Source organism: Pseudomonas sp. PB103 (assembly GCF_009764635.1).
Taxonomy (GTDB): domain Bacteria; phylum Pseudomonadota; class Gammaproteobacteria; order Pseudomonadales; family Pseudomonadaceae; genus Aquipseudomonas.
Genome location: NZ_RWIL01000023.1, coordinates 1 through 57671 on the forward strand (window position 1 = coordinate 1; position 57671 = coordinate 57671).

Below are 57671 nucleotides of genomic sequence, written 5' to 3' on the forward strand. Positions count from 1 at the left end.
TGCGATCTTTTGATGTTGGTTTTTCAAGATCAAAAGATCGCAGCCTGCGGCAGCTCCTACAGAGAATCTAACAATCCACAGAGGTTGAATCATGGCTGTCAACACCGATCGTGCAAGCACCAAACCGTTGATCGAAAGGCGTTCGATCGACTACATCCCGGAAGCGGAAAGACACGGTCGTCTGTTTAGCCAGTTCACCCTGTGGATGGGCGCCAACCTGCAAATCACTGCGATTGTCACCGGGGCTTTGGCCGTGGTGCTCGGGGGTGATGTGTTCTGGTCGCTGATCGGTCTGTTGATCGGTCAATTGCTCGGCGGTGGCGTGATGGCGCTGCACGCCGCGCAAGGGCCGAAACTCGGCCTGCCGCAGATGATCTCCAGCCGCGTGCAGTTCGGCGTGTATGGCGCGGCGATTCCCATCGTGTTGGTGTGCCTGATGTACCTGGGTTTCACCGCGACCGGCACCGTACTTTCCGGTCAGGCGCTGGGTCAGTTGTTTAACGTCAGCGACAGCGTCGGCATCCTGATTTTCGCCAGCGTAATCGTGGTAGTCACGGTGCTCGGTTATCGGGTGATCCACTGGATCGGCCGTATCGCCAGCGTCATTGGCGTGATTGCCTTTGTGTTTTTGTTCTGGCGGCTGATGAGCCAGACCGACGTCGGCGCACTCCTGCAAATCCGTCATTTCAGCTGGAGCAGCTTCCTGCTCGCAGTGTCGCTCGCGGCCTCCTGGCAGATCGCGTTCGGCCCTTACGTGGCTGACTATTCCCGTTACCTGCCGAGCAACACCTCGGCGGTGAAAACCTTCTTCGCCGCCGGTGCCGGTTCAGTGGTCGGCGCGCAAGTGGCGATGATCCTCGGCGTGTTCGCGGCGGCTTCGGCCAACGGCCAGTTCGCCGGTCACGAAGTCGCCTACATCGTCGGTCTGGGCGGCACCGGTGCTACCGCTGCGCTGCTGTACTTCAGCATCGCATTCGGCAAGGTGACCATCTCGACGCTGAACTCCTACGGCAGCTTCATGTGCATCGCGACCATCATCAGTGGTTTCAAAGGTCACCTGACCGTTACGCGTATGCAGCGTCTGGTGTTCGTACTGGTGATCGTCGGCACGGCGACCCTGATCGCGCTGCTCGGTCAGCACTCGTTCCTCGGTGCGTTCAAGTCTTTCATCCTGTTCCTGCTCGCGTTTTTCACCCCGTGGAGCGCGATCAATCTGGTGGATTACTACTGCATCACCCGTGAGCGCTACGACGTGCCGGCGCTGGCCGATCCGAACGGTCGCTACGGTCGCTGGAACTTGCTCGGCATCAGCGTCTACGTGTTCGGTGTGCTGGTGCAGTTGCCGTTCATCTCCACCAAGTTCTACACCGGCCCGCTAGTGGCGGCCCTCGGTGATGTGGATATCTCCTGGATCATCGGCCTGGTGCTGCCGGCCGTCGTCTACTACGTGTGCGCAAAAAAATGGCACAGCGCGGTGCCCGATCAACTGATTCTGCCGGTCGAGCAGAACAGCGTTGTACAACCTAAAACAAGCGGGGCCGGTCGCGCTGCGGCGCAGGCCTGATTGGACGTGGACAGGGCTGGATGCCTCTTGACTGCCGTAAGCCAATTCATGATTAGGAGCGTCACAACAATGAAATCGAACAAGACCCTGCTGACCACATTGCTGTCCATGGGCCTGCTGGCCAGTGCCGGCGCGACGCAAGCCGCCGGCTGGTGCGAATCGGGCAAACCGGTGAAATTCGCCGGGCTGAACTGGGAAAGCGGCATGCTCCTGACCGACGTCCTGCAAGTGGTTTTGGATAAAGGCTACGACTGCAAGACCGACAGTTTGCCGGGCAACTCCATCACCATGGAAAACGCCCTGAGCAGCAACGATATTCAAGTGTTCGCCGAAGAGTGGGTCGGCCGCAGCGAGGTCTGGAACAAGGCCGAGAAGGCCGGCAAGGTCGTCGGTGTCGGCGCACCTGTGGTGGGCGCTGTCGAAGGCTGGTACGTGCCGCGCTACGTCATCGAAGGCGATGCCAAGCGCAAGCTGGAACCGAAAGCCCCGGACCTGAAAAACATCGCTGACCTGGGCAAATACGCCGCCGTGTTCAAAGACGCCGAAGAGCCTTCCAAGGGCCGTTTCTACAACTGCCCGGCCGGCTGGACCTGCGAGCTGGATAACAGCGAAATGTTGAAAAGTTATGGCCTCGAAAGCAGCTACACCAACTTCCGTCCAGGCACCGGCCCGGCGCTGGATGCGGCGGTGCTGTCGAGCTACAAGCGTGGCGAGCCGATCCTGTTCTACTACTGGTCGCCAACCCCGCTGATGGGCCAGGTTGACCTGGTCAAACTCGAAGAAAAACCCGGCGTCGACAAGTCTGTGAGCATCAAGGTCGGCCTGTCCAAGACCTTCCACGACGAAGCCCCGGAACTGGTCGCCGTGCTGGAAAAGGTCAACCTGCCGATCGACCTGCTGAACCAGAACCTGGGACGCATGGCCAAGGAACGTATCGAGTCGCCGAAACTGGCGAAAATCTTCCTCAAGGAACATCCTGAGGTCTGGCATGCGTGGGTCAGTGACGACGCTGCCAAGAAAATCGACGCGGCGCTGTAGGTCGATACCTCCCGGTCAACCGTGAGGCTGGCCGGGAGATATGCCGTAAACGCTTGATTGAGATTTCTGATTGAGAGCCGCTTATGTTTCCCGAGAGCTTTACCTTTTCCATCGCCGACTGGGTCAACGGTTGGGTCGATTCGCTGGTCACCAATTACGGTGATGTGTTCCGCCATATCTCCGACACCCTGCTGTGGGCCATCGTCAACCTTGAAGGCATGCTGCGTGCGGCGCCGTGGTGGCTGATGCTGGCGATCGTCGGTGTGATCGCCTGGCACGCCACGCGCAAAGTGGTGACCACTGCGGTCATCGTCGGTTTGTTGTTCCTCGTCGGCGCGGTCGGCCTGTGGGACAAACTCATGCAAACCCTGGCGCTGATGATGGTCGCGACGATCATTTCGGTGCTGATCGGCATCCCGCTGGGGATTCTTTCGGCACGCAGCAATCGCCTGCGTTCGGTGCTGATGCCGCTGCTCGACATCATGCAAACCATGCCGAGTTTCGTGTACCTGATCCCGGTGCTGATGTTGTTCGGTCTGGGCAAGGTCCCGGCGATTTTCGCCACGGTGATCTACGCCGCGCCGCCGTTGATTCGCCTGACTGATCTGGGCATTCGTCAGGTCGACGGCGAAGTGATGGAAGCGATCAACGCGTTCGGCGCCAACCGCTGGCAGCAACTGTTCGGCGTGCAACTGCCGCTGGCCTTGCCGAGCATCATGGCCGGGATCAACCAGACCACCATGATGGCCCTGTCGATGGTAGTGATCGCCTCGATGATCGGCGCCCGTGGCCTGGGTGAAGATGTGCTGGTGGGGATTCAGACCCTCAACGTCGGACGTGGCCTTGAGGCCGGTCTGGCGATCGTGATTCTCGCAGTGGTCATCGATCGCATTACTCAGGCGTACGGTCGGCCACGGCATGAGGTGAGCAAATGAGCAACGCAACCGTGAGCAAGATCGAAGTCAAAAACGTCTTCAAGATTTTCGGCAACCGCGCCAAGGACGCACTGGCGATGGTCGGCCAGGGCAAGACCAAGGATCAGGTGCTGAGCGAGACCGGTTGCGTGGTCGGCGTGAACGATCTGTCGCTGAGCATCGGCACCGGCGAAATCTTCGTGATCATGGGCCTGTCCGGCTCGGGCAAATCAACCTTGGTGCGTCACTTCAACCGCCTGATCGACCCGACCAGCGGCGCGATCCTCGTCGACGGTGTGGACATCCTGCAATACGACATGGACGCCCTGCGCGAATTTCGCCGGCACAAGATCAGCATGGTGTTCCAGAGCTTCGGCCTGTTGCCGCACAAGACCGTACTCGACAACGTCGCCTACGGCCTGAAGGTGCGTGGCGAGAGCAAGCAAATGTGCGCGGAACGTGCGCTGCACTGGATCAACACCGTGGGCCTGAAGGGCTACGAAAACAAATACCCGCACCAGCTCTCCGGCGGCATGCGCCAGCGTGTTGGTCTGGCCCGCGCCTTGGCGGCGGACACCGACATCATTTTGATGGACGAAGCGTTCAGTGCGCTGGATCCGCTGATCCGCGCCGAGATGCAGGATCAGTTGCTCGAGCTGCAGAAGACCTTGCACAAGACCATCGTGTTTATCACTCACGATCTTGATGAGGCGGTGCGTATCGGCAACCGCATTGCGATTCTCAAGGATGGGAAGTTGATTCAGGTCGGCACGCCGCGCGAGATTCTGCATTCGCCGGCGGATGAGTACGTTGACCGATTCGTTCAGCGGCGTGCGGCGGTGGTTTGATCTGAATTATGCAGTGCACTGACTGGCCCTATCGCTGGCAAGCCAGCTCCCACAGGGGTTGTGTGAACAATGAGGGCTGGCAGGCCCAGTTCCTACAGAGATTGTGTGAACACTGGAGCTCCTGTGGGAGCTGGCTTGCCAGCGATGAGGCCGGTGAAGCTGCATCAATATTAAGGTTGAGGTTTTAGATGTCCCAGGCTGAAAAAATCGTTATCACCGGCAGCCCCTTGCGTTGGCAGGACGTGGTCGCCGTCGCCCGTCACGGCGCGCATCTCGAATTGTCGAGCGACACCTGGGCGCGCATCGAAAACGCCCAATTGATCGTCCAGCGCATCGTCGCCAGCGGCGAGCGTGCCTATGGCGTCAACACCGGTCTGGGCGGTTTGTCCAACGTTTCGCTTAAAGACCAACAACTCAGCCAGCTCTCGCGCAACACCTTGCTCAGCCATGCCTGCGGCGTCGGCCCGGTACTCGCCGACGAGCAGACCCGCGCGATCATCTGCGCCGCCATTCACAACTACAGCCACGGCAAATCCGGCATTCATCGCCGCGTCGTCGAAGCGCTGCTGGCGCTGCTCAATCGCGGCATTACCCCGCAAGTGCCGTCGCAAGGCTCGGTGGGTTACCTGACGCACATGGCGCACATCGGCATCACGTTGCTCGGCGTCGGCAATGTCAGCTATCGCGGGCAGATTATTTGCGCACAACAAGCGTTGGCCGAGGAAGGCCTGCAACCGGTGCAGCTCGGCGCAAAAGACGGTTTGTGCCTGGTCAACGGCACGCCGTGCATGACCGGCCTCAGCTGTCTGGCGATTGCCGATGCCACGCGTCTGGTGCAATGGGCCGATGTCATCGGCGCAATGAGTTTTGAAGCCCAGCGCGGCCAGATCGACGCGTTCGACGCCGAGATCATCGCGTTGAAACCGCACCCGGGCATGCAGCAGGTCGGCATCAATCTGCGCGCATTGCTCGATGGCAGTGAAGTGATTGCGTCGAGCAAAGGCATTCGCACTCAGGATGCGCTGAGTATCCGCTCGATCCCGCAGGTACACGGTGCCGCGCGCGATCAACTCGATCATGCGATCAAACAGGTCGAAGCCGAACTCAATGGCTGCACCGATAACCCGCTGTTGCTGGGTACGCCGGACAACTTCCGGGTGATGTCGCAAGCCAACCCGCACGGCCAATCGGTGGCGATGGCGGCCGATTTGCTGGCGATTGCCATGGCCGAAATCGGCTCGATTGCCGAGCGTCGTCTCGATCGTCTGGTCAACCCGCACGTCAGCGGTTTGCCGGCATTTCTGGTGGCCAATCCGGGAGTGAACTCGGGGATGATGATCGTCCAGTACGTCGCCGCGTCGCTGTGTGCGGAAAACCGTCAATTGGCGCAACCTGCGGTGCTCGACAACTACATCACTTCGGGTCTGCAGGAAGACCACTTGAGCATGGGCACTAACGCCGCGCTCAAGCTGCATCGCGCGCTGGAAAACTGCACGCAGATTCTCGCCATCGAATACCTGCTGGCGGCGCAGGCGTTTGAATTCCTCAAGGAACAATGCTTCGGCGCGGGCACCGATATCGCTTGGCGACTGCTACGCGAAAAAGTCCCGGCCTACGATCAGGATCGCTGGCTGGCGCCGGATATCGCTGCCGCTGCGAGCGTGTTGAAAGCCCCGAATCTGCTGCACAACGTTTTACCGAATTTGCACTGAAAAATACCCACGCCAGCGTGCCAAGGCGCGACTCCCCAAAAGGCGAGACGCGACGGACAACGGACATCTCCGGAGCGTCTGGCGAGTTAATAACAAACTCTCAAAAGGAGCACAAAATGACTGCGCTGAACCTGATTCCCGGCCAACTGAGCCTGGCCCAATTGCGTGACGTCTACCAGAACCCGGTCAAGCTGAGCCTCGACAACAGCGCCTCGGCGCAGATCGAAGCCAGCGTCGCCTGCGTCGAGCAGATCCTCGCCGAAAACCGCACCGCGTACGGCATCAACACCGGTTTCGGCCTGCTGGCCTCGACGCGCATTGCCAGCGAAGACCTGGAAAACCTGCAGCGCTCGCTGGTGTTGTCCCACGCCGCCGGTGTTGGCGTGCCGATCAGCGATGAGCTGGTGCGTTTGATCATGGTGCTCAAGGTCAACAGCCTCAGCCGTGGCTTTTCCGGCATTCGCCGTGTGGTGATCGATGCGCTGATCGCGCTGATCAACGCCGAGGTTTATCCGCACATTCCGCTGAAAGGTTCGGTGGGCGCGTCGGGCGACCTAGCGCCGTTGGCGCATATGTCGCTGGTGCTGCTGGGCGAGGGCAAGGCGCGCTACAAGGGTGAGTGGATGGAGGCTGTTGAAGCGCTGAAAGTCGCCGGCCTGACGCCGCTGACTTTAGCGGCTAAAGAAGGTCTGGCGCTGCTCAACGGCACGCAGGTTTCCACCGCGTTTGCATTGCGTGGTCTGTTTGAAGGTGAAGACCTGTTTGCCGGTGCTTTGGCGCTTGGCGGCCTTACCGTTGAAGCTGTACTGGGTTCGCGCTCGCCGTTCGACGCACGCATTCACGCCGCGCGTGGCCAGAAAGGTCAGATCGACGCCGCTGCGGCTTACCGTGATCTGCTCGGTGAGCGCAGCGAAGTGTCCGACTCGCACCAGAACTGCGAGAAGGTTCAGGACCCGTACTCGCTGCGCTGCCAGCCGCAAGTCATGGGCGCTTGCCTGACCCAGTTCCGTCAGGCTGCTGAAGTGCTCGCGGTTGAAGCCAACGCGGTTTCTGATAACCCGCTGGTCTTCGCCGCTGAGGGCGACGTGATTTCCGGCGGTAACTTCCACGCCGAACCGGTGGCCATGGCTGCTGACAACATGGCGTTGGCCATCGCCGAAATCGGCTCCCTGAGTGAGCGTCGCATCTCGCTGATGATGGACAAGCACATGTCGCAGCTGCCGCCGTTCCTGGTGGCCAATGGCGGGGTGAACTCCGGGTTCATGATCGCTCAGGTAACCGCTGCTGCTTTGGCCAGCGAGAACAAAGCGCTGTCCCATCCGCATTCGGTGGACAGTCTGCCGACTTCGGCCAACCAGGAAGACCACGTTTCCATGGCGCCTGCGGCCGGCAAGCGTCTGTGGGAAATGGCCGAAAACACCCGCGGGATTCTCGCGGTGGAATGGCTGGCGGCGGTGCAGGGGCTGGATCTGCGTAACGGTCTGAAGACCTCGGCGAAGCTGGAACAGGCGCGGGCGATTTTGCGCAAGGAAGTGCCGTTTTATGAGAAGGATCGCTTCTTTGCGCCGGACATCAATGCGGCGACTGAGTTGTTGGCTTCGCGCTGCCTGACCGATCTGGTTCCGGCGAAGCTTTTGCCTAGCCTTTAACCCACCCACTGATCGTTCCCACGCTCCGCGTGGGAATGCCTCAAGGGACGCTCCGCGTCCAGTGACGCGGAGCGTCACGGGCTGCATCCCACGCAGAGCGTGGGAACGATCACAAGACGAGGATTTGGGATGAAAACCCTCTGGCAACACTGCCACGTCGCAACCATGGCGCAAGGCGTCTACTCGATCATCGAGGATGCGGCCATCGTGACGTCCGGTGCGCTCATCGAGTGGATCGGCCCGCGCAATCAATTGCCGTCCGGCGAATACCCGGCGGTCAATGACCTGCAAGGCGCGTGGGTCACTCCCGGCCTGATCGACTGCCACACCCACACGGTGTTCGGTGGCAACCGCAGCGGCGAATTCGAAAAACGCCTGCAAGGCGTCAGCTATGCGGAGATCGCAGCGTCCGGCGGCGGCATCGCCAGCACCGTGCGCGCAACGCGCGAAGCCACTGAAGACGAGCTGTTCGCCAGCGCCGCCAAACGCCTGAAAAGCCTGATGCGCGACGGCGTGACCACGGTCGAAATGAAATCCGGCTACGGTCTCGATCTGGTCAACGAGCGCAAGATCCTCCGGGTCATTCGTCGTCTGCAGAAAGAGCTGCCGATCAGCGTACGCAGCACCTGTCTCGCCGCCCACGCGTTGCCGCCGGAATACAAGGATCGCGCCGACGAATACATCGAGCTGATCTGCAAGGAAATGCTGCCCGCACTGGCTGCCGAAGGCCTGGTCGATGCCGTGGATGCGTTCTGTGAATACCTGGCGTTCTCGCCTGAGCAAGTCGAGCGCGTGTTCATCGCCGCACAAAAACTCGGTTTGCCGGTGAAGCTGCACGCCGAGCAATTGTCGTCGCTGCACGGCTCCAGTCTTGCCGCGCGTTATAAGGCGTTGTCCGCCGATCATCTGGAGTTCATGGACGAGGCCGACGCCATCGCCATGGCAGCAGCCGACACCGTCGCAGTGCTGCTGCCGGGCGCGTTCTACTTTCTGCGCGAAACCCAGTTGCCGCCGATGGACGCCCTGCGCAAACACAAAGTGAAGATCGCCATCGCCAGCGACCTCAACCCCGGCACCTCGCCGGCGCTGTCGTTGCGGCTGATGTTGAACATGGCTTGCACCTGTTTCCGCATGACCCCGGAAGAAGCCTTGGCCGGCGCCACCATTCACGCCGCGCAAGCACTGGGCATGGCCGACACCCATGGTTCGCTGGAAGTCGGCAAGGTTGCGGATTTCGTCGCCTGGCACATCGATCGTCCGGCGGACCTGGCCTATTGGCTGGGTGGTGATCTGGACAAACGCGTCGTGCGTCACGGCGCCGAATCAAATCTGTAGGAGAGCGGTTGTGGATAAGGTTCTGAATTTCAAACAAGGCCGCGTGCCGTTGCTGATCAGCATGCCGCATGCGGGCTTGCGCTTGACCCCGGCGGTCGAGGCCGGATTGATCGCGGACGCGAAAAGCCTGCCGGACACCGACTGGCACATTCCGCAGCTGTACGATTTCGCTGAAGAACTGGGCGCCAGTACTTTGGCTGCCGAGTACTCGCGCTTCGTCATCGACCTCAATCGACCGTCCGACGATAAACCGCTGTACACCGGCGCCACTACCGGGCTGTACCCGGCGACGCTGTTCGATGGCATTGCGTTGTTCCGCGAAGGGCACGAACCTTCGAAAGAACAGCGTGCGACGTATCTGGAGCAAATCTGGACGCCGTATCACCGCACCCTTCAGCAAGAGCTGGCACGGCTGAAGGCCGAGTTCGGTTATGCGCTGTTGTTCGATGCGCACTCGATTCGCTCGATCATTCCGCACCTGTTCGACGGCAAGCTACCGGACTTCAACCTTGGCACCTTCAACGGCGCCAGTTGCGATCCGCAACTCGCTACGCAACTGGAAGCGATCTGCGCGCGCCATGACGATTACAGCCACGTGCTCAACGGCCGCTTCAAGGGCGGCCACATCACCCGTCATTACGGCAACCCGGCCGAGAACATCCACGCGGTGCAGCTGGAGTTGTGCCAGAGCACCTACATGGAAGAGTTCGAACCGTTCCGCTATCGCCCCGACCTGGCCGAGCCAACGCGGGTGGTACTCAAGGAATTGCTACAGCACTATCTGGCCTGGGGCGAAAAACACTACCGCGGCTGACTCACCCTGTAGGAGCTGCCGAAGGCTGCGATCTTTTGATTGATCGTTCCCACGCTCCGCGTGGGAATGCCTCTTGGGACGCTCCGCGTCCAGTGATGCGGAGCATCACGGGCTGCATTCCCACGCGGAGCGTGGGAACGATCAAGATCGCAGCCTTCGGCAGCTCCTACAAAGGAGCAAGTTTTGATTCATGTCCTGAGCATGCTCATTGACGTAAATCGGGTTTATGATGCCCAACGGCAGAATAATAGATGTCCCCCCAGGGATGACCTCGATCCTTTACGGAGCGCGCAATGCAGACTTTGTTTCCGCAGATCAAACCTCACGCCCGGCACGATCTGGCTGTCGATGACACCCATACGCTGTACGTCGACGAAAGCGGTTCACCGGAGGGTTTGCCGGTTGTGTTCATCCACGGCGGCCCCGGCGCCGGTTGCGACGCGCAAAGCCGTCGCTATTTCGATCCGAACCTCTATCGCATTGTCACCTTCGACCAGCGCGGTTGCGGGCGCTCCACGCCGCACGCCAGCCTGGAAAACAATACCACCTGGGATCTGGTCGCCGACCTTGAGCGCATCCGCAAACACCTGGGCATCGAAAAATGGGTGCTGTTCGGTGGCTCGTGGGGTTCGACCCTGGCGCTGGCCTACGCGCAAACCCACCCTGAGCGTGTCCACGGTCTGATTCTGCGTGGGATCTTTCTCTGCCGTCCGCAGGAAATCGAGTGGTTCTATCAGGCCGGTGCCAGCCGTCTGTTCCCCGATTACTGGCAGGACTACATCGCACCGATTCCGCTGGACGAGCGCGACGACCTGCTCAGCGCTTTCCATAAACGCCTGACCGGCAACGACCAGATCGCGCAGATGCACGCGGCCAAAGCCTGGTCGACGTGGGAAGGGCGCACCGCAACACTGCGACCGAACCCGCTGGTGGTCGATCGCTTCTCCGAGCCGCAGCGCGCGCTGTCGATTGCGCGGATCGAATGCCACTACTTCACCAACAACGCTTTCCTGGAGCCGAACCAGCTGATTCGTGACATGGGCAAGATCGCCCATCTGCCGGGCGTGATCATTCACGGTCGTTATGACGTGATCTGCCCGCTCGACAATGCCTGGGAATTGCATCAAGCCTGGCCGAACAGCGAACTGCAGGTGATCCGCGATGCCGGCCACGCCGCTTCCGAACCGGGCATCACCGATGCACTGGTGCGTGCGGCGGGCAACATGGCCCGGCGTCTGCTCGACCTGCCGCCCGAAGAAGCATGAAGGGGCTTTTACAGCGCGTTCGCGGTGCGCGTGTCGAGGTCGCGGGTGAGGTAGTCGGGGCGGTCGATCAAGGTTTGCTGGTGCTGGTGGCGGTAGAACCCGACGACACGCGTGCCAGCGCCGACAAACTTCTGCATAAGCTGCTTAACTATCGGGTATTCAGCGACGCCGAGGGCAAGATGAATCTGTCCCTCGCCGATGTTGGTGGCGGGTTGCTGCTGGTCTCTCAGTTCACCCTGGCTGCCGACACCAAAAGCGGGTTGCGACCGAGTTTCTCGAGCGCCGCCCCTCCGGCGCTGGGCGAGGAATTATTCGACTATCTATTAAGCCAAGCGAAACAGGTGCATGGCACTGTGGCATCAGGTAGATTCGGCGCGGATATGCAGGTGCACCTGGTCAATGATGGACCGGTAACCTTCCTGTTACAGACTTGAAAGCGCTTGAAACATCTTTTTAAGGGCATTTCGACTGAAAACAGGCATTTTTCGCGATAAATACTTTGTTACCCCTGATGCGTTGTCATGCGGGCTACTAGATAATCGCGCGCTACGGGGATCAGCGTTCGTTGGTCCATTTTGACTTAGGTAGAGACTTGTCCGGATCCGATTGGGGAATCATTTTGCCCCAGCGGAGTCGGAACAATGCTCGCCAACCTGGCATATAGATAGCTGGCCGTTGGTTTTTTGATCTGTTTTCGGCGAGGGTTGCTCGTGATTGTTAGTCCCTGTAATGCAGCAAAATTGTCTGCCAAACGCGTGCGAAGTGCTCTGGTAGCGGGCTCGGCGCTCCTGTGCCTGCTCAGCGCCGGCCAGCTTTGGGCGTTCAATCTTGACGATGTATCGGCGAAAGCTAAAGAACTGGCCGGGCAGAAGTTCGAAGCCCCGCGCAGCAATCTGCCGAACGAGTTCCGCGACATGAAGTTCGCGGACTATCAGAAAATCCGCTTCCTCACCGAAAAGGCTGAGTGGGCTGATCAGAAGACCCCGTTCAAACTTTCCTTCTATCACCAGGGTATGCACTTCGATACGCCGGTGAAAATCAACGAAATCACCGCGAACACCGTCGAAGAGATCAAATACGATCCGACGCGCTTCGATTTCGGCGACCTGAAATTCGATCCGAAAGCCACCGAACAACTGGGTTATGCCGGTTTCCGTGTGCTGTACCCGATCAACAAGGCCGACAAGCAAGACGAAATCATGACCATGCTCGGCGCGAGTTACTTCCGCGTTGTCGGCAAGGGCCACACCTACGGCCTCTCGGCGCGTGGTCTGGCGATTGATACCGCGCTGCCGTCGGGCGAAGAATTCCCGCGTTTCCGCGAGTTCTGGATTCAACAGCCGAAGCCAGGCGACAAGCATCTGGTGATCTTCGCGCTGCTCGATTCGCCGCGCGCCACCGGTGCCTACCGCCTGATCCTGCGTCCGGGCAGCGACACCATTGTCGACGTCAAGGCGCAGATGTTCCTGCGTGACAAGGTTGGCAAACTGGGCATCGCGCCGCTGACCAGCATGTTCCTGTTCGGCGCCAACCAGCCGTCGAAAGTCCTCAACTACCGTCGTGAACTGCACGACTCCAGCGGTCTGTCGATCCATGCCGGCAATGGCGAGTGGATCTGGCGCCCGTTGAACAACCCGAAACACCTGGCCGTGAGCAACTTCAGCATCGAGAACCCGCGTGGTTTCGGTCTGCTGCAACGTGGCCGCGACTTCAGCCACTACGAAGACCTCGACGACCGCTACGACAAGCGCCCAAGCGCCTGGATCGAGCCGAAGGGCGAGTGGGGCAAGGGCACCGTTGATCTGGTAGAGATTCCGACCGCTGACGAAACCAACGACAACATCGTTGCGTTCTGGAGCCCGGAAAAAATGCCGGAGCCGGGTCAGCCACTGGACTTCGCTTACCGCATGCACTGGACCATGGACGAAGCGGCGATTCATGCGCCGGACAGCGCCTGGGTTTCGCAGACTCTGCGTTCGACCGGTGACGTCAAGCAATCGAACCTGATCCGTCAGCCGGACGGCAGCGTTGCGTATCTGGTCGACTTCGAAGGTCCATCGCTGGCCGCGCTGACCCCGGATGCCGACGTGCGCAGTCAGGTCAGCGTCGGCGACAACGCCGAACTGGTCGAAAACAGCGTGCGCTACAACCCGGAAACCAAGGGCTGGCGTTTGACCTTGCGCATGAAGATCAAGGACGCGAGCAAGTCCACCGAGATGCGTGCCGCCCTGGTTCAGCCAGTCGTGACTGCTGATCTGGCGAAATCGGTGCCGGCGTCCAACTCGTCCGTTGCCAAGGCCGACAAGGTTGCCGCCAAGCAACAAGAGAAACTCGACAAGGAAGCCAAGGCTGCCGAGGCCAAACAGGCCGACGCCAAGCCAGCGGTAGATGCCAAGGACAAGGCCAACAAAGACGCCAAGCAGCCAGCCGCTGCCGACGCGGCCCCAGCCACACCGGAATCGGCACCGACTGAAGAAGTCCTGACCGAGACCTGGAGCTATCAGTTGCCTGCCGATGAGTAACTCTCAAGTACAGCCAGAGACTCTGTCCGAGTATCTGGCGCATCTGCCGATGACCGACGAGCAGCGCGCGGAACTCGCGGGCTGCCAGTCGTTCAGCGAGCTGCATGAACGCCTGTCGTCTTCAACCTTCGACGCACCTGCCGAGGCCGCCCAGGCTTCGGTGGGCAAGCGCCTGGTCCTGAGCACTGCCGAACAGCTGGAAGAAGCGGAGATGCTGGTGCTCGACGCCAGCGGTCGCGTCAGCCTGAAGGCGACGCCGCCGATCCGCCGCACCAAGGTGGTACCGGAGCCGTGGCGCACCAATATTCTGGTGCGTGGCTGGCGCCGCATGACCGGTCGCACCAACCCGCCACAGCCGCCGAAGGACGAAAACGTTCTGCCGGCCGCGCGCTGGCGTACCGTCGGTTCGATTCGTCGCTACATTCTGTTGCTGCTGATGCTCGGCCAGACCATCGTCGCTGGCTGGTACATGAAAGGCATCATGCCGTACCAGGGCTGGTCGTTCGTCGACCTTGATGAAGTTCTGCACCAGCCGCTGCTGCAAACCGCCACGCAAGTGCTGCCGTATGCGCTGCAAACCAGCATTCTGATTCTGTTCGGGATTCTGTTCTGCTGGGTATCGGCCGGTTTCTGGACGGCTCTGATGGGCTTCCTCGAATTGCTCACCGGTCACGATAAATACCGTATCTCCGGCAAAAGCGCCGGCAATGAGCCGATTGCCAAAGACGCGCGTACCGCGCTGGTGATGCCGATCTGCAACGAAGACGTACCGCGCGTATTCGCCGGTCTGCGCGCAACGTTCGAATCGGTTGCTGCCACCGGTGATCTGGATCGTTTCGACTTCTTCGTCCTCAGCGACAGTAACGACACCGATATCTGTGTCGCCGAGCAACAGGCCTGGCTGGACGTCTGCCGTGAAGCCAAAGGCTTCGGCAAGATCTTCTATCGTCGCCGTCGCCGTCGGGTGAAACGCAAGAGCGGTAACCTCGACGACTTCTGCCGTCGTTGGGGCGGTGACTATAAGTACATGGTTGTGCTCGACGCCGACTCGGTGATGAGCGGCGAGTGCCTGACCAGTCTGGTGCGCTTGATGGAAGCCACGCCGGACGCCGGGATCATCCAGACCGCGCCGCGTGCGTCGGGCATGGACACCCTGTATGCGCGTATGCAGCAGTTTGCGACCCGCGTGTACGGCCCGCTGTTCACCGCCGGTCTGCATTTCTGGCAGTTGGGTGAATCCCACTACTGGGGTCACAACGCGATCATCCGCATGAAGCCGTTTATCGACCACTGCGCCCTGGCGCCGTTGCCGGGTAAAGGTGCCTTCTCCGGTGCGATCCTGTCCCACGACTTCGTTGAAGCCGCGCTGATGCGCCGTGCCGGTTGGGGCGTATGGATTGCCTACGACTTGCCGGGCAGCTACGAAGAACTGCCGCCGAACCTGCTCGACGAACTCAAGCGTGACCGTCGCTGGTGCCACGGCAACCTGATGAACTTCCGTCTGTTCCTGGTCAAAGGCATGCACCCGGTGCACCGTGCGGTATTCCTGACCGGCGTGATGTCGTACCTGTCGGCGCCGTTGTGGTTCTTCTTCCTGGTGTTGTCGACTGCGCTGCTGGCGGTGAACACGCTGATGGAGCCGCAGTACTTCCTCGAACCGCGCCAGCTCTATCCGCTGTGGCCACAATGGCACCCGGACAAGGCGATCGCGCTGTTCTCGACGACCATCGTGCTGCTGTTCCTGCCGAAACTGTTGAGCATCATCCTGATCTGGGCCAAGGGCGCGAAAGAGTTCGGCGGCAAGTTCAAGGTGACCCTGTCAATGCTGCTGGAGATGTTGTTCTCCATGCTGCTGGCGCCGGTGCGGATGATTTTCCACACCCGTTTCGTGTTGGCCGCGTTCCTCGGCTGGGCCGCGACCTGGAACTCGCCGCAACGTGACGACGACTCGACACCTTGGAGCGAAGCGGTCAAACGCCACGGCCCGCAAACCCTGCTGGGTTTCTGCTGGGCGCTGCTGGTGGTCTGGCTGAACCCGAGCTTTCTCTGGTGGCTGGTGCCGATCGTCGGTTCGCTGATGCTGTCGATCCCGGTGTCGGTGATTTCCAGCCGTGTTGGCTTGGGCCTGAAGTCCCGTGACGAGAGCCTGTTCCTCATCCCTGAGGAATACAATCCGCCACAGGCGCTGCTGGCGACCGATCAGTACACCCACGAAAATCGTTACCACGCTCTAAACGACGGCTTCGTCCGCGCGGTGGTCGATCCGCAGCAGAACGCTTTGGCGTGCTCGCTGGCGACCTCGCGTCACGGTCAGTCTGAACCGATCGAGTGGCTGCGTCAGGAGCGTGTACGTCACGCGATCAAGGTCGGCCCTGCGGGGTTGAACAACCATGATCGTCTGCAATTGCTGAGCGACCCTGTTGCCTTGGCGCGTTTGCATGAGCAGGTCTGGGCAGAAGGTCACGCTGAGTGGCTGGATGCATGGCGGGCGTCGGTGAAAGCCGATCCGCATGCGCCGTTGTTGCCGTTGCAACCGGTGAGCTTGCAGGCTCAGCCGGCCTGATGAGAAAACCCCGCTGATTCAGCGGGGTTTTTTTATGGCGCCGAAAAGCCCCTCACCCTAGCCCTCTCCCAGAGGGAGAGGGGACCGACCGCGTTGAATATTCGAGATACGCCGACCTGAGATATCGAGTCGAACTCAAGTTTTGAATATTCCCCGATCTGCTCCCTTTCCCCCTCGCCCCCTTGGGGGAGAGGGCTGGGGTGAGGGGGTAGCTCTTGATTGTTAAACAAATCGTCCATTAAACCTTGTGCAAAAAAACGAGTGCGTTAGCATCCGTCCCCGAATTGGCGCGCCCGGGCTTTTTTGCCCGTTTTCAGTCGGTTTTTCGCGCCGCACACGCAATGGTTTTGGGGACTTGAAGATGAAGAAGTATCTGTCGATGCTGCTGGTCGGCGTCACGGCACTGGTTGCAGTCAATGCGGCGCAGGCTGGCGCAATCGATGACGCGGTCAAGCGGGGCACGTTGAAAGTCGGTATGGATCCGACCTACATGCCGTTCGAGATGACCAACAAACGCGGCGAAATCATCGGCTTCGAAGTCGACATCCTCAAAGCCATGTCCAAGGCCATGGGCGTCAAACTGGAGCTGGTTTCCACCGGTTACGACGGCATCATCCCGGCGCTGATGACTGACAAATTCGACATGATCGGCAGCGGCATGACCCTGACCCAGGAACGCAACCTGCGCCTGAATTTCAGCGAACCATTCATCGTTGTCGGCCAGACCCTGCTGATCCGCAAAGAGCTGGAAGGCACCATCAAGTCCTACAAAGACCTGAACACCGCGGACTACCGCATTACCTCCAAGCTCGGTACCACCGGTGAAATGGTTGCCAAGAAGCTGATCTCCAAAGCCAAGTACCACGGCTACGACAACGAGCAGGAAGCCGTGCTCGATGTGGTCAACGGCAAGGCTGACGCCTTTATCTACGACGCCCCGTACAACGTCGTGGCGGTGACCAAGGTCGGCGCCGGCAAACTGGTGTTCCTCGACAAGCCGTTCACCTACGAGCCATTGGCGTTTGGTCTGAAGAAGGGCGATTACGACAGCCTCAACTTCATCAACAACTTCCTGCACCAGATCCACGAAGACGGCACCTACGATCGCATCCATGACAAGTGGTTCAAGAGCACCGAGTGGCTCAAGGACATGGAATAACGCGCATCCGCTGATCGTTCCCATGCTCTGCGTGGGAACGCATCCTGTGACGCTCCGCGTCACGATCAGGCAGGGACGCAGAGCGTCCCGAGCGGCATTCCCATGCAGAGCGTGGGAACGATCATCCGAGAACCTGCAATGAAACAGAAAAAAGCCCAATGGCCCTGGCACGTCCTCACCGTGCTGGTGCTGGTCGGCCTCGCGGGCGCGTTGTATTACGCGACGTCGCTGATGTCCTACGAATGGCGCTGGAACCGCGTGCCGCAGTACTTCGCCTATCAGGCTGAAGAAACCCAGCGTGCCACGGACATTTCCACCGTCACTGAACTCGTGCGCAAGGGCAGCAGCGCGCAAGTCACCCTGCGCAACGACGCCGGTGACGAGCAGCACCTGACCGTCGACGAGAACAGCCTGCAATTCGCTAAGGGCGACGATGTGGCCGAAGGCGACGTCGTGGGTGTCACTCGCCATTGGGCGGCAGGGCCGCTGTTGTGGGGCCTGTGGACGACGCTTTGGTTGTCGGTGGTGTCGGGGATTCTGGGATTGCTGATCGGTCTCGTAACCGGTCTGTGCCGTCTGTCGAACAACCCGACCCTGCGCGACCTCTCGACCATTTATGTCGAACTGGTGCGCGGCACGCCGCTGCTGGTGCAGATTTTCATTTTCTACTTCTTCATCGGCACGGTGATGAACCTGTCCCGCGAATTCGCCGGGATCGCTGCGCTGTCGCTGTTCACCGGCGCCTACGTGGCCGAGATCATTCGTTCTGGCGTGCAATCGATCGCCCGTGGCCAGAACGAAGCGGCGCGCTCCCTCGGCCTGAGTGCCGGCCAGTCGATGCGCCACGTGGTGCTGCCGCAAGCGCTGAAACGCGTGCTGCCGCCGCTGGCCGGGCAGTTCATCAGTCTGGTCAAGGACACCTCGCTGGTGTCGGTGATCGCCATCACCGAACTGCTGAAAAGTGGCCGTGAAGTCATCACCACCTCGTTCTCGCCGTTCGAAATCCTGTTCTGCGTCGCCGGCCTGTACCTGTTGATCAACCTGCCGCTGTCGAAAATCGCCAGCCGGCTTGAGCGGAGGCTCGCGCAAAGTGATTGAAGTCCGCGAACTGGTAAAAGTCTTCGACACCCGTGGCCAAGTGGTGCGCGCGGTGGATAACGTCAGCACCACGGTCGCCAAGGGCGAAGTGCTGGTGGTGATCGGCCCGTCGGGTTCCGGTAAGTCGACCTTCTTGCGTTGCCTCAATGGCCTGGAGGAATTCGATTCCGGCTCGGTGAGCATCGACGGCCTGCAACTGGCCGACGCGAAAACCGACGTCAACGCCTACCGCCGCGAAGTCGGCATGGTCTTTCAGCATTTCAACCTGTTCCCGCACATGACCGTGTTGGAAAACCTCTGTCTGGCGCAGAAAGTCGTGCGCAAGCGCGGCAAGAAAGAGCGCGAGGCGAAGGCGATGGAGTTGCTGCAGAAAGTCGGTATTGCACAGAAGGCCAACGAGTTTCCGTCACGCCTGTCCGGCGGTCAGCAACAGCGCGTGGCAATTGCCCGGGCGCTGGCGATGGAGCCGAAGGTGATGTTGTTTGACGAGCCGACGTCGGCGCTCGACCCGGAAATGGTCGGCGAAGTGCTGGACGTGATGAAGAACCTGGCCGTGGAAGGCATGACCATGGTCTGCGTCACACACGAAATGGGCTTTGCCCGGGAAGTGGCGGATCGGGTGTTGTTCTTCGATCACGGCAAATTGCTCGAAGATGCCGCGCCGGCGGAATTCTTCGATGCACCGAAAGACCCGAGGGCTCAGGCCTTCCTGCGCCAGGTTTTGTAACTGCGGCGTCCTCTCGGACGCCATCGCTGGCAAGCCAGCTCCCACAGGGTTTGTAGTCGATCACAAAGTTTGTGTTCAGCTAATTCACTGTGGGAGCTGGCTTGCCAGCGATAGCATCACCCCGGTCCCAAGCGAACCGAGGTGGATGAATCACCTCAAACCTTGAATCGCCCCACCAGCATCTGTAGATGCGTCCCCAACCGCGCCAGCTCAACGCTGGACGCCGCCGTCTCTTCACTCGCCGCCGACGTCTGATCCGACACGTCCCGCACATTCAGCACGCTACGGTTGATCTCTTCCGCCACCGCGCTCTGCTGCTCGGCCGCCGCGGCAATCTGCTGGTTCATCGCCTGAATCGCCGACACAGTGCGCGTGATGCTCTCCAGCGAACCACCGGCGCGACGGGTCAGCTCGACGCTGCTATCGGTCAATGTGCGGCTGTTGTCCATGATCGTTGCCACTTGCTGGGTACCGTTCTGCAGGCCAACGATCAGCTCTTCGATCTCTTCGGTGGACTTCTGCGTGCGCTGGGCGAGGCTGCGCACTTCGTCGGCGACCACGGCGAAACCACGCCCGGCTTCACCGGCACGCGCCGCTTCGATGGCCGCGTTGAGGGCCAGCAGGTTGGTTTGCTGGGCCACGGATTTGATCACGTCGAGGACGCTGCCGATCTTGTCGCTTTCGCGCTTGAGCTCGCCCATGGCTTCGGTGGAGTGACCGACTTCAACGGCCAGACGCTCGATCTGCGCGATGGCTTCGCCGACGACTTTGTCGCCTTCACGGGCCTGTTGGTCGGCAGCCACGGCTGCTTCGGAGGCTTCCTCGGCGTTGCGCGCGACTTCCTGCACGGTGGCAGCCATTTCGTTCATGGCGGTGGCGACCTGGTCGGTCTCGATCTTCTGATTGTTGACCCCGGCGCTGGTCTGCTCGGTCACGGCCGAGAGTTCCTCAGCAGCGCTGGCGATCTGGGTGACGCCGTCGCTGATGCCGCCGATCAACTCGCGCAGGCCTTGGGTCATGCTCTGCATCGAGCGTTGCAACTGCCCGAGTTCGTCGCGGCGCAGGGAGATGAGGTTGTGGGTCAGGTCGCCAGCGGCCACGCGCTCGGCGACTTTCAGGGTCTGGTTCAGCGGAATGATGATCTGGCGAGTGATTGCCCACGCAGCGAGCAGGCCGAACGCCAGGGCTAGCGCAGTGGCAATCAGCAGCATGTTTTTGGCGTGGGCGGCGTCGGTGTCGCGCACGATGGTCTGCGAGGCGGTGAGCTTCTTGCTGAGGTCGATCAGAATGTCGCCTTGCGCTGACATTCGCGCGAGGGACTTGGCGTTGGTGACTTGGGAGTCGCGGAACTGAGCGACCGCCGCGCGATAGGCTTTGATCGAGTCAGTGGCCTGTTGCAGGTTGACGATGTGCTGTTCCGGCAGTTTCGCCGGCAGGCTCTCAAGGTTTTTCAGAGCGCTGTCGATGGCGTCCAGCGCCGGTTGCTCGGCTTCAGCCTTGCCGCTGTAGGTGTAGCCGCGAACCTGATAACGCGCCTGTTGCAGCAGTTTGCTCAGCTCGATCACGCTGTTGAATTGCACGACGCTGTCGCCCTGCAGCAGGGATTTTTCCACTTCGGCGACCTTGGCCACGGCGTTGTCGGCACTGGCGCCGAGCTTGCTGCGCGCGTCTTCGCGTTGCACGGTGGCCTGCGCCATGTCGGCAAAAGCGCGTTTGTACTCGGCGACGGCGGCCAGTTGCTGATCAACCATGGCGGCATCGGACGGTTGCTCGATCAGGCTGCGCGCGGTTTGCAGGCCGCTGTCGAGTTTATTCAGCAACTCGTTCACCGCGCCAGGGCCTTGCTCGCCACGGCGCGCTTCATAGTCCAGGCGCGCCAGACGCAAGTCCTTGGTCAGCTCATTGAGGCTGGAGATGAACCCCAGTTTGTCACCGCGGCTGATGATGCCGTTCATGCCGGTCCAGCCGGTGAAGGTGATCAACAGTGTCAGCAACAGCACCAGGCCGAAACCAATACCCAGCTTGCGTTTGACGCTGACGTTTCCAAGATTCTCGGCTAACCAACGGTACATGCGACCACTCCCCGACCCACTAATTGGACTTATGGGGAGGGTATCGGCCGAGTGATGGCAATCTGTAACACCATTTATCCGAGGCGCCGCCATCCTGTAGGAGCTGTCGAGTGAAACGAGGCTGCGATCTTTTGATCTTGCTTCTAAAAAACAACATCAAAAGATCGCAGCCTGCGGCAGCTCCTACCGGGGATTGGGCGACGCTTAAAAGAGGCGGGCGAGGAGGGCGGTGACGGCGGTTTCGACGCGCAGGATGCGCTCGCCGAGTTGCACCGGTTGCAGGCCGGACTTGCCCAGCAGGTCGATCTCGTAGGGAATCCAGCCACCTTCGGGGCCGATGGCCAGGGTGACCGGTTCGCTGAGGGCGCGCGGGCACGGCGGATAGTTACCGGGATGCCCGACCAGACCGAGAGTGCCTTCGGTAATCGCCGGCAGTCGGTCTTCAACGAAAGGCTTGAAGCGTTTCTCGATGATGATTTCCGGTAGCACCGTGTCACGGGCCTGTTCGAGGCCGAGGATCAAGTTTTCGCGAATCGCCTCAGGCTCAAGAAATGGTGTCTGCCAGAAGCTTTTTTCGACCCGATAGCTGTTGACCAGAATCACCTTGGACACGCCCATGGTCGCCACGGTCTGAAACACCCGGCGGAGCATTTTCGGACGCGGCAGCGCCAGCACCAGCGTCAGCGGCAGTTTGGCCGGCGGCGGCTGATCGAGGCTGACGCGCAGTTCGGCTTCACCCGCTTCCAGGCGCAGCAACTCGGCCGAACCCATCAGCCCGTTGATGCACCCGACGCGCAGGCTGTCACCGACTTCCGAGCGGTGAACTTCCTGCATATGGGTCAGGCGACGATCACGCAGCACCACGCGGTCGGCCGCAATGAAATCGGCCTCTTCGAGCAACAGCAGGTTCATGCCTGGGTCGCTGGCGGCTGGTCGTTGTGGTCGTCGGCCGGGGTTTCTTCCGGGCGTTCGCGCTTGCTGATCAAACCACCGAACAGAATGCCGATTTCAAACAGCATCCACATCGGTACGGCCAGTAGGGTCTGCGAGAAGATGTCCGGCGGCGTCAGGATCATGCCGACCACGAAGCAGCCGATGATCACGTACGGGCGGATCTTCTTCAGGTATTTGACGTCGACCACACCGATCCACACCAGTAGCACCACGGCCACCGGGATCTCGAACGCTACGCCGAAGGCGAAGAACAGCGTCATGACGAAATCGAGGTAACTGGCGATGTCGGTCATCATTTCCACGCCAGCCGGGGTGGCAGCGGCGAAGAATTTGAAGATCAGCGGGAACACGAAGTAATAGGCGAACGCCATGCCGGTGTAGAACAGCAAAATGCTGGAAACCAGCAGCGGCACCGCGATGCGCTTCTCATGCTTGTACAGGCCTGGCGCGATAAAGCCCCAGATCTGATGCAGGATCACCGGGATCGCGAGGAACAGCGAAACCATCATCGTCAGCTTCAGTGGCGTCAGGAACGGCGACGACACATCCGTGGCAATCATCGTCGCGCCGACTGGCAGGTACTGGCGCAGCGGCGTCGAGACGAAGGTGTAGATCTGCTGGGTGAAGGCGAACAACCCGGCGAAGATAATGAAGATCGCCGCCACACAACGCAGCAGGCGGGTGCGCAACTCGGTGAGGTGCGAAACCAGCGGCATGTGCTGGTCGTTTTCGGGGAGATCGCTCATGGGGCTCGCGGCGGCAGAGTGGAGTCTTGAGGCGCTGGGGTGATCGGCGCGGCGTTTGGCGCAACGTGTTCAACAGACTGTTCCGCAACAACGACTGGCACCGGTTCTGTCGGTGCTACAACGGCAGCAGGTGCAGGTGTCTGAGCAGGCACAACAGGTGCAGTCGGCGCATGAATCGTCTGCTGACCCACATGCTCAACCGGCGTCGGATCTTGCTGAACCGGGCTGAAAATCTTCCGCGCTTCCTGCTCCAGCGACAGAATGTGCTCGTTGTGCAGTTGCCGACGGATCTCGTCGGCACCGATTTCACGTTCAACTTCCTGTTTGATCGCGTTGAAGCTGCGCTTCAGCCGTCCGACCCACAGGCCAGCGGTGCGCGCAGCGCCCGGCAGACGCTCGGGGCCCAGCACCAGCAGGGCAACGAGGCCGACGAGCAGCAGTTCAGAGAAGCTGATACCAAACATTAGTCAGTGCTCACACGTCTTTGCGGATCGGCTCTTCGACTTTCTGCGCCTGCACATCGATGGTGTGCGGCGGATTGGCCTGAGCGGTGGCTTGCGGCTGTACCGGTGGCACTGGCTGCGCAGGCGTCACGGTTGGATCAGCGGCAGGTTTTTCATCGTCGTTCATGGCTTTGCGGAAGCCCTTGATCGACTCGCCAACGTCAGTGCCGAGGTTTTTCAGTTTCTTGGTGCCGAACACCAACACCACGACTACCAGAATGACGATCCAGTGTTTCCAGTCAAAAATGCCCATGTTGCTGTTCCTCTCTAAAAATTGTTCAAGCGGACGGACGCGAGGCTTTCTCGACGTGTCCGGACAGGCCGAAGCGGCGATCCAGTTCATCGAGCACAGCCTGCGGATGCTGCCCCAGTTGGGCGAGCATGACCATGCTGTGGAACCACAGGTCGGCGGTCTCGTAAATCACGTCGCTGCAGTCGCCGCTGATGGCGGCGTCCTTGGCGGCAATAATGGTTTCGACCGACTCTTCGCCGACTTTCTCCAGAATCTTGTTCAAACCCTTGTGATACAGACTAGCCACATACGAGCTGTCGGCGGCTGCGCCTTTGCGCTCTTCAAGTACCTGAGCGAGGCGGGTCAGGGTGTCACTCATGTTTGTGTCCTGCAGAATAGATAGCGTGCGGGTCTTTCAGAACCGGATCGACGGTTTTCCAGTCGCCGTTTTCGAAAACGCGGTAAAAGCAGCTTTGACGGCCGGTATGGCAAGCGATGTCGCCGATCTGTTCAACCATCAGGATGATCACGTCGGCGTCACAGTCCAGACGCATCTCATGCAACGTCTGCACATGGCCGGACTCTTCGCCCTTGCGCCACAGCTTGCCACGCGAACGTGACCAGTAGATTGCACGGTTTTCCGCAGCGGTCAGTTCGAGCGCTTCGCGGTTCATCCAGGCCATCATCAGCACGCGTCCGGTCTTGTGATCCTGGGCAATCGCCGGCACCAGGCCATCAGCGTCCCACTTGATCTCGTCCAGCCAGTTTTTCATCTTCAATTCCCGAAACGCAGCTACAAGCTTTGAGCTTCAAGCTGCAAGTAAAAGCAGATTGCGGTGTTCCAGTATCGTCAGGCTTGCAGCTCGCAGCTTATAACTTGCAGCTGATTCGTGCTATCGGCGAACGACCAGATACAAGCCCACGGCCACCATGATTCCGGCTGGCCAATGTCCCAATTCGTTTAGCGGGCCACCGATGGCGAGGATCACCCCGCCGGCCAGATGCGCGCAACCGAGCAGGCGCAGGAACCAGTCGTCCTTGCGTTTGTGCCATGGCGGCGGCGGGTCGTAGGCATGCGGCTGGGACATGCGTTCGAGCAGGTCGCGGGCCATATTCGCCAGATGCGGCAACTGTTCAAACTGGCTCTGCACGTTGCCGAGCAAGGCTTTCGGGCTGACACGCTCGCGCATCCAGCGCTCCAGAAACGGCTGCGCGGTGTTCCACAGATCCAGATCCGGATACAGCTGACGGCCAAGACCTTCGATGTTCAGCAGGGTCTTTTGCAGCAGTACCAGTTGCGGCTGCACTTCCATGTTGAAGCGGCGTGCGGTCTGGAACAGGCGCATCAGCACCTGGCCAAATGAAATATCTTTTAACGGTTTTTCGAAGATCGGTTCGCACACCGTGCGGATCGCCGCTTCGAATTCGTTGAGTTTGGTTTCTGCCGGTACCCAGCCCGAATCGATGTGCAACTGCGCCACGCGACGATAGTCACGCTTGAAGAAGGCGAACAGGTTGCGCGCCAGATAATCCTGGTCTTCCGGGGTCAGGCTGCCGACGATGCCGCAGTCGATCGCGATGTATTGCGGGCTCCACGGATTGACGGTGCTGACGAAGATGTTGCCCGGGTGCATGTCGGCGTGGAAGAAACTGTCGCGGAACACTTGGGTGAAGAAAATCTCCACGCCACGCTCGGCGAGCATTTTCATGTCGGTGCGCTGATCGGCGAGGGTCGCCAGATCGGTGACCTGAATGCCGTAGATGCGCTCCATCACCAGCACTTTCGGCCGGCACCAGTCCCAATAGACTTGCGGCACGTACAGCAGCGGCGAACCTTCGAAGTTGCGCTTCAACTGGCTGGCGTTGGCCGCCTCGCGCAACAGATCGAGTTCATCGTAGATGGTTTTTTCGTAGTCCTGGACCACGTCGACCGGGTGCAGCAGCCGCGCGTCGGCCGACAGTTTTTCAGCCGCGCGGGCAAGAATGAACAGCCACGCCAGATCCTGCGCGATGATCGGCTTCAGACCCGGGCGGATCACTTTGACCACCACTTCTTCGCCGGTTTTCAGCTGCGCGGCATGCACCTGCGCCACCGAAGCCGAGGCCAGCGGCTCAACGTCGAAACGGCTGAACACGTCGCTGATCTTCTTGCCCAGCTGTTCTTCGATCAGCTTGACCGACAGTTGTGAATCGAACGGCGGCACGCGATCCTGCAAGCGCATCAACTCATCGGCGATGTCTTCCGGCAGCAAATCGCGGCGGGTCGAGAGAATCTGCCCGAACTTGATGAAAATCGGCCCGAGATCCTGCAACGCCAGACGCAGACGCGCGCCCCGGCTCAGATCCAGCGGCTTGCGCGGGAACCAGCGCCACGGCAGCACATAGCGCAGCGCCAGGAGGAACCACGGCAACGGCAGATCGAACAGCAGGTCATCGAGACGGTAGCGGATCACGACGCGCTGGATGCGCAACAGACGGCGGACGGCAAGCAGCTTCATGCGTTATCGCTTGGGTCGAGGGATCGGGAAAGGCGCTCGAAACGCGCCTCGAGACGTTCCAGATCAAGTTTGATCCGGTCCAGTTCGCTGAACCGTGCTTCGGCTTCGCGCTGCCCGACGAGGGTGCGCGATTCTTCGGCGAGGTATTCGGCGAGGTTCTGGTTGAGGCTGGCAAATCCTTGTTGATACCAGCGTGCGCGACTGCGCAGATGGCCACCGACCAGTTGCGTGGCGACCGGGCCGAGCCAGCGCGAGAGTTCGTACTCCCAGTCCAGCTCAAGATCCTGCAGCACGCCGGCCAGCTCCAGCAGCACGCCGCTGTCGCCATCGAGCTCGACTTCCGGGGCGTGCAACACCGCGGTCTTGTCTTTGCTCACGGCCAGTTTGATCAGGCTGGAGGCTGGCGCACGCAGGGTGCAGTCGACACCGGTTTCCCAGTGCGAGGCCAGCATCAGACCTTCGTCGCTCGGCAGGATGAACAGTTGCAGCGCCGGGCTGCGGCAGTCGACGGCAATCACCTTGCCGGTCAAATGCGCCAGCCGCGGCAGCGCCGTGCTGTCGAGACGCAGCACCCGGTTGAGGCCGAGTTCAACGCTGGCGAGCAGCCCGGTGAGCAACATCAGGGCTTGATGCCGCGGTGCAGGGCAACGATGCCTGCGGTCATGTTGTGATAGGTCACGCGGTCAAAACCGGCGTCGACCATCATCGACTTCAGGGTTTCCTGATTCGGGTGCATGCGGATCGATTCGGCCAGATAGCGATAGCTTTCCGAGTCATTGGTGATCAGCTTGCCCATCAGCGGCATGAAGGCGAACGAGTAGGCGTCGTAGGCTTTCGACATCAATGCGTTGGTCGGCTTGGAGAATTCCAGCACCAGCAGACGACCGCCGGGCTTGAGCACGCGCAGCATCGAACGCAGGGCGTCTTCTTTGTGCGTCACGTTGCGCAGGCCGAAGGCGATGGTCACGCAGTCGAAATGGTTGTCCGGGAACGGCAGTTTTTCCGCGTCCGCCTGAACGAATTCGACGTTGCCAGCAACACCCAGATCCAGCAGGCGGTCACGACCGACCTTGAGCATGGATTCGTTGATGTCAGCCAGGACCACCTGACCGGTCGGGCCGACCAAGTGCGAGAATTTTTTGGTCAGGTCACCGGTACCGCCGGCGATGTCCAGCACGCGGTTACCGCTGCGCACGCCCGACAGTTCGATCGCGAAACGCTTCCACAAACGGTGCATGCCGCCCGACAGAAGGTCGTTCATCAGGTCGTACTTGGCGGCTACCGAGTGGAAAACCTCAGCGACTTTTTCCGCTTTCTGGCTTTCCGGAACGTTTTTGAAGCCGAAGTGAGTGGTGGGTTCGGCATCGCTGCCTTTGCGCTGATCAGTCATATCGCTGTCACCAAAAGAGAATGCGCGACATTCTAATCCCCAAGCCATGCTTTGTCTTGGAATGGCTAAAGGTAAGATGGGCAACCTTCGGGACGATTTGCCGCAGCGGCGGTCAAGATTTACCGATACATCTTTTTCGCCCCATTCAAAAAGCAGGAGTCAATCAATGGCCAAAATCACTGTTGAACGTGCCCACAGCCTGGGCAAGGAAGCCGCCCGCGAGAAGGCCGACAAGCTGGCGCAAAAACTCTCCGAGCAATACGGCCTGGAGCCGCAATGGTCGGGCGACACCCTGAACCTCAAACGTTCGGGCGTGAAAGGCGCGGTGCATGTGGCGGACGATTCGATCAAGGTCGACGTTGAACTGGGCATCATGATGTCGGCCATGAGCGGCATGATCAAAGCCGAAATCGAAAAAGCCCTCGATAAAGCGCTGGTCTGAACATCAAAAGATCGCAGCCTTCGGCAGCTCCTACAGAGGTACACATTCCCCTGTAGGAGCTGTCGAAGGCTGCGATCTTTTCGTTCAGGCAACACCGATTCATGTCAGTTGTTAGGGTGCCGTTTCTAATTTTTCTGCCTACTTTGTGCCTGAGCCCGACACTTGTCCGGGCAGTTCCTCAAACCTTCTGCGCGTGAGGTGCACCATGGCCAAAGTAATTTTGAAGAAAAAAATCGACGCTTCGACAATTGCTCTGAGCGACGTCAAATCCTATGCCCGCAAGATCTGGCTGGCAGGCCTGGGTGCCTACGCCAAGGTCGGCCAAGAGGGCAGCGACTACTTTCAAGAGTTGATCAAGGCTGGTCAAACTGTTGAAAAGAAAGGCAAAAAAGCCGTCACCGAAAAGCTCGAAGCGGCCAACGCCGAGATCGATGAAGCCAAGGGTGAAGTGAGTTCTTTCAAAGGTCGCGTCGAAGTTCAACTCGACAAGGTCGAGAAGGCGTTCGACTCCCGTGTAGCAAGCGCCTTGAATCGTATCGGCATTCCGTCTAAACATGACGTTGAGACACTCTCTGCTAAGCTCGATGAGCTGACGGCATTGCTCGAACGCGTCGCGCGTAAATCTTAAGGAGAACGGGATGGCTGGTAAAAAGAACACCGATAAAGAAGGCAGCTCGTGGATCGGGAAAGTCGAAGACTACTCCCGCAAAATCTGGCTGGCTGGTTTAGGCGTGTACTCGAAGATCGACACTGACGGCAGCAAGCTCTTCGATACATTGGTCAAAGACGGCGAGAAAGCCGAGAAGCTCACCAAGTCTGCAGTCGGCAAAAAAGTCGATGCCGCCAAGGATTCCGCTTCGTCGGCCAAGTCGCGCATCAGCGGCGTGAAAGATCGCGCACTGGGCAAATGGGACGAGCTGGAAGGGGCTTTCGACAAGCGCCTGAACAGCGCGATTTCGCGCCTCGGTGTACCGAGCCGCAATGAAGTCAAAGCGCTCAACAGCAAGGTCGACACACTGACCAAACAGATCGAAAAACTGACCGGTCTGAAAGCTCAGCCTGTGGCGGCGAAAACTGCAGCAGCAAAACCGGCAGCCAAAACCGCAGCGGCCAAACCAGCGGCAAAATCCGCTGCCAAGCCTCTGGCCAAAGCGGCGGCTAAACCCGCAGCAAAAGCAGCGGCCAAGCCTGCTGCGAAAACGGCCGCCGCCAAGCCAGCAGCAAAAGCCACAGCCAAACCGGTTGCCGCCAAAGCCGCTGCCAAACCGGCCGCTAAACCTGCAGCCAAAACTGCAGCGAAACCAGCGGCCAAGCCCGCAGCGAAAACCGCTGCCGCTAAACCGGCTGCCAAGCCTGCGGCCAAACCCGCAGCAGCGAAAAAACCCGCAGTGAAAAAACCGGCCGCGCCGAAAGCCGCAGCGCCGAAGCCAGCAGCACCTGCTGCAGCCAAACCTGCCACGCCGGCAGCTCCGGTAAGCGCGTCGAACTCCGCCGCCGCACCGACTCCAGTAGCAACCCCGACTGCTGCATCGACCCCGTCGACGCCAACCAGTCAGTCCTGATTCATCAGGGCAAAACAAAGCGCCCGGCCTGTGAAGGTCGGGCGTTTTTGTATCTGAATTCCAACAGCCCCTCACCCTAGCCCTCTCCCAGAGGGAGAGGGGACCGATTCGGGGATGCTTCAGCCTTACACCGACCTGAAAGTGTCGTATTGAATCCATAATCGACTCGATTTTTCAGGTCGCCGTATAGCGCAAGACGATAAGGTCAGTCCCCTCTCCCTCCGGGCGGTCCGACGTTTCGGGAGGGCTAGGGTGAGGGGCTTTTGATTTCACTCGTGATCTTCGAGGTATTGCAGGGCCATCCGTTCGGTGGCGACTTTTACCGGCGGCAGCAGGTGCGGTGCCACCAACATCATGATCTGGTACACAACCAACCTCACCTCACCCTCACGATCCAGAATCCGCTGATAATCCAGCGAAAACAGCAGCGTCATAGTGATCTGCTCGACCAGTTGCCCCAGCGCCTGGGTATCGCTGACCAACTGCCCCGCCGCCTTCAACCGCGCGAGCAACGACGCCAGCGTGCGCTTCAGTGCATTGAGCAGATGACGAATGCCCTTGGCCAGTTTCGGCAGCCGCCCGGCCAGGTTCGACAGGTCCTGAAACAGAAAGCGGTACTGCGCCAGCCGCTCGACGATCAAATGCAAAAACAGCCAGTAATCCTCCGGCGCCAACTCCACATCGGGCGGCGGATCGAGCAGCGGCGCCAGTTCATTCTGGAAGCGTTCGAACAACCCGAGAATCAACGGTTCCTTGCCATGAAAGTGGTAGTAGAGGTTGCCCGGGCTGATCCCCATTTCGTTGGCAACTTCCATGGTGGAGACGTTCGGCTCACCCTTTTCGTTGAATAGTTGCAAAGCACATTCGAGAATCCGGTCGCGGGTTTTCATCCAGTCTTCTTAGAAAAGTTCGGTTAAGCGTCAGCGCACGCGCACGTAGGTACCGGGCGCTGCCTCCATCGGTGGATAGTTCGGGTTGCCGAGGGTGAATGAAGTTTCGTGCTGGGCGCCGGAGCGCTGTTGAATCCATTCCAGCCACTGTGGCCACCAGCTGCCGTCGACGTGTTTGGCGTCGTAGTACCAGGCGCGCGGGTCGCTGCTCATCTTGCCGTTCTCGACATACGCGGCTTTCGGGTTGCTCGGCGGGTTGAGAATGCTCTGCACATGGCCGCTGTTGGACAGCACGAAACGTCGCTCGCCACCGAGCAGCAAGGTCGAGCGATACACCGCGTCCCACGGGGTAATGTGGTCGTTCATGCCGGCGACGCTGAAACTGTCGACGGTAACTTTCTGCAGGTCGATCGGCGTGCCGCACACTTCCAGCCCGCCCGGATGGGTCAGCGGGTTGTGCTTGAAGAAGTCCAGCAAGTCGCCGTGAAACGCGGCGGGCAGGCGGGTGTTGTCGTTGTTCCAGTAGAGGATGTCGAAGGCCGGCGGCTCTTTGCCCAACAGGTAGTTGTTGACGAAGTAGCTCCAGATCAAATCGTTGGGGCGCATCCATGCGAAGACCTTGGCCATGTCGCGACCGTCGAGCACGCCTTTTTGATACGAGCGGCGCTTGGCCGCTTCGAGGGTTTGCTCATCGGCGAACAGCGTGGCCGAGGTTTCGATTTCGCTGTCGAGCAGACTGACCAGATAGGTCGCGCTGGAGACCCGCCGCAGTTGCCGCTTGGCCTGCAGATGCCCTTGCAGGGCGGCGATGGTCAGCCCGCCGGCGCAAGCGCCCATCAGATTGACCTCGCGGGCGCCAGTGATCGTCCGGCAGATGTTCATCGCCTCTTCCACCGCCTCGACATACGTCGACAGGCCCCATTCGCGATGGCGTACATCCGGGTTGCGCCAACTGATCATGAACGTCTGCAAGCCGTTTTTCAGCGCGTACTGGACGAAGCTGTTGTGCGGGCTGAGGTCGAAAATGTAGTACTTGTTGATTTGCGGCGGCACCACCAGCAGTGGCTTGGCGTACTGTTTTTCGCTCATCGGCTTGTACTGGATCAGCTCAAGCATCTCGTTGCGAAACACCACCGAGCCGGTAGTAGTCGCCACGGTTTTACCGACTTCAAAAGCCTGCTTGGTTACTTGCCGGGGCAAGCCATCGTTGTGCAGCAAGTCATCGAACAAATGGCTGAGGCCGCGCACCAGGCTGTGGCCGCCGGAGTTGAACAGCTCTTTGATTGCCAGCGGATTGAGCAACGTATTGGACGGCGCCACGGCGTCATTGAGCAGGGTGAAGGCGAAGTGCGCACGGGCGCGGTCTTGCGGGTTCATGTCGCTGTCGTCGATCCAGCTTTTGACCTGCTTCTGCCAGGCCAGATACGCCTGCAAACTGCGACGGTAAAACGGATTGAGGCTCCATGCCGGATCGGCAAAACGGCTGTCGTTCGGATTGGTCGGGTGCAGGGTGTCGCCGAGCAAGACGCGGCCCAGTTGGCCGCCGAGTTTCAAGGCGTGCTTTGCGCTGTGAATCGGATTGCGCAGGCCATGGGCGGCGACGCTGCGCAAGGTCGAGATCAGGTCCCGGCCGCGCAGGCCGGTGATCGCACTTTGTGCATTGATGAACACGGCGGGGCTGGGCACTACGCCCGTCGCTGGTTTTTCGCGCATGACTCAACACTCCTTCGTCTTCAGGTCAAAAACACATTCACCGAACCAGAACACCATAGACGCTGTTACGGGTTACTGCCTGCGCGGCGTCCTGCCGCGCACTCTTTGCTTAAGCCCTGCATAAAGCCTGCCGCCGGGGTCAACCGCCGAGCGGTGTCGGATGCGGGTGCATCACCGCGCGCTGCCGTTCCTCCTGGAGGAATTTCATGATGATGGGCGCCACGGCTTCGGCGCGGGTGATCAGGAACAGATGGCCGTCATCGATGATGTGCAACTGCGCGTTGGGAATGCGCCAGGCGAGCATGCGCATGTTGATCAGCGGGATCAGCGGATCGTCGTCACCGGCCAGCACCAGCGTCGGCTGATGGATCTTGTGCAGCCAGTGAATGCTCGTCCAGCCCAAGCCTGCGAACAGCTGCCAGTAATAACCGAGCTTGCCGGCCGAACGCACTTTCGCCGCGTGGCTGGCCGCCAGCGTCGGGTCGCGGCGGAACGAGCCGCCGTAGATCAGCGGCGCGATCCGAATCACGTGCGAAGGCTGAATGTAGCGCCGCGGGCTGGCCATCATCCACAGCACTTTCGGTTTGCCCGGCACCATCACCGCACCGGCCGCAGTCGCCGCCAGCACCAGTTTCTTGCAGCGTTCGGGGTAGTCGTAGGCGAATTGCTGCGCCAGCGCACCACCCCACGACACACCGATGACGTTGACCTGGCCGTAGTCGAGGTAATCGAGCATCCGCGCGGTCAGCTTGGCCAGGCCGGGAAAGCGGTACGGCCGATTAGGCGTGGAAGAGCCGCCGACACCGGGGACGTCGAAGGCGATCACTTCCAGATCCGGATCCAGCGCCGCGACAAACGGAAACACCAGCTCCAGGTTGGCACCGATGCCGTTGAAAATCAGCAAGGGCGTCAAGTGAGGCTTGCCGGGGCGCACCGCCGTGCGGATGGTCTGGCCATCCAGATCGACGGTACGGAATATGAACGGTTGCGGCATGCGTCAGGCCCTGTGGATTTAAATTCACCACCCCCATGTAGGAGCTGCCGAAGGCTGCGATCTTTTGATCTTGTTGTTTAAAAATCAAAAGTAAAAAGATCGCAGCCTTCGGCAGCTCCTACAGGGAGGGGTGGTGTCAGTTACCGCTCGTGTACGTATGTGCCCGGCGAGGCTTCGCCCGCCGGGTGTGCCTTGTTGCCCAGTTTCAACGGGGCCTTTTTCAGGTTGCCCGAGCGCTCGGCCTGCCACGCCTGCCAGTGCAGCCACCAGGAATCGGTGTGCTTGGTCGAGTTTTCCTGCCAGTCATCGGCATTCGCGGCCATCTCTTCGCCGGTCATGTAACGCGATTTCGGGTTGCCCGGCGGATTGAGGATGCTCTGGATATGCCCGCTGCTCGACAGCACGAACTCCACCTTGCCACCGAACAATTGCGCCGACTTGTAGCAGGACTTCCACGGCGTGATGTGGTCGTTGGTGCCAGCCAGCGAGAAGATGTCGGCGGTGACCTGCTTGAGGTCGATCGGTGTGCCGCACACTTCCAGTGCATTCGGGCGGATCAGTGGGTTGTTTTTGAACATCTCGATCAGGTCACCGTGGAACGCCGCTGGCAACCTTGTGGTGTCGTTGTTCCAGAACAGGATGTCGAACACCGGCGGCTCGTTGCCGAGCAGGTAGTTGTTGACCCAGTAGTTCCAGATCAGGTCATTCGGGCGCATCCAGGCGAAGACCTTGGCCATGTCTTTGCCTTCGAGCACGCCGGCCTGATACGAATGGCGTTTGGCGGTCTCCAGGGTCTGCTCGTCGACAAACAGGGCGACGTCGCTGTCCAGCGTCGTGTCGAGCACGCTGACCAGCAGCGTGAGGGCATTGACCTTCTTCTCGCCGATCGCCGCGTAGTGGCCAAGCAGGGCGGTGCAGGTGATGCCACCGGAGCAGGCGCCGAGCATGTTGATGTCTTTGCTGCCGGTGATCGCGGTGACCACGTCGACCGCTTCTTTCAGCGCATCGATATACGTCGACAGGCCCCACTCGCGCTGCGCCTTGGTCGGGTTGCGCCAGCTGACGATGAACGTCTGCACGTTATTGCGCAGGCAGAAGCGCGCCAGACTTTTGTCCGGGCTCAAATCGAATACGTAGAACTTGTTGATCTGCGGCGGCACCACCAGCAAAGGGCGCTCGTGGACTTGCTCGGTGATCGGCCTGTACTGGATCAGCTCCAGCACGTCGTTGCGAAACACCACCGCGCCTTCGGTCACGCCGAGGCTCTTGCCGACCTCGAACGCGCCCATGTTGACCTGGCTCGGCATGCCGCCGTTGTGGACCAGATCCTTGGCCAGATGCGAGAGGCCGTCGAGCAGGCTCTTGCCACCGGTTTCGAAGAAGCGTTTGACGGCGGCCGGGTTGGCGGCGGTGTTGGTCGGGGCCATGGCTTCGGTCATCAGGTTGATGACGAAGTGACCGCGCGCGATGTCTTTGGGGGAGAGGCTGCTGTCATCAATCCAGGAGTGGAGTTCCTTGCGCCACGCCAGGTAGGTTTGCAGATAACGTTTGTAGAGCGGGTTCTGGCTCCACGCAGGATCAGCGAAGCGACGGTCATCGCCAGCCGGTTGCAGTTCGGATTTGCCGAACAGCACGTTCTTCAGTTCGAGGCCGAAATGGGTGACGTGCTTGACGCTATGGATCGGTTGTTTGATGGCCTGTTTCAGCACCATACGAGCAGAGGCCAGCAGATCCTTTCCGCGCAGCCCAACGACGGGATTAAGCCCCAGGGTGTTTTCCGAGGCTTGGTACTTCAGGTCATCGTTATTCTTGTTACTCATCTACGACGCTCCATTGTCCTGAGACGAGTACCCGGTTTTCTGCTGTGCAGTTCCACAGCCAATGCCAGGTACTACTGCTCGGGTGACCGTTAATTCTGCATAGCTGCTTTACAGTCGTAGAGCACTGCAGGGAACTTGCCAGCTCCATTGGTTACCCGAGTTTAATTTTTTTCGCAAGCGGGCCGATCCTCGGCCACACAGCGGAGCATTCAAACAGATGAATTTAGAAAATGCCCTCTAATGAGCGCAAGGCACGGGCTAGAGCATCAGCTTGACGACTGACTCGTTCGGATCGCGGGTCTTGCCGGCCGCTTTCAGCTCGGCCAGATAATCGGCCCAGAGTGCGTCATGACGTCGCCCCAGCTCGTAGAGATATTCCCAAGTGAACAAGCCGCTGTCGTGACCGTCGTCGAAGGTCAGTTTCAGTGCGTAGTGACCGGCCGGTTCCAGCTTGCTCAGACCGACGTTGAGCTTGCCGAATTGCAGGATCGGTTTGCCGTGGCCCTGGACCTCGGCGGAGGGCGAATGCACGCGCAGGAATTCGGCGGGCAGGGTGTATTCCTCGCCGGACGCGTAGGTGAGCGTCAGGGTTTTCGAGGCTTTGTGCAGTTTGATGTCGGTAGGAATAGTAGTCATTGCAGGTCATCCGACTAGAGGAACACCCTGTAGGTGCTGCCGAAGGCTGCGATCTTTTGATCTTGCTTTTTAAAACTCAAGTCAAAAGATCGCAGCCTGCGGCAGCTCCTACAGGGACGGTGACCTACAGGATATAACGGGACAGGTCTTCGTTCTGCGCCAATTCGCCGAGGTGGCTGTTGACGTACGCCGCGTCGATCAGGATCGGCTGCTCATCGTGGGTGCTGGCCAGATCACCGGCGCTGAACGATACCTCTTCCAGCAAGCGCTCAAGCAGGGTGTGCAGGCGACGGGCACCGATATTCTCGGTTTTCTCGTTGACCTGCCAGGCGATCTCGGCGATGCGCTTGATGCCTTCCGGCTGGAACTGGATGTTCAGGCCTTCGGTTTTCAGCAGCGCGCAATATTGCTCGGTGAGCGAGGCGTGCGGTTCGCTGAGGATGCGCTCGAAATCTTCCGGGCTCAGTGCTTTCAGTTCAACACGGATCGGCAGACGACCTTGCAGCTCCGGCACCAGATCGCTCGGCTTGCTCAGGTGGAACGCACCGGAGGCGATGAACAGGATGTGGTCGGTCTTGACCATGCCCAGCTTGGTGTTGACGGTGCAGCCTTCGATCAGCGGCAGCAGGTCGCGCTGTACGCCTTCACGGGAAACATCGGCACCGCCGACATTGCCACGCTTGGCGACTTTGTCGATCTCGTCGATGAACACGATGCCGTGCTGCTCGACGGCTTCCAGCGCTTTGGCCTTCAGCTCTTCTTCGTTGACCAGACGCCCGGCTTCTTCATCACGCACCAGCTTCAACGCTTCTTTGACCTTGAGCTTGCGCGACTTCTTCTTGCCCTTGCCCATGTTGGCGAACAGCGACTGCAACTGGTTGGTCATCTCTTCCATGCCGGGCGGCGTGGCGATTTCGATGCCGGCAACCTCGGCGACTTCGATCTCGATCTCCTTGTCATCCAGCTGACCTTCGCGCAGGCGCTTGCGGAACAGCTGGCGGGTGTTGGAATCGGAGCTCGGCGCTTCTTCGTTGCTGAAGCCCATGCGGGCCGGCGGCAGCAGCGCGTCGAGGATGCGATCCTCGGCAGCGTCTTCGGCGCGGTGGCGCACGCGGGTCATTTCCTGCTCGCGGAGCATCTTGATCGCGGCGTCGGCCAGATCACGGATGATCGATTCGACGTCACGGCCAACATAACCAACTTCGGTGAACTTGGTCGCTTCGACTTTGATGAACGGCGCGTTGGCCAGTTTCGCCAGACGACGGGCGATCTCGGTTTTACCGACACCGGTCGGGCCGATCATCAGGATGTTCTTCGGGGTCACTTCAACGCGCAGCTCTTCAGGCAGCTGCATGCGGCGCCAGCGGTTGCGCAGGGCAATCGCGACGGCGCGCTTGGCATCGTCCTGGCCGATGATGTGGCGGTTGAGTTCGTGGACGATTTCGCGGGGAGTCATGGACATAATAATTGGCGGTCCTCAAGCAGAAACAAGCCGTGGCACAGGGGCCTTATCAGGCTTCTTCAGCGAGATCCTGCTCCTCAATGGTCTGAGTGTGGTTGGTGAATACGCAGATGTCGGCAGCGATGCCCAGTGCGGTTTCGACGATTTCCCGGGCCGACAGGTCGGTCTTTTTCAGCAGGGCGCTGGCTGCCGCTTGCGCGTAGCCGCCGCCGGAACCCATGGCGATCAGGCCGTTCTCGGGTTCGACCACGTCACCGTTGCCGGTGATGATCAGCGAGGCGTCCTTGTTGGCGACCGCGAGCATGGCTTCGAGGCGGCTCAGGGAGCGGTCGGTGCGCCATTCTTTGGCGAGTTCGACAGCGGCGCGGATCAGGTGGCCCTGATGTTTTTCAAGCTGGCCTTCGAAACGTTCGAAGAGGGTAAAGGCGTCAGCGGTGGCACCGGCAAAACCGGCGATGACTTGGCCGTGGTACAGGCGACGAACTTTTTTCGCGTTGCCTTTCATCACGGTATTGCCGAGAGAAACCTGGCCGTCGCCGCCCATGACGACTTTGCCGTGACGGCGGACTGAAACGATGGTGGTCAAGGGAAGAGTCTCCACACAGCGGGGCGAAAGTGCCTTATGCCCATTCATATGGGGGTGCTGGAGAGGATTTCAACCGGGGAGGGTGCGGAGAGACGAACGGCGGCTGGTTGATTGATCGTTCCCACGCTCTGCGTGGGAATGCAGCCCGGGACGCTCCGCGTCCCTTAACCGCTGGGACGCAGAGCGTCCCTTGATGCGTTCCCACGCAGAGCGTGGGAACGATCGGCGTGGATCAGCGGCTCTGGCGTTGTTGTAACAACAGGTTGCTGAAACCGGCGCCGGCCAGTTGTTTCTGGGCCGTGGTCAGTTGTTCACGGTTGCTGAACGGGCCGACCAATACGCGATACCAGGTTTCATCCTTCACCGTGCCGGATTCAACCGCCACCGCCTGACCGAGCAGAATGATCTGCGCACGGACCTTGTCGGCATCGGTTTCCTTGCGGAACGAACCCGCCTGCAGGAAGAACTTGGTCACCGGCGCCGCTTTGCTCACCGGTGGCGCTGGCGGCGGGGTAATCCCGGCCAAGGCTGCCTGAGCGCGCGCGGTGTCGATCTTCGCCGCTTCCGCCGGGGTTACCGGCGTGGTCGGGATGGCCGGCACTTGTGGCGTCGGCAAGGTCTTCTCCGGCACGGCGTCCGGCGGCACGATCACTTCCGATTCCGGCAGCAAGGTGTAGAAGTCGTATTTCGGCTTCACCGGTTGCGTCGGGCTCGGCGGGGTCTTGTTGGCCTCGGCGATCTTCGACGCTTTCTGCTGTTGCGCCTGTTCGACCTTCTCACGCTTGACCGTGTCGCTGCCCTTGCCCGGCTCCAGCTTCATCAGAAACACGATGAACGCGCCGACCGTCAGGCCGATGGCCATCCACAGCCAACCCGGAATCGGTTGCTTCGCAGGAGCTTGGTAACGGCTGGCGCCACGCTTGGGTGCAGGTTTTTTCTTGGCAGCCAACTTACATACGCTCCAGAGTTTCCAGACCCAACAGCTCCAGGCCTTGCTTGAGGGTGCGACCGGTCAGCGCGGCCAGGCGCAGACGGCTCTGCATCTGGGCTGGCGTTTCGGCGGCGAGGATCGGGCAGTTCTCGTAGAAGCTGGAGAACAGACCGGCAACGTCGTACAGGTAAGTGCAGAGAATGTGCGGTGTGCCTTTGTCAGACACGTTGTTCAGCACTTCGCCGAACTGCGCCAGTTTCGCCGCCAGCTCTTGTTCGTGCGCCGCTTCCAGCACGATCTGGCCGTCGACTTCGCTGAAGTCCTTGCCCAGTTTGCGGAACACACCGGCGACGCGGGTGTAAGCGTAAAGCAGGTACGGCGCGGTGTTGCCCTCGAAATTCAGCATCAGGTCGAAGTTGAAGCTGTAATCGCTGGTGCGGTGCTTCGACAAGTCGGCGTATTTCACCGCGCCGATGCCGACGACTTTGGCGATGTTGCGCAGTTCGTCTTCGGCCAGTGTCGGGTTCTTTTCCTTCACGAGGTTGTAGGCACGTTCCTGCGCTTCGGTCAGCAGGTCGATCAGCTTCACGGTGCCACCGTCACGGGTCTTGAACGGACGGCCATCGGCGCCGTTCATGGTGCCGAAGCCCATGTGCTCCATCTCCATCGGATGGGTGACGAAACCGGCCTTGCGCGCCACCGCGAACACTTGCTGGAAGTGCAGGGCCTGACGCTGGTCGACGAAGTACAGCGCGCGATCGGCTTTCAGCTTGCCGCTGCGGTAGCGCACGGCCGCGAGGTCAGTGGTGGCGTACAGGTAACCGCCGTCAGCCTTGACGATGATCACCGGCAGCGGGTCGCCGTCGGCATTTTTGAATTCGTCGAGGAATACGCACTGGGCGCCGTTGCTCTCGACCAGCATGCCGGCCGCTTTCAGGTCGTTGACCACGTTGATCAGGTCGTCGTTGTAGGCGCTTTCGCCCATCACGTCGGCCATGGTCAGTTTGACGTTGAGCAGTTCGTAGATCTTCTGGCAGTGCGACAGCGAGATGTCCTTGAACTTGCTCCACAGCGCCAGGCACTCGGCATCGCCGGCCTGCAGCTTGACCACCAGACCACGGGCGCGGTCGGCAAACTCTGCGGATTCATCGAAACGCTGTTTGGCGGCGCGGTAGAAGTTTTCCAGGTCAGACAGCTCGTCGCTGGTGATCGGGTTTTCCTGCAAATAAGCCATCAGCATGCCGAACTGGGTACCCCAGTCGCCGACGTGGTTCTGACGGATCACTTCGTCGCCGAGGAATTCGAGGACGCGGGCCACGCCGTCGCCGATGATGGTCGAGCGCAAATGGCCGACGTGCATCTCTTTGGCCAGATTCGGTGCCGACAGGTCGACCACGGTGCGTTGCGCCGGGCCAGCCTTGCGCACGCCAACATGGGCATCAGCCAAGGCAGCGTCGAGACGCGAGGCCAACGCCTGAGTGTTCTGGAAGAAGTTGATGAAGCCCGGGCCAGCGATTTCGGCTTTGGTGACGTTCTCGTCAGCCGGCAGCGCGGCGATGATTTTTTCCGCCAGATCGCGCGGCTTCATCCCAGCAGGCTTGGCCAGCATCATCGCGATGTTGCTGGCGAAGTCGCCGTGGGTCTTGTCGCGGGCGTTCTCCACCTGGATCGCCGGCGTCAGGCCTTCAGGCAACACACCTTCGTTGACGAGTTGGGTGATGGCTTGTTGGATCAGCTGGCGAATGGTGTCTTTCATGGTCTTCTCTTTCGACCGCAAGCGCGGCGGGCGCATCGATGCGCGGGTGGAAAAACTGGGCATTATCCGTTGCGAAGACGGGCTTGCCAACCTTAGCAGGCAGGTTATGGATATGTGGTGACATCAAGATCAAAAGATCGCAGGGTAGGAGCTGCCGAAGGCTGCGATCTTTTGATCCTTAATACAAATCGACAGGATCGACATCCAGCGACCAACGCACCGCCCGCCCGCTCGGCATCTGCTCCAGCGCCAACAGCCAACTGGTCAGCAACCGATGCAGCGGCGCCCGCGCCGTCGCCTGCAACAACAGCTGCGCCCGATAACGCCCGGCCCGTCGCTCCATCGGCGCCGGCACCGGCCCGAGCAATTCAATCCCGCTCAGATTCTGTTCGGCCAGCAAGCGCTCAGCCTCGCTGCACGCCTCATCGAGAAACCCTTCAGCCTGCCCCGGTTTATGCGCTTCGGCGCGCAACAGCGCCAAGTGCGCAAACGGCGGCAGCCCGGCCGCCCGGCGCTCGCTCAAGGCCTGTTCGGCAAAAGCGAAGTAACCCTGCTCGGTCAGTTGCACCAACAAAGGATGGTCAGCCAGGTGCGTCTGAATGATCACCTTGCCCGGCTCCTCGGCCCGGCCCGCACGTCCGGCGACCTGCACAATCAACTGCGCCATGCGCTCGCTGGCGCGGAAGTCACCAGAGAACAAACCGCCGTCGGCATCGAGGATCGACACCAGCGTCACCCGGGGAAAGTGGTGACCCTTGGCGAGCATCTGCGTGCCGACCAGAATGCACGGCTGGCCCTTCTGAATCGTCGCGAACAGCTGATTCATCGCGTCTTTGCGCGACGTGCTGTCGCGGTCGACGCGCAGCACCGGATAGTCAGGGAACAGAATCGCCAGGCGTTCTTCAGCGCGCTCGGTGCCGGCGCCGACGGGCCGCAGATCGACCTTGTGGCACTTCGGGCACTGGCGCGGCGTGCGCTCGACGTTACCGCAATGGTGGCAGCGCAGTTCGCCATAACGCTGGTGCACGGTCATCCGCGCATCGCAGCGCGAACACTCGGACATCCAGCCGCAATCGTGGCAGAGCAACGTCGGCGCGAAACCGCGACGGTTGAGGAACACCAGCACTTGTTGCCCATTCGCCAGCGTCTGACCGATGGCTTGCTGCATCGGCCCGGAAATCCCGCTGTCCAGTGGACGGCTTTTGACGTCCAGGCGCAGGAAGCGCGGTTGCTTGGCGCCACCGGCGCGCTCGTTCAGGCGCAGCAGGCCGTAACGACCGGTGTAAGCGTTGTGCAGGCTTTCCAGCGACGGCGTGGCGGAACCGAGGACGATCGGGATGTTTTCCTGCCGTGCGCGTACCAGCGCCAGGTCGCGAGCGTGGTAGCGCAGGCCTTCCTGCTGCTTATAAGAACCGTCGTGCTCTTCATCAATGATGATCAGCCCGGGGTTTTTCATTGGCGTGAACAGCGCGGAGCGGGTGCCGATAATAATGTCGGCCTCGCCATCGCGCGCCGCGAGCCAGGCGTCGAGGCGCTCGCGATCATTGACTGCCGAGTGCAACAGGGCGATGCGCGCATTGAAGCGCTGTTCGAAACGCGCCAGCGTTTGCGGGCCGAGGTTGATCTCCGGGATCAGCACCAGTGCCTGCTTGCCGGCTTCGAGGGTTTCGCGGATCAACTGCAAATAAACTTCAGTCTTGCCGCTGCCGGTAACCCCGGCCAGCAGGAACGCGTGATAACTGTCGAAACCGGCGCGAATCGCCTCATACGCGGCGCGTTGCTCGCTGTTCAGCGGCAACTCCGGCTGCGCCAGCCAATGTTCGTGCCGCGCGCCCGGTGCATGGCGGCGGATCTCGACCTGCACCAGCCCTTTGGCCAGCAGCAGATCGAGGCTGTCCTTGCTCAACATCAGTTTGCTCAGCAACTGATGGGCGACGCCGTGCGGGTGCTGGGCCAGCGTTGCCAGCGCTTCACGCTGGCGCGGCGCGCGGGCGATGCGCGGGTCATCCAGGCTGGCGCCGGGGGTGATCGACCAGAAGCGCTCTTGCCGGGCTTCGGCCAGTTCGCCCTGGCGCAACAGCACCGGCAGCGCCCAGCTCAGGGTGTCGCCGAGGCTGTGCTGATAATACTGCGACGTCCACAGGCACAGCTTGAACAGGGCGGGTGGCAACGGCGGCGTGGTATCGAGCAGGGCCAGCGCCGGTTTGAGTTTCTCCACCGGCACTTCGCTGGTGTCAGTGACCTCGACCAGAATCCCGATCATTTCGCGTCGACCGAACGGCACCCGCAGGCGCATGCCCGGCTGCAATTGCTCGCGCAGCACGCCGGCCGGCGCTCGATAGTCGAACAGGCGGCGCAGGGGCGAAGGCAAGGCAAGGCGCAGAATGGCGTCGGGCACGCGGGGGGATCTCTATAAGCAGAACAAGGGCATGGCACATACCTAATGTAGGAGTGAGCCTGCTCGCGATAGCGGTGTATCAGACGACATCAATGTTGAATGGCCGACCGCTATCGCGAGCAGGCTCGCTCCTACAGGGGATCGCGTATTGGGCCGGGAGCCTAGCAGACGGTCGGTCTCGGTGACAGCTTGCGTGATTGAAAAGGTCTGGTAGAATCCGCGGCCTAATTACGTGCGGTATTCAACAATAGTGTTGAGTGGCGGCACGCTAGCCTGAGGAATACACCATGAAAGCCGATATCCATCCAGCGTACGAAACCATCGAAGTAACTTGCAGCTGCGGCAACAAGTTCGAAACTCGTTCGAACCTGTGCAAGCCACTGGGTACTGACGTATGCAACGAGTGCCACCCGTTCTACACCGGTAAGCAGAAGACTCTGGATACTGGCGGTCGTGTACAGCGCTTCGCAGACCGTTTTGGCGCTTTCGGCAAGAAAGCTCCTGCTGCTGCAGAGTAAGGTTGAAGGGCCCATTGGGCTTTTCCTTGCTGTTGAAAAAGGCGTCCCTTGCGGGCGCCTTTTTTGTGTCTGCGATTTGGCTTTCAGACGCGCAAGCTTTCTGTCCGGTGCCTTCCGGGCTGACCAGTGTCGCCGTGCAGCGCGTGGTCGACGGCGACACCTTGCGCCTGAGCGACGGGCGCAGCGTGCGGATGATCGGCCTCAACACGCCCGAGCTGGGCAAGCAGGGTCGCAGTGATGAGCCGTTCGCAGTGTCGTCGCGTCAACGCCTGCAAGCCCTGATCGACGCCAGTGGCGGACGTGTCGGTATGCGCCTTGGCAAGCAGGGCAAAGACCATTACGGGCGTACGCTTGCGCATATTTACAGTGTCAGTGGCGTCAATCTCGAAGCGCAAATGCTCGCCGATGGCCTGGGTTTCCAGGTCGCGGTGGCACCGAATGTCGATCTTGTCGCCTGTCAGCAAGCCGCCGAACGCAGCGCTCGGCAGGCGGGCCGAGGCCTCTGGCGGCAAACACCTGTACTGAAAGCGCAGCAGATCCAGCGCTCGGGCTTCGCCGTGGTCAGTGGGCGTGTGAGCAAGGTTCAGCGCAATCGCGGGGGAATCTGGATCGAGTTGCAGGGATCGCTTGTATTGCGCGTTGCACCCAATCTGGTCGGACAATTCGACAATGCCCGCCTGCAAGCGCTGAAGGGCAAGCAGATCGAGGCGCGCGGCTGGATTGTCGATCGATCACGGCGCGGCGGCTTGAAACAGGGACAGCCGCGTTGGCTGCTTCCGCTGACAGATTCGTCGATGTTGCAAAGCACTCGCTGAAATAAAATTGTAGACATTTTTTCTGTCGATTGTGAACAGTCCAGCCCTTGTGCGCCGTGGCTCTTGGCCCAAAGTCGTAGGGCAGGGCGCTTGACAGGGGTGACCGCTCAGTCTTGTGGGGACTTTGCGAGGCGCGTATCCTCGCTGACCAGTCTGTCCAACAGTAAAAAGCGGAATGCCAAAATGTCTGATCTGAAAACTGCCGCTCTCGAATATCATGCCAATCCTCGTCCAGGGAAGCTGAGTGTCGAGCTCACCAAGGCCACTGCTACCGCTCGCGACTTGTCGCTGGCCTACAGCCCCGGCGTAGCTGAACCAGTACGCGAGATCGCTCGCGATCCTGAACTGGCCTACAAATACACCGGCAAGGGCAACCTGGTTGCAGTCATTTCCGATGGCACCGCGATTCTCGGCCTGGGTAACCTCGGCCCGTTGGCGTCCAAGCCAGTGATGGAAGGTAAAGGCGTGCTGTTCAAGCGCTTCGCCGGCATCGACGTGTTCGACATCGAAGTCGACTCGGAAAGCCCGCAAGCCTTCATCGACACCGTAAAACGCATCTCCATCACCTTCGGTGGCATCAACCTGGAAGACATCAAGGCGCCTGAGTGCTTTGAGATCGAGCGCGCTCTGATCGAGCAGTGCGACATTCCGGTATTCCACGATGACCAGCACGGCACCGCGATCGTGACCGCTGCGGGCATGATCAACGCCCTGGAAATCGCCGGCAAAACTCTGGCTGATGCCAAGATCGTTTGCCTGGGTGCCGGCGCTGCCGCCATCTCCTGCATGAAACTGCTGGTGAGCATGGGCGCTCGCATCGAAAACATCTTCATGGTTGACCGTACCGGCGTGATCCACTCCGGCCGTGACGACCTGAACCAGTACAAAGCGGTATTCGCCCACGCCACCGAGAAGCGCAGCCTGGCTGACGCTCTGCAAGGCGCTGACGTGTTCGTTGGCCTGTCCGGCCCGAACCTGCTGAGCGCTGAAGGCCTGCTGTCGATGGCGGCCAACCCGATCGTGTTCGCGTGCTCGAACCCGGATCCGGAAATCTCCCCGGAACTGGCGCACGCTACCCGTAGCGACGTGATCATGGCCACCGGCCGTTCGGACTACCCGAACCAGGTCAACAACGTACTGGGCTTCCCGTTCATCTTCCGTGGTGCCCTGGACGTTCGCGCCAAGCGCATCAACGAAGAAATGAAAGTGGCTGCCGCCAACGCCCTGCGTGAACTGGCCAAACTGCCAGTGCCACAAGACGTGTGCGACGCCTACGGCGGTGCTCCGCTGGAATTCGGCCGTGAGTACATCATTCCGAAGCCAATGGACAAGCGCCTGATCACCCTGATCTCCGACGCTGTGGCCAAAGCTGCGATCGAGACCGGTGTGGCGACCCTGCCGTATCCGAAGAACTACCCGCTGAAAAGCGTGGATGACGTGTTCAACGGCTAAGCCGTTGTAGCGCTTCAACCCAAAGCCCCGGCTCGTGAGAGTCGGGGCTTTTTTGTTTTCGGGAGTTCTCAGGATCGCATTTCATATCCACAAGGGCCCTCACCCTAACCCTCTCCCACGGGGAGAGGGGACTGAATGGGGGATGCTTGAGCGTTACGCCGACCTGAACGTATCGTGTTGAATCCATAGGCGCTGATGCACTTTCAGGTCGGTGTATCTCGTGAATTTTCCACGGTCAGTCCCCTCTCCCTCTGGGAGAGGGCTAGGGTGAGGGGCTCTTGATCTTCAGGCAATAAAAAGCCCCGCACTTCTCACGAAGGCGGGGCTTTTTAATACCGCTGGATCAGAACAAATCGATTGGTGCCTGCTCATCCGCCGGCAGCGGGCTGCCCGGCGCCGTGCCATTGCCCAGCTCATTCACCGACGGCGGCGTATCTTCAGCCTTGAACAGCTCGAAGTACGCGCCTGGCGTGCTCGGCGTCGCCGCACGGCCGCTCACCGGGTCTACGCGCAGGCTCAGCAAGCCTTCCGGCTCAGGCTGAACGTGCGGTGGCTTGTCCTTCAGCGCCGCCGACATGTAGTTCATCCAGATCGGCAGCGCCACGGTGCCACCGAACTCACGACGACCGAGGCTTTCCGGCTGGTCGAACCCGGTCCAGACCGTGGTCACGTAATCGGCGTTGTAGCCGGAGAACCACGCATCCTTCGATTCGTTGGTGGTACCGGTTTTACCGGCGATGTCGCTACGGCCCATGGCCAATGCGCGGCGACCGGTGCCGAGCTTGATCACGTCCTGCAACATGCTGTTGAGGATGTAGGTGGTGCGGCCATCGACAACCCGTTCAGCCACGGCGGGCGTTTGCGGTGCCGCCGCCGTGCCCGGCGCTTCGCCTGGAATGGCGTTGACCGAAATCGAGTCGGTGTGTGGTGCGGCAATGCCGTCGGTCGCTGCAGCACCCTGCGGTACGGTCGGCGGGTTGGCGACGAACAGCGTATCGCCGTTACGGCTTTCAACCTTGTCGATGATGTACGGGGTGATCTTGTAGCCGCCGTTGGCGAAGGTGCTCCAGCCGGTAGCAATCTCCATCGGCGTCAGCGTCGCGGTGCCGAGTGCCAGCGACAGGTTTGGCGGCAGATCCTGTTTGTTGAAGCCGAAGCGAGTGATGTAGTCGATGGTCTTGCTCACGCCCATCGCTTGCAACAGGCGGATCGACACCAGGTTGCGCGACTTGTACAAACCTTCGCGCAAACGAATCGGGCCAAGGAAGGTGTTGGTGTCGTTCTTCGGACGCCAGACCTTGTCCAAGTACTCGTCGACAAACACGATCGGCGCGTCGTTGACCAAGGTCGCCGCGGTGTAGCCGTTATCCAGTGCGGCGCTGTAGACGAACGGCTTGAAGCTCGAACCCGGCTGACGCTTGGCCTGCATGGCGCGGTTGTAGTTGCTCTGCTCGAAGGCAAAACCGCCGACCAGCGAGCGGATCGCGCCGTTCTGCGGATCCAGCGACACCAGTGCGCCTTGCGCCTGCGGGATCTGGCTGAATTTCAGCGAATTGTCTTTCTGGCGCTGCACGCGAACCAGGTCGCCTACCGCCGCGACATCCGACGGCTGGCGCGGAGCGGCGCCCATGCTGTTGGTGTTGAGGAATGGGCGCGCCCATTTCATGGTGTCCCATGCCACATGCTCTTCGCCAGTACGGGTCAGCACTTGCAGGCCGTTCTTGTCGACCTGAGTAACGATGGCCGGCTCCAGGCTGCTGATGGTGCGTTGCTTGGTCAGCTCGCTGGCCCAGGCTTCGCGGGTCTTGCCCGGCAGGCGCGACTCGGGGCCACGGTAGCCGTGACGCTGGTCGTAGGTCATCAAGCCTTCGTGCAGCGCGGTGTTGGCCATTTCCTGCAGGTTGCTCGGCACCGTGGTGGTGACGCGGAAACCTTCGGTGTAAGCGTCGCTGCCATAACGGCCGACCATTTCGGCACGGGCCATTTCGGCGATGTACGGTGCGTTCACTTCCGGGGTTGGCACGTGATAGCTGGCGTTCAGCGGCTCGTTGATCGCGGCAGTGTAATCCGCCTCGGTGATCTTGCCGAGCTTGTACATGCGCCCGAGGATCCAGTCGCGGCGTTCTTTACTGCGCGCCGGGTTGGCCAGCGGGTTGAAGCGCGACGGGGCTTTCGGCAGGCCGGCGATCATCGCCATCTGCGCCAGGCTGACGTCACGGATCGACTTGCCGTAATACACCTGCGCCGCCGCCTCGATGCCGTAGGCACGGTTGCCCAGGTAGATCTTGTTGACGTACAGCTCAAGGATCTCGTCCTTGGTCAGCTGCCGTTCGATCTGCAGGGCCAACAGAATTTCGGTGGTTTTGCGCGAGAAACTGCGTTCGCTGGTCAGGAAGAAGTTCTTCGCCACCTGCATGGTGATGGTGCTGCCGCCGGACTGAATGTGCCCGCTCTTGACCAATTGGGTCGCGGCGCGCATCAGGCTGCTCGGATCGACACCATAGTGGTTGGCGAAATTGTCGTCTTCAGCACTTAGTAACGCATTAATGAAATTGGGGGGAATGTCGGCGAAACGGATCGGCGTACGGCGCATTTCGCCAAATTCTGCGATCAACTTGTTGTCGCTGCTGTAGACCCGCAACGGAATCTGCAACTGAATGCTTCTCAGGGCCTCCACAGACGGCAAACCCGGACTAAGGTAAAGATAGGCGCCGCTGAGACCTAAAAGCAGTCCGCAGAAAACGGCGACGATGGACCAACCGAAAAATTTCAGCAGACGAATCAAGGCGTTTGGACATCCAGGCAAAGAATGAATTTGGCGACGGGGTTCCGGTTACACACAGAACGGCCCGCGCAGGCAGTAAAAAGCGGAAAAAAACGCTGGGCATTATAAGCACTTTTCCGTCGGAGGCGTCATTGGCGCTTCTGTCAAGACGGGGTGAAGGAACGCAATGCGTATTACAGAGTCCGTAACTCACGGAAAGTCATAGGGAATTGGTAGTGCTGGGACTCTTCAATAAAAAGACCAATACGTTACTGGGGATCGACATCAGCTCCACGTCGGTGAAGCTGCTGGAACTGAGCCGTCAGGGTGATCGCTACCGGGTCGAGGCGTACGCGGTGGAGCCATTGCCGGCGAATGCCGTGGTCGAGAAAAACATCGCCGAGCTTGAAGGCGTGGGCCAGGCCCTGAGTCGCGTGCTGGTCAAGGCTCGCACCGGGCTTAAAAGCGTGGCGGTGGCGGTGGCTGGTTCTGCGGTGATCACCAAGATCATCGAAATGGACGCCGGGCTGTCCGAGGACGAGCTGGAGAACCAGCTGAAGATCGAAGCCGACCAATACATTCCCTATCCACTGGACGAAGTCGCCATCGATTTCGAAGTCCAGGGCGTGTCACCGCGCAACCCCGAACGGGTCAACGTGTTGCTGGCCGCCTGTCGCAAGGAAAACGTTGAAGTCCGTGAGGCGGCACTCGCCTTGGCCGGGCTGACGGCGCGTGTGGTCGACGTCGAGGCCTACGCGCTGGAGCGTTCATTCGGCCTGCTGGCGACGCAACTGGCTGCTTCGCAGGAGCGCCTGACCGTCGCCGTGGTCGACATCGGCGCGACCATGACCACCCTCAGCGTCCTGCACAACGGCAAGATCATCTATACCCGCGAACAGTTGTTCGGCGGCCGCCAGCTGACCGAAGAAATCCAGCGTCGTTACGGCCTGACAGTTGAACAGGCTGGGCTGGCGAAGAAGCAGGGCGGTTTGCCCGACGATTACATCAGAGAAGTCTTGCAGCCGTTTCGCGAGGCTTTGGTGCAGCAGGTGTCGCGCTCGCTGCAATTCTTCTTCGCTTCCGGCCAGTACAACGCGGTCGATCACATTCTGCTGGCCGGTGGCACGGCGTCGGTGCCGGGGCTGGACCGGCTGATCGAGCAGCGCCTGAATACGCCGACCCAGGTCGCCAACCCGTTTTCCGACATGGCCCTGAGCAGCAAGGTCAACGCCGGGGCCCTGGCGAGCGACGCGCCGGCCCTGATGATTGCCTGCGGGCTCGCGCTCAGGAGTTTCGACTGATGGCGCGGATCAACCTTTTACCCTGGCGCGAAGAGCGCCGAGAGGAGCGGCGCAAACGCTTCCTGCTGACGCTGATCGGGGTGGTGGTCGGCTCGGTGGGAGCGGTGTTGATTGCCGATCAGATCATCAGTGCCGCCATTGAGCGACAAATGGCGCGCAACGACTACATCAGCAAGCAGATCGCCGTGGTCGACGAACGGATCAAACAGATCAGCGAGCTCAAGGCGCGCCGCCAGCAACTGGTCGAACGCATGCGCATCATCCAGGACCTGCAGGGCAACCGGCAGATCAGCGGGCGGATTTTTGATCAACTGGCGCGCACGTTGCCGGACGGGGTGTATTTCACCGACGTGAAAATGGCCGGCAAAACCCTGTCGATCAGCGGCGCTGCCGAATCGAACAATCGCGTTTCCGAGCTGATGCGCAATCTTGATGCCTCCGACTGGTTTGACGCGCCGAGCCTGAACGAAGTGAAAGCGACCTCGGCCGACCAGGTCGAGCAGGCCAACGTGTTTCAATTGACCGTTCGTCAGACCCAGCCGAAGACTGCGGAGGACGAGCCATGAAGCCGTCCGAATGGCTGGAGAGTCTGCGCAACATCGACTTCAACGATCTGGATACCAGCAATATCGGTTCCTGGCCGGCCGCAGTGAAGGCCATGGCCGGCGCGCTGTTGATGGTGCTGGTGTTGGCGCTTGGCTATAACTTTTTCATCAGCGACATGGAGAACCAGCTCGAGGCCAAGCGAGAAGAGGAGGCCACGCTCAAGGAGCAGTTCGCCAGCAAGGCGCATCTGTCGGCCAATCTGGAGCTGTACACCCAGCAAATGAAGGAGATGGAAAATTCGTTCGGCGTGTTGTTGCGGCAATTGCCCAGTGACACCGAAGTACCGGGGTTGCTCGAAGACATCACCCGCACCGGTTTGGGCAGCGGGCTGGAATTCGAAGAAATCAAATTGCTGCCGGAGGTCACCCAGCAGTTTTACATCGAGCTACCGATTCAGATCACCGTCACCGGCGCCTATCACGACCTCGCCACCTTCGTCAGTGGTGTGGCCGGGCTGCCGCGCATCGTCACCCTGCATGATTTCGAGCTGGCGCCGGCCAACCCCGAGGGCGGGCCGAAGCTGCGCATGAGCATCCTCGCCAAGACGTACCGCTACAACGACAAGGGGCTGGCGAAATGACCCCGATGCGTTATCTGGCCTTGTCGATGGTTTTGCTGGTGCTGCATGGCTGTGGCGGTGGCGATGACTTCAGCGACCTCGACGCCTACATGAATGAAGTGCGCCTGCGCCCGGCCGGCAAGATTGAACCTACGCCGACATTCCGGTCTTACCCCACATTCACTTACAGCGCCGCCAACCTGCGCAGCCCGTTTTCGCGGCAGGTGCGCGTCGATCTGGCCGGGCAGCGGCATGGCTCGCGCAACGTCAAACCCGACCCCAACCGGGTCAAGCAATACCTCGAAGGTTTCAACATCGAGCAGTTCGAGATGGTCGGCACGATCTCCAATGTTTCCGGCTCCTTTGCGCTATTGCGCGGAGCGGGCGGGGTGCATCGGCTGAAAGTCGGCGATTACCTGGGACGCAATGACGGCCGCATCGTCGCCATCAGCGCCACTCAGGTCGAAGTCGTCGAAATCGTCCCCGACGGCGAAGGCGCCTGGCTGGAGCGTCCGCGCACCATTCCTTTGAAAGAGCACTCATAGTGGAAGTCGAACAATGAACAGGATTTTCTCCACCCTCGGTTTTTCGCTATGGATAGCGCTGATGTCGCCGATGGTACTCGCGGCCAATCTGAAGACGCTCGACGTGGCGGCGTTGCCGGGGGATCGCGTCGAGTTGAAGCTGTCGTTCGACGGCCCGCCGCCACCGCCCAAGGGCTACACCACCGAATCGCCGGCGCGGATCGCCCTCGATTTGCCGGGTGTCGCCAGCCAGTTGGCGAGCAAGAATCTTGATCTGGGCAGCGGCAACGCGCGCACCGCCACGGTGGTTGAAGCCAAGGACCGCACGCGGCTGATCGTCAGCCTCACGCAGCTCGCGCCTTACACCACGCGGGTCGAAGGCAATAATTTGTTCGTGGTGGTGGGGCAAGGCGCGCCGGTTGCGGCACCGCGCCCGGCTACCGTTGCACCGCGCGCGGCGCCAGCGGCGCCGGTCAAGGCGTCCGTAGCGAAAGCACGCGCCATTCGCGGCGTGGATTTCCAGCGCGGCACGGCGGGCGAAGGCAATGTCGTCATCGATCTGGCCGACCCGACCATCGCCCCGGACATCCAGGAACATGACGGCAAAATCATCCTCAGCTTCGCCCGCACGCAGTTGCCGGAAAAATTGCGCGTGCGTCTCGACGTCAAGGATTTCGCCACCCCGGTGCAATTCGTCAATGCCGGCGTGAGTGGTGATCGCACGGTAATTACCGTTGAGCCCAGTGGCACGTACGAGTACTCGACCTTCCAGACGGATAACAAGCTGACCGTCAGCGTGCGGCCGATGACCGTCGACGATCTGCAAAAGCGCAATGCCGATCGCAACAGCTATGTCGGCGAAAAGCTGTCGCTGAACTTCCAGGACATCGACGTGCGCTCGGTGGTGCAACTGATCGCCGACTTCACCAATCTCAATCTGGTCGCCAGCGACACGGTGCAGGGCGGCATCACCTTGCGCCTGCAAAACGTGCCGTGGGATCAGGCGCTGGATCTGGTGCTGAAAACCAAGGGACTGGATAAACGCAAGATCGGCAATGTGCTGCTGGTAGCGCCGGCCGATGAAATCGCCGCCCGCGAACGCCAGGAACTTGAATCGCAGAAACAGATCGCCGAACTGGCGCCGTTGCGCCGCGAACTGTTGCAAGTGAATTACGCCAAGGCCGCGGACATTGCCAAGCTGTTCCAGTCGGTCACCAGTGCCGAAGCGAAAATCGATGAACGTGGCTCGATCACCGTCGATGAGCGGACCAACAACATCATTGCCTATCAGACCCAGGACCGACTCGATGAGCTGCGGCGGATCGTGGCGCAACTGGATATTCCGGTGCGGCAGGTGATGATCGAGGCGCGCATCGTCGAGGCCAACGTCGATTACGACAAGAGCCTGGGCGTGCGCTGGGGCGGTTCGATCCAGAACAAGGGCAACTGGAACACCTCCGGGGTCAGCAACGGTTCATCGACAACCATCGGCACGCCGGGCAGCACCAGTACCAACTCACCGTTCGTCGACATGGGTACGGTCGGCAATACCTCGGGAATCGGTATCGCCTTCATCACCGACAACGTGTTGCTCGATCTTGAACTGACGGCGATGGAAAAAACCGGTAACGGCGAAATTGTCTCGCAGCCGAAAGTGGTCACTTCCGACAAGGAAACCGCGAAAATCCTCAAGGGCACCGAGATTCCTTATCAGGAAGCCAGTTCCAGCGGCGCCACGTCGGTGTCGTTCAAGGAGGCCTCGCTGTCGCTGGAAGTCACCCCGCAGATCACCCCCGACAACCGCATTATCATGGAGGTCAAGGTCACCAAGGATGAACCGGACTACTTGAACAAAGTGCAGGATGTACCGCCGATCAAGAAAAACGAGGTCAACGCCAAGGTGCTGGTCAATGACGGCGAAACCATCGTGATTGGCGGCGTTTTCTCAAATACTCAAAGCAAGGTCGTAGATAAGGTGCCATTTCTTGGCGATGTGCCGTATCTTGGCCGCCTTTTCCGGCGTGATGTGGTTTCGGAGAAAAAATCCGAGCTGCTGGTATTTCTCACACCACGTATCATGAATAACCAGGCGATTGCTGTGAGTCGTTGATTCTGTGCGAAATTTGATTCTTGTAGGACCGATGGGCGCTGGCAAAAGCACCATCGGCCGGTTGCTGGCCAAAGAGCTGCGCCTGCCGTTCAAAGATTCCGACAAGGAAATTGAACTGCGCACGGGCGCCAATATCCCGTGGATCTTCGACAAGGAAGGCGAGCCCGGCTTTCGTGACCGTGAGCAGGCGATGATCGCCGAGCTGTGCGCGTTCGATGGCGTGGTGTTGGCGACCGGCGGTGGTGCCGTCATGCGCGATGCCAATCGCAAGGCCCTGTATGAGGGTGGGCGCGTGGTGTATCTGCACGCCTCCGTCGAACAGCAGGTCGGCCGCACGTCGCGCGACCGCAACCGGCCGTTGCTGCGCACCGCCAATCCTGAAAAAACCCTGCGTGATTTGCTGGCGATCCGTGATCCGCTTTATCGGGAAATCGCCGATCTGGTGGTGGAAACCGACGAACGGCCGCCACGCATGGTGGTGCTCGACATTCTCGATCGTCTGGCGCAACTGCCGCCCCGTTAAAGCATCGCTCGAAATGCGCTATCCTCGGCGTCCTGTCACAGCCCGTCGAGGTTGTGGCGGATGGCGTGCGAGCGGCGTCATACCCGCTATAGGCCGCAGATAACCAATAATTCAGGGCAGGACGCCTGCTTCCATCTTCACTGTGGGGACACATGCAGACACTCAAGGTCGATCTAGGCGAGCGCAGCTACCCGATTCATATTGGCGAAGGTTTGTTGGATCAGCCTGAACTGCTGGCGCCGCATATCCACGGGCGGCAGGTGGCAATCATCTCCAACGAGACCGTTGCGCCGCTCTATCTTGAGCGTCTGACCCGCAGTCTTGCGCAGTTCTCGGTGATCTCGGTGGTGTTGCCGGACGGCGAAGCCTTCAAGAACTGGGAAACCCTGCAACTGATCTTCGACGGCCTGCTGACCGCTCGTCATGACCGCCGCACCACCGTGATCGCCCTCGGCGGCGGTGTGATCGGCGACATGGCTGGTTTTGCCGCCGCCTGCTACCAGCGCGGCGTCGACTTCATCCAGATTCCAACGACATTGCTGTCCCAGGTCGATTCGTCGGTGGGTGGCAAGACCGGCATCAATCATCCGCTGGGCAAGAATATGGTCGGCGCGTTCTATCAGCCGAACGTCGTGCTGATCGATACCGCGTCCCTGAAAACCCTGCCTGAGCGCGAACTCTCCGCCGGTCTGGCAGAAGTCATCAAATACGGCCTGATCTGCGATGAGCCGTTCCTGACCTGGCTCGAAGACAACGTCGACGCCCTGCGTGCGCTGGATCAGAAAGCCCTGACTTATGCCATCGAACGTTCCTGCGCGGCCAAGGCTGCGGTGGTTGGCGCCGATGAGAAGGAAACCGGGGTACGCGCCACGCTGAATCTTGGCCACACCTTCGGCCACGCCATCGAGACCCACATGGGCTATGGTGTCTGGCTGCATGGCGAGGCGGTCGCGGCCGGTACCGTGATGGCGCTGGAAATGTCCGCGCGCCTGGGCTGGATCAGTGATGAGGAGCGCGATCGCGGCATCCGTCTGTTCCAGCGCGCCGGTCTGCCGGTGGTGCCGCCGGAAGAGATGAGCGAAGCCGATTTTCTCGAACACATGGCAATCGACAAAAAAGTGATCGACGGTCGTCTGCGCCTGGTGCTGCTGCGCCGGATGGGCGAAGCGGTAGTGACCGCCGATTATCCGAAAGAGGTTCTACAGGCCACGCTGGGAGCGGATTACCGCGCCCTGGCTCAGCTTAAAGGTTAATAAGATTCCGATGACTAGTTTGCATGCCGACGAGGCGTTCCTCGGCCATTTCCAGTTAAGTCACGACCCCTTCGCGCCACGCGTGCCGGGCTTCAAATTCTTCCCGGCCCAGCGCAAACCGGTGCTGGGGCAGCTGCATCATCTGGCGCGTTACAGCCAGTTGCTGCTGGTGGTCACTGGCCCGCAGGGCAGCGGCAAGACCTTGCTGCGTCAAGCGCTGGTCGCCAGCACCAACAAGCAGTCTGTGCAGAGCGTGGTGGTTTCCGCCCGTGGTGCCGGCGATGCTGCTGGCGTGCTGCGCCAAGTGGCTCAGGCGTTGAACGTGGCCCAGGCCGAGGTCGGTGCGATTCTGGATCAGGTGGTGCAACTCGCGCTGACCGGCCAGGAAGTCTATCTGCTGGTGGATGACGCCGAGCAGCTCGACGAATCCGCCCTTGAGGCGCTGATGGCGCTGGGTGCCGGTGCACCGGAAGGTCGACCGCACGTATTCCTGTTCGGTGAGTCGTCGCTGATCGCTCAGCTCGAGGCTTTGCACCTCGAAGAGGAGCGCTTCCACGTCATCGAATTGCAGCCGTACACCGAAGAAGAGACCCGCGAATATCTCGACCAACGGCTCGAAGGTGCAGGCCGGGGTGTCGAACTTTTCACCGCGGATCAGATCTCTGATATTCACGAAAGTGCCGAGGGTTGGCCGGGCAACATCAACCAGGTCGCTCGCGATGCTCTGATCGAAGTCATGATTGCCAGCCGCTCTGCGGTCAAGCGTCCAAGTATGGGGTTCAACATGCCGAAGAAACACGTATTGGCGATTTCCGCCGTCGTTGTGGTCGCGGTCGCCGCCGCCTGGTTGATGCCGGGTCGCAACAAGGCGCCAACCACCGGCGCGCCGGCCAATGAACAGGCACAGTTGCCATTGGGCCAAGGTGCCAATGGCGCCGCGCCGAACGTCGAGTTCGCCGGCAATACGCAACCGATGCCGTTGCCGCTGGTCGGTAACTCGCAACCGGTCATGCGCGGCCCGCTGGCTGAAGCGGCTGGCGGTATCACTGAAGGCGACGACGGTGTGCCTCTGGAAGGCTCCAGCGCGACACCGCCTACCGTGACCACGTCGGCGCCTCCAGTCGGCGTTCCAGCCGGTCCTGCACCGACACCGGTTCCAGTTCCGGCGGCCAAACCAACTCCAGCGCCAACTCAGGTTGCCACTGCCAAGCCTGCTCCGGCAGCGCCAGCGGCAAAACCGGCTCCTGCGCCAGCCAAGCCAGTCGCCGCTGCGAAACCGGCCGAGAAGCCGGTGACCGTCGCCAAAGCCGCCGGTGGCAGCTGGTACGCCGGTCAGCCAACCGGTAACTACGTGGTGCAGATCCTCGGCACCAGTTCCGAAGCGGCCGCGCAAAACTTCGTCAAGGAGCAGGGCGGCGAGTACCGTTATTTCAAGAAAGTCCTCAACGGCAAGCCGCTCTACGTGATCACCTACGGCAACTTCGCCAATCGTGATGCAGCCGTTTCTGCCATCAAGGCCTTGCCAGCGAAGGTTCAGGCTGGTAAACCTTGGCCTCGCACTGTCGCCAGCGTCCAACAGGAACTGGCAACAACTCGCTGAAGATTCGGCGGCCTTACCCAGGCCGCCTCTCCAAGCACCTCAAAATTTCTACGAGTGCGCGCCGCCTTCACAGGCCGCGTGCCTTGTGGTGTCTGCGTCATAGTAGTCTTTGAGTCGTTGCAGTCAGAATTAAAAAAGTTTTGACTAGCACAGCAGATCGCTTTAAACCTTTCACAAATGCGACATGAATTTGCGACATTTCGTCGTCAAATTTGTGAGCCTCTGTGTCGCTGTGTACAATGACCACCCTTTTGCCCCCGCTAAGCCGGCGTACGTTCGGCGCGGAATGCAAGTGGTTGAATTGAAAAGAAATTTGCCTCGAAAAGAGGCAGCCTGGTGAGAAAGTGTCTATGAAAGCAGGTCTGTACCAACCAGATGAATTCAAGGATAACTGCGGTTTCGGCCTGATAGCCCATATGCAGGGCGAACCCAGTCATACCCTTTTGACAACGGCCATCGAGGCCCTGACCTGCATGACCCACCGCGGTGGGATTAATGCCGACGGCAAGACCGGTGACGGTTGCGGTCTGCTGATTCAGAAGCCTGATGTGTTCCTGCGCGCGATTGCCCAGGAAACCTTCAGCGTCGAGTTGCCCAAGCAATATGCGGTGGGCATGGTTTTCTTCAACCAGGACCCGGTCAAGGCCGAAGCCGCTCGCGAGAACATGAACCGCGAGATCCTCGCTGAAGGCCTGCAGTTGATCGGCTGGCGCAAAGTGCCGATCGACACCAGCGTCCTCGGCCGCCTGGCCCTTGAGCGCCTGCCACAAATCGAGCAGGTGTACATCGGCGGCGAAGGCCTGAGCGATCAGGACATGGCCGTGAAGCTATTCAGTGCGCGTCGTCGTTCGTC

At 60.3% G+C, this 57671-nt stretch carries 52 protein-coding genes and 1 pseudogene (1 of these 53 running past the window's edge); 31 read left to right on the forward strand and 22 right to left on the reverse strand.

The genetic code is table 11. The features are described from left to right. The first annotated feature begins 91 nt into the window (after nt 1–91). The 15 genes from EJA70_RS04160 (at nt 92) to EJA70_RS04230 (ending at nt 19208) form a co-directional block, all read left to right on the forward strand. Complete coding sequence (locus EJA70_RS04160) at nt 92–1564, forward strand: cytosine permease (protein WP_158829859.1); 1473 nt, start codon at nt 92–94, stop codon at nt 1562–1564. A gap of 69 nt (nt 1565–1633) precedes the next feature. Next, nucleotides 1634–2602 carry an ABC transporter substrate-binding protein gene (locus EJA70_RS04165; protein ID WP_158829861.1) on the forward strand — a complete coding sequence of 323 codons (969 nt, stop codon included), beginning with the start codon at nt 1634–1636 and terminating at the stop codon, nt 2600–2602. A gap of 83 nt (nt 2603–2685) precedes the next feature. Further along, nucleotides 2686–3537, forward strand: a complete 852-nt coding sequence (locus EJA70_RS04170; protein ID WP_008080600.1) for a proline/glycine betaine ABC transporter permease — start codon at nt 2686–2688, stop codon at nt 3535–3537. Then, nucleotides 3534–4364 carry a glycine betaine/L-proline ABC transporter ATP-binding protein gene (locus EJA70_RS04175; protein ID WP_150707971.1) on the forward strand — a complete coding sequence of 277 codons (831 nt, stop codon included), beginning with the start codon at nt 3534–3536 and terminating at the stop codon, nt 4362–4364. The genes EJA70_RS04170 and EJA70_RS04175 overlap by 4 nt, the downstream gene beginning before the upstream one ends. A 188-nt stretch (nt 4365–4552) precedes the next feature. Next, a complete protein-coding gene (hutH, locus tag EJA70_RS04180; RefSeq protein WP_158829863.1) occupies nt 4553–6076 on the forward strand; it encodes a histidine ammonia-lyase in 1524 nt (507 codons plus the stop codon). Nucleotides 6077–6192: 116 nt separating this feature from the next. Continuing rightward, entirely contained in the window at nt 6193–7725 is a 1533-nt protein-coding gene (gene hutH, locus EJA70_RS04185; RefSeq protein ID WP_158829865.1) for a histidine ammonia-lyase, read from the forward strand. Nucleotides 7726–7854: 129 nt separating this feature from the next. Next, nucleotides 7855–9060 (forward strand): imidazolonepropionase, encoded by a 1206-nt coding sequence (hutI, locus tag EJA70_RS04190; RefSeq protein WP_158829867.1) that lies wholly within the window; start codon nt 7855–7857, stop codon nt 9058–9060. A gap of 10 nt (nt 9061–9070) precedes the next feature. Beyond that, nucleotides 9071–9874 carry an N-formylglutamate deformylase gene (gene hutG, locus EJA70_RS04195; RefSeq protein WP_158829869.1) on the forward strand — a complete coding sequence of 268 codons (804 nt, stop codon included), beginning with the start codon at nt 9071–9073 and terminating at the stop codon, nt 9872–9874. A 293-nt stretch (nt 9875–10167) separates the two neighbouring features. Beyond that, nucleotides 10168–11139, forward strand: a complete 972-nt coding sequence (gene pip / locus EJA70_RS04200; protein WP_141127247.1) for a prolyl aminopeptidase — start codon at nt 10168–10170, stop codon at nt 11137–11139. Beyond that, nucleotides 11136–11573: a D-aminoacyl-tRNA deacylase gene (dtd, locus tag EJA70_RS04205; RefSeq protein ID WP_008080612.1), complete on the forward strand. Its 438-nt coding sequence runs from the start codon at nt 11136–11138 to the stop codon at nt 11571–11573. Before pip ends, dtd begins: the two co-directional genes overlap by 4 nt. A gap of 276 nt (nt 11574–11849) precedes the next feature. After that, nucleotides 11850–13661, forward strand: coding sequence for a glucan biosynthesis protein G (locus EJA70_RS04210; protein ID WP_158829871.1), 1812 nt, complete (start codon nt 11850–11852; stop codon nt 13659–13661). Continuing rightward, nucleotides 13654–16224 carry a glucans biosynthesis glucosyltransferase MdoH gene (gene mdoH, locus EJA70_RS04215; RefSeq protein ID WP_158829873.1) on the forward strand — a complete coding sequence of 857 codons (2571 nt, stop codon included), beginning with the start codon at nt 13654–13656 and terminating at the stop codon, nt 16222–16224. The genes EJA70_RS04210 and mdoH overlap by 8 nt, the downstream gene beginning before the upstream one ends. A 361-nt stretch (nt 16225–16585) precedes the next feature. After that, nucleotides 16586–17383, forward strand: coding sequence for a transporter substrate-binding domain-containing protein (locus EJA70_RS04220; RefSeq protein ID WP_034152980.1), 798 nt, complete (start codon nt 16586–16588; stop codon nt 17381–17383). A gap of 138 nt (nt 17384–17521) precedes the next feature. Next, nucleotides 17522–18481 (forward strand): amino acid ABC transporter permease, encoded by a 960-nt coding sequence (locus tag EJA70_RS04225; protein ID WP_158829875.1) that lies wholly within the window; start codon nt 17522–17524, stop codon nt 18479–18481. Then, complete coding sequence (locus EJA70_RS04230) at nt 18474–19208, forward strand: amino acid ABC transporter ATP-binding protein (protein WP_158829877.1); 735 nt, start codon at nt 18474–18476, stop codon at nt 19206–19208. Before EJA70_RS04225 ends, EJA70_RS04230 begins: the two co-directional genes overlap by 8 nt. A 155-nt stretch (nt 19209–19363) precedes the next feature. On the opposite strand, the gene EJA70_RS31320 is transcribed toward EJA70_RS04230, so the two are convergent. The 11 genes and pseudogenes from EJA70_RS31320 to ubiE all read right to left on the reverse strand — a co-directional run bounded on the left by EJA70_RS31320 (nt 19364) and on the right by ubiE (nt 27603). Further along, nucleotides 19364–20236, reverse strand: coding sequence for a methyl-accepting chemotaxis protein (locus EJA70_RS31320; protein WP_371262351.1), 873 nt, complete (start codon nt 20234–20236; stop codon nt 19364–19366). Next, nucleotides 20219–21373 (reverse strand): annotated as a pseudogene (locus EJA70_RS31325) (methyl-accepting chemotaxis protein); the annotation flags it as partial. The gene EJA70_RS31320 and the pseudogene EJA70_RS31325, both read right to left, overlap by 18 nt. A 111-nt stretch (nt 21374–21484) precedes the next feature. Beyond that, complete coding sequence (locus EJA70_RS04240; RefSeq protein ID WP_158829881.1) at nt 21485–22192, reverse strand: 16S rRNA (uracil(1498)-N(3))-methyltransferase; 708 nt, start codon at nt 22190–22192, stop codon at nt 21485–21487. After that, the gene (gene tatC / locus EJA70_RS04245) at nt 22189–22980 is read right to left on the reverse strand and encodes a twin-arginine translocase subunit TatC (protein WP_008080622.1); all 792 of its coding nucleotides are present in this window, start codon (nt 22978–22980) and stop codon (nt 22189–22191) included. The genes EJA70_RS04240 and tatC overlap by 4 nt, the downstream gene beginning before the upstream one ends. Next, a complete protein-coding gene (gene tatB, locus EJA70_RS04250; protein ID WP_158829883.1) occupies nt 22977–23444 on the reverse strand; it encodes a Sec-independent protein translocase protein TatB in 468 nt (155 codons plus the stop codon). The genes tatC and tatB overlap by 4 nt, the downstream gene beginning before the upstream one ends. 10 nt (nt 23445–23454) lie before the next feature. Continuing rightward, entirely contained in the window at nt 23455–23736 is a 282-nt protein-coding gene (locus EJA70_RS04255; RefSeq protein WP_003220847.1) for a twin-arginine translocase TatA/TatE family subunit, read from the reverse strand. Between the two features lie 25 nt (nt 23737–23761). Next, nucleotides 23762–24094: a phosphoribosyl-ATP diphosphatase gene (locus tag EJA70_RS04260; RefSeq protein ID WP_003220849.1), complete on the reverse strand. Its 333-nt coding sequence runs from the start codon at nt 24092–24094 to the stop codon at nt 23762–23764. Further along, complete coding sequence (hisI, locus tag EJA70_RS04265; protein WP_007909357.1) at nt 24087–24488, reverse strand: phosphoribosyl-AMP cyclohydrolase; 402 nt, start codon at nt 24486–24488, stop codon at nt 24087–24089. The genes EJA70_RS04260 and hisI overlap by 8 nt, the downstream gene beginning before the upstream one ends. Before the next feature lie 120 nt (nt 24489–24608). After that, entirely contained in the window at nt 24609–26213 is a 1605-nt protein-coding gene (gene ubiB / locus EJA70_RS04270) for a ubiquinone biosynthesis regulatory protein kinase UbiB (protein ID WP_158829885.1), read from the reverse strand. Beyond that, nucleotides 26210–26833, reverse strand: coding sequence for an SCP2 domain-containing protein (locus tag EJA70_RS04275; protein WP_007909360.1), 624 nt, complete (start codon nt 26831–26833; stop codon nt 26210–26212). The genes ubiB and EJA70_RS04275 overlap by 4 nt, the downstream gene beginning before the upstream one ends. After that, nucleotides 26833–27603, reverse strand: a complete 771-nt coding sequence (gene ubiE, locus EJA70_RS04280; RefSeq protein WP_008080626.1) for a bifunctional demethylmenaquinone methyltransferase/2-methoxy-6-polyprenyl-1,4-benzoquinol methylase UbiE — start codon at nt 27601–27603, stop codon at nt 26833–26835. The genes EJA70_RS04275 and ubiE overlap by 1 nt, the downstream gene beginning before the upstream one ends. A 166-nt stretch (nt 27604–27769) precedes the next feature. Here ubiE and EJA70_RS04285 point away from each other — a divergent pair, with 166 nt between their 5' ends. From EJA70_RS04285 to EJA70_RS04295, 3 genes are all read left to right on the forward strand, one after another. Continuing rightward, a complete protein-coding gene (locus EJA70_RS04285; RefSeq protein WP_008080628.1) occupies nt 27770–28045 on the forward strand; it encodes a polyhydroxyalkanoic acid system family protein in 276 nt (91 codons plus the stop codon). A 205-nt stretch (nt 28046–28250) separates the two neighbouring features. Continuing rightward, the gene (locus EJA70_RS04290) at nt 28251–28673 is read left to right on the forward strand and encodes a phasin family protein (RefSeq protein ID WP_158829887.1); all 423 of its coding nucleotides are present in this window, start codon (nt 28251–28253) and stop codon (nt 28671–28673) included. 10 nt (nt 28674–28683) lie between these two features. Beyond that, the gene (locus EJA70_RS04295) at nt 28684–29607 is read left to right on the forward strand and encodes a phasin family protein (protein ID WP_158829889.1); all 924 of its coding nucleotides are present in this window, start codon (nt 28684–28686) and stop codon (nt 29605–29607) included. Between the two features lie 269 nt (nt 29608–29876). Here EJA70_RS04295 and EJA70_RS04300 read toward each other — a convergent pair whose 3' ends face one another. The 9 genes from EJA70_RS04300 to argS all read right to left on the reverse strand — a co-directional run bounded on the left by EJA70_RS04300 (nt 29877) and on the right by argS (nt 40395). Further along, complete coding sequence (locus tag EJA70_RS04300; protein WP_158829891.1) at nt 29877–30497, reverse strand: TetR/AcrR family transcriptional regulator; 621 nt, start codon at nt 30495–30497, stop codon at nt 29877–29879. Nucleotides 30498–30527: 30 nt separating this feature from the next. Then, on the reverse strand, nt 30528–32210 hold the full coding sequence (gene phaC, locus EJA70_RS04305) for a class II poly(R)-hydroxyalkanoic acid synthase (RefSeq protein ID WP_008080634.1): 1683 nt from the start codon (nt 32208–32210) through the stop codon (nt 30528–30530). Between the two features lie 139 nt (nt 32211–32349). Further along, complete coding sequence (gene phaZ, locus EJA70_RS04310) at nt 32350–33204, reverse strand: poly(3-hydroxyalkanoate) depolymerase (RefSeq protein WP_008080635.1); 855 nt, start codon at nt 33202–33204, stop codon at nt 32350–32352. Nucleotides 33205–33344: 140 nt separating this feature from the next. Continuing rightward, complete coding sequence (gene phaC, locus EJA70_RS04315; RefSeq protein WP_008080636.1) at nt 33345–35024, reverse strand: class II poly(R)-hydroxyalkanoic acid synthase; 1680 nt, start codon at nt 35022–35024, stop codon at nt 33345–33347. A 258-nt stretch (nt 35025–35282) separates the two neighbouring features. After that, nucleotides 35283–35660: a gamma-butyrobetaine hydroxylase-like domain-containing protein gene (locus EJA70_RS04320; protein ID WP_008080638.1), complete on the reverse strand. Its 378-nt coding sequence runs from the start codon at nt 35658–35660 to the stop codon at nt 35283–35285. Nucleotides 35661–35784: 124 nt separating this feature from the next. After that, nucleotides 35785–37122, reverse strand: coding sequence for an ATP-dependent protease ATPase subunit HslU (gene hslU / locus EJA70_RS04325; RefSeq protein WP_008080639.1), 1338 nt, complete (start codon nt 37120–37122; stop codon nt 35785–35787). A gap of 49 nt (nt 37123–37171) precedes the next feature. Beyond that, on the reverse strand, nt 37172–37708 hold the full coding sequence (gene hslV / locus EJA70_RS04330) for an ATP-dependent protease subunit HslV (RefSeq protein WP_003220875.1): 537 nt from the start codon (nt 37706–37708) through the stop codon (nt 37172–37174). Between the two features lie 232 nt (nt 37709–37940). Further along, complete coding sequence (locus tag EJA70_RS04335; protein WP_007909385.1) at nt 37941–38657, reverse strand: SPOR domain-containing protein; 717 nt, start codon at nt 38655–38657, stop codon at nt 37941–37943. Between the two features lies 1 nt (nt 38658). Continuing rightward, nucleotides 38659–40395, reverse strand: coding sequence for an arginine--tRNA ligase (gene argS, locus EJA70_RS04340; protein ID WP_158829893.1), 1737 nt, complete (start codon nt 40393–40395; stop codon nt 38659–38661). Here argS and EJA70_RS31040 point away from each other — a divergent pair. Next, complete coding sequence (locus tag EJA70_RS31040; protein WP_256677627.1) at nt 40394–40516, forward strand: hypothetical protein; 123 nt, start codon at nt 40394–40396, stop codon at nt 40514–40516. The two genes, argS and EJA70_RS31040, sit on opposite strands and share 2 nt — an antisense overlap. Before the next feature lie 57 nt (nt 40517–40573). On the opposite strand, the gene EJA70_RS04345 is transcribed toward EJA70_RS31040, so the two are convergent. Then, on the reverse strand, nt 40574–42793 hold the full coding sequence (locus EJA70_RS04345) for a primosomal protein N' (protein ID WP_158829895.1): 2220 nt from the start codon (nt 42791–42793) through the stop codon (nt 40574–40576). Nucleotides 42794–43080: 287 nt separating this feature from the next. On the opposite strand from EJA70_RS04345, the gene rpmE reads away from it, so the two are divergent. The 3 genes from rpmE (at nt 43081) to EJA70_RS04360 (ending at nt 45578) form a co-directional block, all read left to right on the forward strand. Then, nucleotides 43081–43311, forward strand: a complete 231-nt coding sequence (rpmE, locus tag EJA70_RS04350; protein WP_008080648.1) for a 50S ribosomal protein L31 — start codon at nt 43081–43083, stop codon at nt 43309–43311. Nucleotides 43312–43325: 14 nt separating this feature from the next. Continuing rightward, nucleotides 43326–44126 carry a thermonuclease family protein gene (locus EJA70_RS04355; RefSeq protein WP_158829897.1) on the forward strand — a complete coding sequence of 267 codons (801 nt, stop codon included), beginning with the start codon at nt 43326–43328 and terminating at the stop codon, nt 44124–44126. Between the two features lie 183 nt (nt 44127–44309). Beyond that, nucleotides 44310–45578, forward strand: coding sequence for a malic enzyme-like NAD(P)-binding protein (locus EJA70_RS04360; protein WP_053116645.1), 1269 nt, complete (start codon nt 44310–44312; stop codon nt 45576–45578). Between the two features lie 343 nt (nt 45579–45921). Here the strand turns inward: EJA70_RS04360 and EJA70_RS04365 are convergent, their stop codons facing one another. Beyond that, nucleotides 45922–48363, reverse strand: coding sequence for a penicillin-binding protein 1A (locus EJA70_RS04365; RefSeq protein ID WP_158829899.1), 2442 nt, complete (start codon nt 48361–48363; stop codon nt 45922–45924). A 215-nt stretch (nt 48364–48578) separates the two neighbouring features. On the opposite strand from EJA70_RS04365, the gene EJA70_RS04370 reads away from it, so the two are divergent. From EJA70_RS04370 to gltB, 9 genes are all read left to right on the forward strand, one after another. Next, on the forward strand, nt 48579–49643 hold the full coding sequence (locus tag EJA70_RS04370) for a pilus assembly protein PilM (RefSeq protein WP_008077252.1): 1065 nt from the start codon (nt 48579–48581) through the stop codon (nt 49641–49643). Further along, complete coding sequence (locus EJA70_RS04375) at nt 49643–50209, forward strand: PilN domain-containing protein (protein ID WP_158829901.1); 567 nt, start codon at nt 49643–49645, stop codon at nt 50207–50209. Before EJA70_RS04370 ends, EJA70_RS04375 begins: the two co-directional genes overlap by 1 nt. Beyond that, nucleotides 50206–50829 carry a type 4a pilus biogenesis protein PilO gene (pilO, locus tag EJA70_RS04380; protein WP_008077250.1) on the forward strand — a complete coding sequence of 208 codons (624 nt, stop codon included), beginning with the start codon at nt 50206–50208 and terminating at the stop codon, nt 50827–50829. The genes EJA70_RS04375 and pilO overlap by 4 nt, the downstream gene beginning before the upstream one ends. Beyond that, a complete protein-coding gene (locus EJA70_RS04385) occupies nt 50826–51353 on the forward strand; it encodes a pilus assembly protein PilP (RefSeq protein WP_008077249.1) in 528 nt (175 codons plus the stop codon). The genes pilO and EJA70_RS04385 overlap by 4 nt, the downstream gene beginning before the upstream one ends. Before the next feature lie 13 nt (nt 51354–51366). After that, nucleotides 51367–53442, forward strand: a complete 2076-nt coding sequence (pilQ, locus tag EJA70_RS04390; protein ID WP_158829903.1) for a type IV pilus secretin PilQ — start codon at nt 51367–51369, stop codon at nt 53440–53442. A gap of 4 nt (nt 53443–53446) precedes the next feature. Further along, nucleotides 53447–53965: a shikimate kinase AroK gene (gene aroK, locus EJA70_RS04395; RefSeq protein WP_045122915.1), complete on the forward strand. Its 519-nt coding sequence runs from the start codon at nt 53447–53449 to the stop codon at nt 53963–53965. Between the two features lie 152 nt (nt 53966–54117). Next, nucleotides 54118–55218 (forward strand): 3-dehydroquinate synthase, encoded by a 1101-nt coding sequence (gene aroB, locus EJA70_RS04400; RefSeq protein WP_008077246.1) that lies wholly within the window; start codon nt 54118–54120, stop codon nt 55216–55218. Between the two features lie 10 nt (nt 55219–55228). After that, nucleotides 55229–56818: an AAA family ATPase gene (locus tag EJA70_RS04405; protein ID WP_008077245.1), complete on the forward strand. Its 1590-nt coding sequence runs from the start codon at nt 55229–55231 to the stop codon at nt 56816–56818. A gap of 350 nt (nt 56819–57168) precedes the next feature. After that, nucleotides 57169–57671 carry the 5' end (the start) of a glutamate synthase large subunit gene (gltB, locus tag EJA70_RS04410; RefSeq protein ID WP_158829905.1) on the forward strand. It continues 3943 nt past the right edge of the window, so only the first 503 of its 4446 coding nucleotides appear in the window; it begins with the start codon at nt 57169–57171; its stop codon lies beyond the right edge, outside the window.

Coding starts and splice junctions, on each gene's coding strand:
- EJA70_RS04160 (WP_158829859.1), top strand. CDS start 92: ATGGCTGTCAACACCGATCGTGCAAGCACCAAACCGTTGATCGAAAGG.
- EJA70_RS04165 (WP_158829861.1), top strand. CDS start 1,634: ATGAAATCGAACAAGACCCTGCTGACCACATTGCTGTCCATGGGCCTG.
- EJA70_RS04170 (WP_008080600.1), top strand. CDS start 2,686: ATGTTTCCCGAGAGCTTTACCTTTTCCATCGCCGACTGGGTCAACGGT.
- EJA70_RS04175 (WP_150707971.1), top strand. CDS start 3,534: ATGAGCAACGCAACCGTGAGCAAGATCGAAGTCAAAAACGTCTTCAAG.
- hutH (WP_158829863.1), top strand. CDS start 4,553: ATGTCCCAGGCTGAAAAAATCGTTATCACCGGCAGCCCCTTGCGTTGG.
- hutH (WP_158829865.1), top strand. CDS start 6,193: ATGACTGCGCTGAACCTGATTCCCGGCCAACTGAGCCTGGCCCAATTG.
- hutI (WP_158829867.1), top strand. CDS start 7,855: ATGAAAACCCTCTGGCAACACTGCCACGTCGCAACCATGGCGCAAGGC.
- pip (WP_141127247.1), top strand. CDS start 10,168: ATGCAGACTTTGTTTCCGCAGATCAAACCTCACGCCCGGCACGATCTG.
- dtd (WP_008080612.1), top strand. CDS start 11,136: ATGAAGGGGCTTTTACAGCGCGTTCGCGGTGCGCGTGTCGAGGTCGCG.
- mdoH (WP_158829873.1), top strand. CDS start 13,654: ATGAGTAACTCTCAAGTACAGCCAGAGACTCTGTCCGAGTATCTGGCG.
- EJA70_RS04220 (WP_034152980.1), top strand. CDS start 16,586: ATGAAGAAGTATCTGTCGATGCTGCTGGTCGGCGTCACGGCACTGGTT.
- EJA70_RS04225 (WP_158829875.1), top strand. CDS start 17,522: ATGAAACAGAAAAAAGCCCAATGGCCCTGGCACGTCCTCACCGTGCTG.
- EJA70_RS31320 (WP_371262351.1), bottom strand. CDS start 20,236: ATGCAGAGCATGACCCAAGGCCTGCGCGAGTTGATCGGCGGCATCAGC.
- EJA70_RS04240 (WP_158829881.1), bottom strand. CDS start 22,192: ATGAACCTGCTGTTGCTCGAAGAGGCCGATTTCATTGCGGCCGACCGC.
- tatC (WP_008080622.1), bottom strand. CDS start 22,980: ATGAGCGATCTCCCCGAAAACGACCAGCACATGCCGCTGGTTTCGCAC.
- tatB (WP_158829883.1), bottom strand. CDS start 23,444: ATGTTTGGTATCAGCTTCTCTGAACTGCTGCTCGTCGGCCTCGTTGCC.
- EJA70_RS04255 (WP_003220847.1), bottom strand. CDS start 23,736: ATGGGCATTTTTGACTGGAAACACTGGATCGTCATTCTGGTAGTCGTG.
- EJA70_RS04260 (WP_003220849.1), bottom strand. CDS start 24,094: ATGAGTGACACCCTGACCCGCCTCGCTCAGGTACTTGAAGAGCGCAAA.
- hisI (WP_007909357.1), bottom strand. CDS start 24,488: ATGAAAAACTGGCTGGACGAGATCAAGTGGGACGCTGATGGCCTGGTG.
- ubiB (WP_158829885.1), bottom strand. CDS start 26,213: ATGAAGCTGCTTGCCGTCCGCCGTCTGTTGCGCATCCAGCGCGTCGTG.
- EJA70_RS04275 (WP_007909360.1), bottom strand. CDS start 26,833: ATGTTGCTCACCGGGCTGCTCGCCAGCGTTGAACTCGGCCTCAACCGG.
- ubiE (WP_008080626.1), bottom strand. CDS start 27,603: ATGACTGATCAGCGCAAAGGCAGCGATGCCGAACCCACCACTCACTTC.
- EJA70_RS04285 (WP_008080628.1), top strand. CDS start 27,770: ATGGCCAAAATCACTGTTGAACGTGCCCACAGCCTGGGCAAGGAAGCC.
- EJA70_RS04290 (WP_158829887.1), top strand. CDS start 28,251: ATGGCCAAAGTAATTTTGAAGAAAAAAATCGACGCTTCGACAATTGCT.
- EJA70_RS04295 (WP_158829889.1), top strand. CDS start 28,684: ATGGCTGGTAAAAAGAACACCGATAAAGAAGGCAGCTCGTGGATCGGG.
- EJA70_RS04300 (WP_158829891.1), bottom strand. CDS start 30,497: ATGAAAACCCGCGACCGGATTCTCGAATGTGCTTTGCAACTATTCAAC.
- phaC (WP_008080634.1), bottom strand. CDS start 32,210: ATGCGCGAAAAACCAGCGACGGGCGTAGTGCCCAGCCCCGCCGTGTTC.
- phaZ (WP_008080635.1), bottom strand. CDS start 33,204: ATGCCGCAACCGTTCATATTCCGTACCGTCGATCTGGATGGCCAGACC.
- phaC (WP_008080636.1), bottom strand. CDS start 35,024: ATGAGTAACAAGAATAACGATGACCTGAAGTACCAAGCCTCGGAAAAC.
- EJA70_RS04320 (WP_008080638.1), bottom strand. CDS start 35,660: ATGACTACTATTCCTACCGACATCAAACTGCACAAAGCCTCGAAAACC.
- hslU (WP_008080639.1), bottom strand. CDS start 37,122: ATGTCCATGACTCCCCGCGAAATCGTCCACGAACTCAACCGCCACATC.
- EJA70_RS31040 (WP_256677627.1), top strand. CDS start 40,394: ATGGTCTTCTCTTTCGACCGCAAGCGCGGCGGGCGCATCGATGCGCGG.
- argS (WP_158829893.1), bottom strand. CDS start 40,395: ATGAAAGACACCATTCGCCAGCTGATCCAACAAGCCATCACCCAACTC.
- rpmE (WP_008080648.1), top strand. CDS start 43,081: ATGAAAGCCGATATCCATCCAGCGTACGAAACCATCGAAGTAACTTGC.
- EJA70_RS04360 (WP_053116645.1), top strand. CDS start 44,310: ATGTCTGATCTGAAAACTGCCGCTCTCGAATATCATGCCAATCCTCGT.
- EJA70_RS04375 (WP_158829901.1), top strand. CDS start 49,643: ATGGCGCGGATCAACCTTTTACCCTGGCGCGAAGAGCGCCGAGAGGAG.
- pilO (WP_008077250.1), top strand. CDS start 50,206: ATGAAGCCGTCCGAATGGCTGGAGAGTCTGCGCAACATCGACTTCAAC.
- EJA70_RS04385 (WP_008077249.1), top strand. CDS start 50,826: ATGACCCCGATGCGTTATCTGGCCTTGTCGATGGTTTTGCTGGTGCTG.
- pilQ (WP_158829903.1), top strand. CDS start 51,367: ATGAACAGGATTTTCTCCACCCTCGGTTTTTCGCTATGGATAGCGCTG.
- aroB (WP_008077246.1), top strand. CDS start 54,118: ATGCAGACACTCAAGGTCGATCTAGGCGAGCGCAGCTACCCGATTCAT.
- EJA70_RS04405 (WP_008077245.1), top strand. CDS start 55,229: ATGACTAGTTTGCATGCCGACGAGGCGTTCCTCGGCCATTTCCAGTTA.